This window comes from Paenibacillus xylanexedens, from assembly GCF_007680605.1.
GTDB lineage: Bacteria > Bacillota > Bacilli > Paenibacillales > Paenibacillaceae > Paenibacillus > Paenibacillus xylanexedens_B.
Genome location: NZ_VEIO01000001.1, coordinates 1,384,115 through 1,441,785 on the forward strand (window position 1 = coordinate 1,384,115; position 57,671 = coordinate 1,441,785).

54 protein-coding genes (1 of these 54 cut by a window edge) are annotated in these 57,671 nt (G+C 44.7%); 41 read left to right on the forward strand and 13 right to left on the reverse strand.

Annotated elements, in window-relative coordinates:
• Positions 1-86: 86 nt before the first annotated feature.
• From FS818_RS06195 to FS818_RS06225, 7 genes are all read left to right on the forward strand, one after another.
• A complete protein-coding gene (locus FS818_RS06195; RefSeq protein WP_145330568.1) occupies positions 87-1,364 on the forward strand; it encodes an ABC transporter substrate-binding protein in 1,278 nt (425 codons plus the stop codon).
• Positions 1,365-1,596: 232 nt separating this feature from the next.
• A complete protein-coding gene (locus FS818_RS06200; RefSeq protein ID WP_145330570.1) occupies positions 1,597-2,487 on the forward strand; it encodes a carbohydrate ABC transporter permease in 891 nt (296 codons plus the stop codon).
• 15 nt (positions 2,488-2,502) lie between these two features.
• Complete coding sequence (locus tag FS818_RS06205; protein WP_145330572.1) at positions 2,503-3,384, forward strand: carbohydrate ABC transporter permease; 882 nt, start codon at positions 2,503-2,505, stop codon at positions 3,382-3,384.
• A gap of 165 nt (positions 3,385-3,549) precedes the next feature.
• Entirely contained in the window at positions 3,550-5,385 is a 1,836-nt protein-coding gene (locus FS818_RS06210) for a spore germination protein (RefSeq protein WP_260989794.1), read from the forward strand.
• Positions 5,386-5,429: 44 nt separating this feature from the next.
• Positions 5,430-6,545, forward strand: coding sequence for a GerAB/ArcD/ProY family transporter (locus tag FS818_RS06215; RefSeq protein WP_145330574.1), 1,116 nt, complete (start codon positions 5,430-5,432; stop codon positions 6,543-6,545).
• Between the two features lie 4 nt (positions 6,546-6,549).
• Entirely contained in the window at positions 6,550-7,740 is a 1,191-nt protein-coding gene (locus FS818_RS06220; RefSeq protein ID WP_186375420.1) for a Ger(x)C family spore germination protein, read from the forward strand.
• Positions 7,741-7,817: 77 nt separating this feature from the next.
• On the forward strand, positions 7,818-8,036 hold the full coding sequence (locus tag FS818_RS06225) for a hypothetical protein (RefSeq protein ID WP_145330578.1): 219 nt from the start codon (positions 7,818-7,820) through the stop codon (positions 8,034-8,036).
• 213 nt (positions 8,037-8,249) lie between these two features.
• Here FS818_RS06225 and FS818_RS06230 read toward each other — a convergent pair whose 3' ends face one another.
• On the reverse strand, positions 8,250-9,530 hold the full coding sequence (locus tag FS818_RS06230) for a stalk domain-containing protein (RefSeq protein ID WP_145330580.1): 1,281 nt from the start codon (positions 9,528-9,530) through the stop codon (positions 8,250-8,252).
• Positions 9,531-9,708: 178 nt separating this feature from the next.
• Between FS818_RS06230 and FS818_RS06235 the strand changes: the two genes are divergently transcribed.
• Entirely contained in the window at positions 9,709-10,077 is a 369-nt protein-coding gene (locus FS818_RS06235; protein WP_145330582.1) for a hypothetical protein, read from the forward strand.
• A gap of 16 nt (positions 10,078-10,093) precedes the next feature.
• Positions 10,094-11,326, forward strand: coding sequence for a sialidase family protein (locus FS818_RS06240; RefSeq protein ID WP_145330584.1), 1,233 nt, complete (start codon positions 10,094-10,096; stop codon positions 11,324-11,326).
• A 98-nt stretch (positions 11,327-11,424) separates the two neighbouring features.
• On the opposite strand, the gene FS818_RS06245 is transcribed toward FS818_RS06240, so the two are convergent.
• The gene (locus tag FS818_RS06245; RefSeq protein ID WP_145330586.1) at positions 11,425-11,850 is read right to left on the reverse strand and encodes a hypothetical protein; all 426 of its coding nucleotides are present in this window, start codon (positions 11,848-11,850) and stop codon (positions 11,425-11,427) included.
• A gap of 215 nt (positions 11,851-12,065) precedes the next feature.
• On the opposite strand from FS818_RS06245, the gene FS818_RS06250 reads away from it, so the two are divergent.
• From FS818_RS06250 to FS818_RS06285, 8 genes are all read left to right on the forward strand, one after another.
• On the forward strand, positions 12,066-12,374 hold the full coding sequence (locus FS818_RS06250) for a hypothetical protein (protein WP_145330588.1): 309 nt from the start codon (positions 12,066-12,068) through the stop codon (positions 12,372-12,374).
• Positions 12,375-12,587: 213 nt separating this feature from the next.
• Entirely contained in the window at positions 12,588-13,160 is a 573-nt protein-coding gene (locus FS818_RS06255; RefSeq protein ID WP_145332779.1) for an esterase/lipase family protein, read from the forward strand.
• Between the two features lie 300 nt (positions 13,161-13,460).
• Positions 13,461-14,201 carry a LytR/AlgR family response regulator transcription factor gene (locus FS818_RS06260; protein WP_145330590.1) on the forward strand — a complete coding sequence of 247 codons (741 nt, stop codon included), beginning with the start codon at positions 13,461-13,463 and terminating at the stop codon, positions 14,199-14,201.
• Between the two features lies 1 nt (position 14,202).
• The gene (locus FS818_RS06265) at positions 14,203-15,501 is read left to right on the forward strand and encodes a sensor histidine kinase (protein WP_145330593.1); all 1,299 of its coding nucleotides are present in this window, start codon (positions 14,203-14,205) and stop codon (positions 15,499-15,501) included.
• Positions 15,502-15,612: 111 nt separating this feature from the next.
• Complete coding sequence (locus FS818_RS06270; protein WP_145330595.1) at positions 15,613-17,664, forward strand: serine hydrolase domain-containing protein; 2,052 nt, start codon at positions 15,613-15,615, stop codon at positions 17,662-17,664.
• Between the two features lie 249 nt (positions 17,665-17,913).
• On the forward strand, positions 17,914-18,903 hold the full coding sequence (locus tag FS818_RS06275) for an SDR family NAD(P)-dependent oxidoreductase (RefSeq protein WP_145330597.1): 990 nt from the start codon (positions 17,914-17,916) through the stop codon (positions 18,901-18,903).
• Positions 18,904-19,203: 300 nt separating this feature from the next.
• Positions 19,204-20,097 carry a UDP-N-acetylmuramate dehydrogenase gene (gene murB / locus FS818_RS06280; protein WP_145330599.1) on the forward strand — a complete coding sequence of 298 codons (894 nt, stop codon included), beginning with the start codon at positions 19,204-19,206 and terminating at the stop codon, positions 20,095-20,097.
• 206 nt (positions 20,098-20,303) lie between these two features.
• A complete protein-coding gene (locus FS818_RS06285; protein WP_145330601.1) occupies positions 20,304-21,023 on the forward strand; it encodes a hypothetical protein in 720 nt (239 codons plus the stop codon).
• Between the two features lie 22 nt (positions 21,024-21,045).
• Here the strand turns inward: FS818_RS06285 and FS818_RS06290 are convergent, their stop codons facing one another.
• Entirely contained in the window at positions 21,046-21,816 is a 771-nt protein-coding gene (locus FS818_RS06290; protein ID WP_145330603.1) for a DUF817 domain-containing protein, read from the reverse strand.
• Positions 21,817-22,048: 232 nt separating this feature from the next.
• Between FS818_RS06290 and FS818_RS06295 the strand changes: the two genes are divergently transcribed.
• The 9 genes from FS818_RS06295 (at position 22,049) to FS818_RS06335 (ending at position 30,543) form a co-directional block, all read left to right on the forward strand.
• Complete coding sequence (locus FS818_RS06295; RefSeq protein ID WP_145330605.1) at positions 22,049-22,393, forward strand: YojF family protein; 345 nt, start codon at positions 22,049-22,051, stop codon at positions 22,391-22,393.
• A gap of 20 nt (positions 22,394-22,413) precedes the next feature.
• Positions 22,414-23,091: a bacillithiol biosynthesis deacetylase BshB2 gene (gene bshB2 / locus FS818_RS06300; RefSeq protein WP_145330607.1), complete on the forward strand. Its 678-nt coding sequence runs from the start codon at positions 22,414-22,416 to the stop codon at positions 23,089-23,091.
• A 222-nt stretch (positions 23,092-23,313) separates the two neighbouring features.
• Positions 23,314-24,711: a right-handed parallel beta-helix repeat-containing protein gene (locus tag FS818_RS06305; protein ID WP_145330609.1), complete on the forward strand. Its 1,398-nt coding sequence runs from the start codon at positions 23,314-23,316 to the stop codon at positions 24,709-24,711.
• Positions 24,708-25,310, forward strand: a complete 603-nt coding sequence (locus FS818_RS06310; protein ID WP_145330611.1) for a nitrous oxide reductase accessory protein NosL — start codon at positions 24,708-24,710, stop codon at positions 25,308-25,310. The genes FS818_RS06305 and FS818_RS06310 overlap by 4 nt, the downstream gene beginning before the upstream one ends.
• Before the next feature lie 22 nt (positions 25,311-25,332).
• Positions 25,333-26,154, forward strand: coding sequence for an ABC transporter permease (locus tag FS818_RS06315; RefSeq protein ID WP_145330613.1), 822 nt, complete (start codon positions 25,333-25,335; stop codon positions 26,152-26,154).
• On the forward strand, positions 26,147-26,860 hold the full coding sequence (gene ccmA, locus FS818_RS06320; RefSeq protein WP_145330615.1) for a heme ABC exporter ATP-binding protein CcmA: 714 nt from the start codon (positions 26,147-26,149) through the stop codon (positions 26,858-26,860). The genes FS818_RS06315 and ccmA overlap by 8 nt, the downstream gene beginning before the upstream one ends.
• 13 nt (positions 26,861-26,873) lie before the next feature.
• Positions 26,874-27,467 (forward strand): redoxin domain-containing protein, encoded by a 594-nt coding sequence (locus FS818_RS06325; RefSeq protein ID WP_145330617.1) that lies wholly within the window; start codon positions 26,874-26,876, stop codon positions 27,465-27,467.
• A gap of 271 nt (positions 27,468-27,738) precedes the next feature.
• Positions 27,739-28,167: a nuclear transport factor 2 family protein gene (locus tag FS818_RS06330; RefSeq protein ID WP_260989795.1), complete on the forward strand. Its 429-nt coding sequence runs from the start codon at positions 27,739-27,741 to the stop codon at positions 28,165-28,167.
• Between the two features lie 444 nt (positions 28,168-28,611).
• Positions 28,612-30,543 (forward strand): fructose-1,6-bisphosphatase, encoded by a 1,932-nt coding sequence (locus FS818_RS06335; protein ID WP_145330619.1) that lies wholly within the window; start codon positions 28,612-28,614, stop codon positions 30,541-30,543.
• 85 nt (positions 30,544-30,628) lie between these two features.
• Here FS818_RS06335 and FS818_RS06340 read toward each other — a convergent pair whose 3' ends face one another.
• The 3 genes from FS818_RS06340 to metE all read right to left on the reverse strand — a co-directional run bounded on the left by FS818_RS06340 (position 30,629) and on the right by metE (position 33,756).
• Positions 30,629-30,910, reverse strand: coding sequence for a GNAT family N-acetyltransferase (locus FS818_RS06340; protein ID WP_145330621.1), 282 nt, complete (start codon positions 30,908-30,910; stop codon positions 30,629-30,631).
• A complete protein-coding gene (locus tag FS818_RS06345; protein ID WP_145330623.1) occupies positions 30,903-31,154 on the reverse strand; it encodes a (4Fe-4S)-binding protein in 252 nt (83 codons plus the stop codon). The genes FS818_RS06340 and FS818_RS06345 overlap by 8 nt, the downstream gene beginning before the upstream one ends.
• A 304-nt stretch (positions 31,155-31,458) precedes the next feature.
• The gene (metE, locus tag FS818_RS06350; RefSeq protein ID WP_145330625.1) at positions 31,459-33,756 is read right to left on the reverse strand and encodes a 5-methyltetrahydropteroyltriglutamate--homocysteine S-methyltransferase; all 2,298 of its coding nucleotides are present in this window, start codon (positions 33,754-33,756) and stop codon (positions 31,459-31,461) included.
• A gap of 272 nt (positions 33,757-34,028) precedes the next feature.
• On the opposite strand from metE, the gene FS818_RS06355 reads away from it, so the two are divergent.
• A complete protein-coding gene (locus tag FS818_RS06355; RefSeq protein ID WP_145330627.1) occupies positions 34,029-34,715 on the forward strand; it encodes a death domain-containing protein in 687 nt (228 codons plus the stop codon).
• A 141-nt stretch (positions 34,716-34,856) separates the two neighbouring features.
• On the opposite strand, the gene FS818_RS06360 is transcribed toward FS818_RS06355, so the two are convergent.
• Positions 34,857-35,669, reverse strand: coding sequence for an undecaprenyl-diphosphate phosphatase (locus FS818_RS06360; protein ID WP_145330629.1), 813 nt, complete (start codon positions 35,667-35,669; stop codon positions 34,857-34,859).
• A gap of 339 nt (positions 35,670-36,008) precedes the next feature.
• Here FS818_RS06360 and FS818_RS06365 point away from each other — a divergent pair, with 339 nt between their 5' ends.
• Positions 36,009-37,049 (forward strand): ABC transporter substrate-binding protein, encoded by a 1,041-nt coding sequence (locus FS818_RS06365; RefSeq protein ID WP_260989796.1) that lies wholly within the window; start codon positions 36,009-36,011, stop codon positions 37,047-37,049.
• Between the two features lie 142 nt (positions 37,050-37,191).
• Here the strand turns inward: FS818_RS06365 and FS818_RS06370 are convergent, their stop codons facing one another.
• Positions 37,192-37,614 (reverse strand): MerR family transcriptional regulator, encoded by a 423-nt coding sequence (locus FS818_RS06370; RefSeq protein WP_145330631.1) that lies wholly within the window; start codon positions 37,612-37,614, stop codon positions 37,192-37,194.
• Between the two features lie 210 nt (positions 37,615-37,824).
• On the opposite strand from FS818_RS06370, the gene FS818_RS06375 reads away from it, so the two are divergent.
• The gene (locus FS818_RS06375) at positions 37,825-38,865 is read left to right on the forward strand and encodes an NAD(P)-dependent alcohol dehydrogenase (RefSeq protein WP_145330633.1); all 1,041 of its coding nucleotides are present in this window, start codon (positions 37,825-37,827) and stop codon (positions 38,863-38,865) included.
• A gap of 195 nt (positions 38,866-39,060) precedes the next feature.
• On the opposite strand, the gene FS818_RS06380 is transcribed toward FS818_RS06375, so the two are convergent.
• Positions 39,061-40,041 carry an aldo/keto reductase gene (locus FS818_RS06380; RefSeq protein WP_145330635.1) on the reverse strand — a complete coding sequence of 327 codons (981 nt, stop codon included), beginning with the start codon at positions 40,039-40,041 and terminating at the stop codon, positions 39,061-39,063.
• A gap of 475 nt (positions 40,042-40,516) precedes the next feature.
• Here FS818_RS06380 and helD point away from each other — a divergent pair, with 475 nt between their 5' ends.
• From helD to FS818_RS06400, 4 genes are all read left to right on the forward strand, one after another.
• Complete coding sequence (helD, locus tag FS818_RS06385; RefSeq protein WP_145330637.1) at positions 40,517-42,937, forward strand: RNA polymerase recycling motor HelD; 2,421 nt, start codon at positions 40,517-40,519, stop codon at positions 42,935-42,937.
• 314 nt (positions 42,938-43,251) lie between these two features.
• Complete coding sequence (locus tag FS818_RS06390) at positions 43,252-44,001, forward strand: gamma-glutamyl-gamma-aminobutyrate hydrolase family protein (RefSeq protein ID WP_145330639.1); 750 nt, start codon at positions 43,252-43,254, stop codon at positions 43,999-44,001.
• A gap of 310 nt (positions 44,002-44,311) precedes the next feature.
• Positions 44,312-44,662: a DoxX family protein gene (locus tag FS818_RS06395; RefSeq protein ID WP_260989864.1), complete on the forward strand. Its 351-nt coding sequence runs from the start codon at positions 44,312-44,314 to the stop codon at positions 44,660-44,662.
• A 110-nt stretch (positions 44,663-44,772) separates the two neighbouring features.
• Complete coding sequence (locus FS818_RS06400; RefSeq protein WP_145330643.1) at positions 44,773-45,198, forward strand: MarR family winged helix-turn-helix transcriptional regulator; 426 nt, start codon at positions 44,773-44,775, stop codon at positions 45,196-45,198.
• A 185-nt stretch (positions 45,199-45,383) separates the two neighbouring features.
• Here the strand turns inward: FS818_RS06400 and FS818_RS06405 are convergent, their stop codons facing one another.
• Complete coding sequence (locus FS818_RS06405) at positions 45,384-47,696, reverse strand: MMPL family transporter (RefSeq protein ID WP_145330645.1); 2,313 nt, start codon at positions 47,694-47,696, stop codon at positions 45,384-45,386.
• A gap of 81 nt (positions 47,697-47,777) precedes the next feature.
• Positions 47,778-48,395 carry a TetR/AcrR family transcriptional regulator gene (locus tag FS818_RS06410; protein WP_260984542.1) on the reverse strand — a complete coding sequence of 206 codons (618 nt, stop codon included), beginning with the start codon at positions 48,393-48,395 and terminating at the stop codon, positions 47,778-47,780.
• A 1,116-nt stretch (positions 48,396-49,511) separates the two neighbouring features.
• Between FS818_RS06410 and FS818_RS06415 the strand changes: the two genes are divergently transcribed.
• Together FS818_RS06415 and nspC are read left to right on the forward strand one after the other, a co-directional pair.
• On the forward strand, positions 49,512-50,756 hold the full coding sequence (locus FS818_RS06415) for a saccharopine dehydrogenase family protein (RefSeq protein WP_090915856.1): 1,245 nt from the start codon (positions 49,512-49,514) through the stop codon (positions 50,754-50,756).
• A gap of 1 nt (position 50,757) precedes the next feature.
• On the forward strand, positions 50,758-51,885 hold the full coding sequence (gene nspC, locus FS818_RS06420; RefSeq protein WP_145330649.1) for a carboxynorspermidine decarboxylase: 1,128 nt from the start codon (positions 50,758-50,760) through the stop codon (positions 51,883-51,885).
• Positions 51,886-52,016: 131 nt separating this feature from the next.
• Here the strand turns inward: nspC and FS818_RS06425 are convergent, their stop codons facing one another.
• Positions 52,017-52,799 carry an SDR family NAD(P)-dependent oxidoreductase gene (locus FS818_RS06425; RefSeq protein ID WP_145330651.1) on the reverse strand — a complete coding sequence of 261 codons (783 nt, stop codon included), beginning with the start codon at positions 52,797-52,799 and terminating at the stop codon, positions 52,017-52,019.
• Between the two features lie 275 nt (positions 52,800-53,074).
• On the opposite strand from FS818_RS06425, the gene FS818_RS06430 reads away from it, so the two are divergent.
• The 4 genes from FS818_RS06430 (at position 53,075) to FS818_RS06445 (ending at position 56,086) form a co-directional block, all read left to right on the forward strand.
• Positions 53,075-53,431 carry a MerR family transcriptional regulator gene (locus FS818_RS06430; protein ID WP_090915862.1) on the forward strand — a complete coding sequence of 119 codons (357 nt, stop codon included), beginning with the start codon at positions 53,075-53,077 and terminating at the stop codon, positions 53,429-53,431.
• Positions 53,432-53,580: 149 nt separating this feature from the next.
• Positions 53,581-54,453 carry a YitT family protein gene (locus FS818_RS06435; RefSeq protein ID WP_145330652.1) on the forward strand — a complete coding sequence of 291 codons (873 nt, stop codon included), beginning with the start codon at positions 53,581-53,583 and terminating at the stop codon, positions 54,451-54,453.
• A 181-nt stretch (positions 54,454-54,634) separates the two neighbouring features.
• On the forward strand, positions 54,635-55,267 hold the full coding sequence (locus FS818_RS06440; protein WP_145330654.1) for a TetR/AcrR family transcriptional regulator: 633 nt from the start codon (positions 54,635-54,637) through the stop codon (positions 55,265-55,267).
• 30 nt (positions 55,268-55,297) lie between these two features.
• The gene (locus tag FS818_RS06445) at positions 55,298-56,086 is read left to right on the forward strand and encodes a VOC family protein (protein ID WP_145330656.1); all 789 of its coding nucleotides are present in this window, start codon (positions 55,298-55,300) and stop codon (positions 56,084-56,086) included.
• Positions 56,087-56,358: 272 nt separating this feature from the next.
• On the opposite strand, the gene FS818_RS06450 is transcribed toward FS818_RS06445, so the two are convergent.
• Complete coding sequence (locus tag FS818_RS06450; RefSeq protein WP_222128807.1) at positions 56,359-56,916, reverse strand: cyclase family protein; 558 nt, start codon at positions 56,914-56,916, stop codon at positions 56,359-56,361.
• 120 nt (positions 56,917-57,036) lie between these two features.
• On the opposite strand from FS818_RS06450, the gene FS818_RS06455 reads away from it, so the two are divergent.
• A complete protein-coding gene (locus tag FS818_RS06455) occupies positions 57,037-57,234 on the forward strand; it encodes a hypothetical protein (protein ID WP_145330658.1) in 198 nt (65 codons plus the stop codon).
• Positions 57,235-57,456: 222 nt separating this feature from the next.
• Positions 57,457-57,671, forward strand: partial view of a serine hydrolase domain-containing protein gene (locus tag FS818_RS06460; protein WP_145330660.1) — the 5' portion only. It continues 919 nt past the right edge of the window; 215 of the gene's 1,134 nt are visible here — the first part of the coding sequence; it begins with the start codon at positions 57,457-57,459; its stop codon lies beyond the right edge, outside the window.

Below are 57,671 nucleotides of genomic sequence, written 5' to 3' on the forward strand. Positions count from 1 at the left end.
TTGACAATATTTGTGGAGAAAGCCACCGCTCAAATTCTTATACTCAAATAAATTGTAAGCGTTTCCTTTTCAGGGAGGGTACTTTTATGAAGAGATGGTTTAAGCGGTTTGTTGTACCAGTCACGGTGCTTGCAACTTCAGTCCTATTGCTTGCGGGTTGCCAGACAGGTGCATCCAATCAAGCGAAGCAGCAAGAGATCACGGTCTGGAGTTTCACGGATGAGGCAGGCTATGCCATTGAGAAATTCGAAGAGAAGTATCCGGATATCAAAGTGAATTTCGTTAATATACCGGGCAACTTTTATCTGACCAAACTCAAATCAGCACTTCAGACCAGTTCCAAAGCACCCGACGTGTTTATGATTGAAAATGCAAATATCCGGGAACTCATTGATGTTCCGTATTTGGAAAATTTATCAGCTGCACCATACAACGCAAACGAGTTAATTAAAGAACAGTACCCTTTTGTACAGGCTAATGAGCAGGATAGTGAGGGTAATGTCCGCGCCATCGGTTATCAAGGTACACCTGGAGGCATCTATTATCGCCGTGATCTGGCGAAGGAATATTTGGGCACTGACGATCCAGAGAAAGTCAGCGCCCAGATTGATACATGGGAGAAGATTTTTGCTATCGGAGAAAAAGTACAGGAACAAAGTAGTAACAAGGTACATGCACTGGCGAACTGGAACGGAATAGCCAACTCGTACGGTGGCATTCCTTGGGTGAAAGATGGGAAGCTCGTCATTGATCCTACGTATATGAAGGTGCTTGATCTGGTGCGTGAGGCAAGGGAGCGCCGTGTCCTGGCTGAATACGAGGATGGAAGTGCAGGGTATGCGGCGTCCATGCAAAAAGGTGAAGTGATGTTCTATCCTGCGGCGACTTGGGGATTGCAGTTTACATTCAAAGCGAACGCACCCGATACCGAAGGGTTATGGGGTTTGGCACACGGGCCTTCGTCCTTCAGTTCAGGAGGAACCTACATTGCGATGTATAACCAAAGTGATCAGAAGGATGCGGCCTGGAAATTCATCGAATTTTACAATTTTAATCATGAATTTCTGACAGGGCTTGCCAAGGAGCAGGATTACTTTACAAGCAACATGGTCGTGAATGACCAGCTGGCGGACTCACTTACCTCGGCCTATCTGGGTGGACAGAAACATTTTGAATTTTTCTCGGAGGCCGCCAAGCAGGTTCCGGTGTATGAACGCACCAAATATGACGGCATTATCAGCAATGATATCTATCGAAACTTGTTGCAGTTGTATCTGAACGGCGATATTCAGACGAAGGAAGAAGTGGTGAAACGCATCAAACGTGACGTGCGCTTAAGGTTCCCAGAGCTAGAGGTAGAGTAAGTTTACTACTCCAGAACCTACGAAGTTAACTAAGCGTTTACACAAACAACGGAGAGGACAGAAGAAAGCTGGAAAAGCGAAGCGGTCGCCTTTATCACCGGATTTTCCCTTTTAAAATAAGGGAATCAAAAAAATCCGGGGATAACAGCGATTGAAAGAATCTTCTGTCATCGGAGTGCTTGTGTAACCATCGTAGTTTGCTTTAGGTCAATTAATGATTGGAGGACAGCGTATGTTTGCCAAGACAATTCGTAAAGACCATTACGGGTACTACTTTATTGCTCCTTTTTTTATCGTGTTTGCCATCTTTGGACTGTATCCGATTCTGTACTCTTTATATATCAGTTTCACGAATTTCGACGGGATCACCACGCCTGAGTTCGTCGGGATCGGTAACTATGTCGCCGTGCTTCAAGACCCTCTTTTCTACAAAACATTGTTTAATACCCTCTTCATATGGGGTGTGTCGGTTGTACCGCAATTGACAGTCTCCCTTGTACTTGCTTTTATTTTGAACGACAAGTTGTTAAAAGGACGGGATATTTTCCGGGCGGTATACTTCTTCCCTAACATCGTTACGGCTGCTTCTCTCGGTTTGCTTGTCAGTCTGATCTTTGATTGGCAGTCGGGGGGACTGAATCATTTTCTCGTGCAGACAGGGTTAATTCAGGACCCGATCAATTGGAAAGATGACCCCTGGTTTATGCGGCTGATCGTGTCATCCATTCTGTTCTTCCAGTACTTTGGTTATTCAATGGTCATCTATCTGGCCGGATTACAAGGAATAGACCCGGCGCTGCAAGAAGCTGCACAAATCGATGGTGCCAAGAAAAAACATATTTTCCTGCACATCATCGTGCCGATGCTCAAACCCATTATATTATTTCAGATTATTACCTCAATCATTGGGGGCATTCAGATTTTTGACCAGCCGTTTACGTTGACCAATGGTACGGGAGGGCCGGACCGTGCGGCGATGACCAGCATCATGTATCTATATAATGTAGCGTTCCAGAGTACACGTTTTGGTTATGGAGCTGCCATTGCATTTTGTCTGTTCGTCATTATTATTTTGTTATCGGTTGCATCCTTCATCATGACCAAACGGAAGAGCCGTTCATAGGGAGGGAGAGATTGTATGCAAACTGCTAAGGTTGCCGCGCAGCGGGAGGCCGTAGTTCAACATCATGCGCTTCGTCAGCGGCTGACATTGGGCAAAATCCTCGTTTATCTGTTTCTGATCGCCCTCGCTGTCTTGTGTGTGATTCCGTTTTACCTGATGCTGATCTATTCCACACATAACAATGCGTCGATTGCTTCAAGCTTTACGTTTCTTCCAGGTGCCTTTCTGATAGACAATTATGTGAATATGGCTTCAAAAATTAACATTTGGCGTGGCTTCGCCAACAGTTTCTTTATCGCTGGCAGTTCTACAGTGTTATCACTGTATATCGGTGCTTTAACGGCCTATGGATTTGCCAAGTTTAACTTCAAAGGGCGCACCGGATTGTTTCTGTTTCTGCTCGCCACGATGATGGTTCCGGGTCAACTGGCGCTAATCGGGGTATACCGGTTGTTCAGTACACTTGGCCTGCTGGACAGTTATGCGGCGATTATTTTACCTGCGGCGGCGAATGCCTTTAACGTATTTTTTATCAAACAGTTTATGGAGAGCAGCATTCCGGATGAGATCATTGAATCATCCCGGGTGGACGGTGCGAATGAGTTCAGGACGTTTAATCAGATTGTACTGCCCATCCTTGGGCCAGCGATTTCGGCTCTGGGGATTTTCACCTTCATCGGGTCATGGAATAATTTCCTGACACCACTCGTACTCTTTTTCTCCCTGGATAAGTATCCGCTACCCGTGTTGGTCGCTCTGGTTCAGGGCTACTACGGTATGGATTACGGATTGTTGTATCTGGGCGTAGCGATTTCTATATTGCCGATTATTGTTGTGTTCGCCGTATTTTCGAAACAGATCATTGGAAGTGTGGCATTGGGTGCAGTTAAGGGATAGCTAGAACACACAATCTGTCCAGTGATAGTTAAATGTTAGTTTAAAAAAGAGTCGCTCACGGAGCGGCTCTTTTCGTCGTTCACACTGCATATTTCTGGTGAAGGAAGCAAATGATATCTTTTACTGAGAATACTTGGACGAATCGGTGGAAAGGGGGTGGAGCCCATGAGTCAAAACAGTCAAAATACAAATACCAACTCAGGAACAAACTCAAATACGAATACGAACTCAAGTACAAGTAGCAACTCAGACACAAATAAGAATACAGATACCAACACAAACTCAAGCACCACGGAACAACAGGATTCGAAGCAAGATACAGAGCAGTCAACCGAGCAAAATAGTAAACAGGATACAAAAGAAGAACAGAAAGAACAAGAACAAGATCAGCAAGAAAACGAAAACCAAAACCAGAACGAAAACAGTGAAAAATCAAGACAGAATACGGATCAAAACGCGAAGAAAAATACGGATCAAAATTCAAACAAAAAAGAGAAGAAGAAAGAGAACCAAGAGAACCAAGAGAACCAAGAGAACCAAGAGAACCAAGAGAACCAAGGCAAGAAACAATCGGATCAAGAAGGACAATCGGATCAAGAAAAACAAGAAACGCAGCAGGACTTGCCCTTAACGGGGGATCTGGCTATCGATGAAGAGACATTACGCGCCGTATTTACGGACTGCTCCGATGTGATATTTCATTCATTCGAGACCGCGGGCTTCACCTCGGCACTATGTGTATATTGCGTGGGTTTATGTGATACGGAGCGGCTTGAGCGCCAGGTTTTAACGCCCGTTCAGGAGATTGGCATGGAGGCTGCTCAGGTTCCTCTATCTTCCGTAAAGACCGTGGAAACGTCGAAAGAGGCCGCAGAAGCGATATTGGAAGGTGAAGCACTGCTATTGCTGGAAGGCTCCAATGTGGCAACAACGTATCCGCTGTATAAAGCCGCGAATCGTTCAACAGAAGAGCCTCTAGCTGAATCAACGGTTCGTGGTGCAAGGGACGGCTTCACCGAGTCGCTGGCAATGAATCTTTCTTTGGTTCGCAAACGGCTCAAAACACCTGCACTCAAATTCCGAACACGAACCGTTGGAGAAAGCTCCAATACCAGCATTGCACTTGCGTACGTGGAAGGCATTATTGATGCTTCTTTAGTGACAGAAGTAGAGCAGCGACTGGATCGGTTAAGAGTTCGAGACATTTTGGAAAGTCAGTATATTGAGGAAGATATCATCGATCAGCGATTCTCTCCATTTCCTCAAATGATTGCTACCGAACGTCCGGACGTTGTGGCCTCCAACCTGATGGAAGGGCGCTTTGCGATCCTGGTGGACGGAACACCGTTCACGCTGGTGGCTCCTGTAACGCTATTTTCCATGCTGCAGTCACCTGAAGATTACTATCAATATGTGTTTATGAGCGTATTTCTCCGCTGGCTGCGATACGTATTTTATGTTCTGTCCTTGTTACTCCCCTCGGCTTATGTCGCAATCACGACGTATCACCAAGAGATGATTCCTACAGTACTGTTGCTCAGTATTGCCAGAGCCAGAGAGGAGATTCCTTTTCCCGCACTTGTAGAGGCACTGATTATGGAAATTGCCTTTGAAGCGCTCCGGGAAGCCGGTGTTCGCCTGCCGAAACAGGTAGGTTCCGCGGTCAGTATCGTTGGCGCGCTCATCATTGGACAAGCTGCAACCACGGCGGGTATCGTCTCTGCTCCCATGATTATCATCGTTGCGATCACAGGCATTGCATCCTTTATGATTCCTCGTTACTCCGCCAGCATCTCGACACGGCTACTTCGTTTCCCCATTATGATATTGGCTGGAACGCTGGGGCTAATCGGGGTCATGCTGGGCATCATTTTGATCGTCATTCATCTGAGCAGTCTTCGCTCATTTGGGGCGCCGTATCTATCTCCGGTGGCACCGACGAATGCCAAAGGGTTGAAGGATTTGTGGTGGCGTCCAGCACCTTGGAACAAGCCGCGATAGGCATCAAATTGCATTCATGATTTAGGAGAGGGGAGGGAGGATTCATGTTAACGGACCAAGGAAAAATATCGGAGACACAGCTGGCGTTCATGATCTTCCCGGCTGTGATTGCCACTGCGATCTTGTCTGTACCTGGAATTACAATGCATTATGCCGGACATGATATGTGGTTATCTCCCATTATTGGATCGGTTGTAGGACTTGCCGCCATTGGTGTATCACTTGGACTAGCACGAATGTACCCCGGAAAATCTCTCATTCAATCCAGTGTACTCGTAGCCGGTCTCATTCCAGGCAAGCTGGTGGGACTTATTTATATTTTGTTCATGCCTCATTTAACCGGGTTGATTATACGGGAATATGGGGAGTTCATTGCCAACAATGCGCTTCCACGCACTCCGATGTTTGTAATCATGGGCACGATGATGCTCGTGTGTGCGATCAATGTCAGACTTGGCATTGAAGTGGTTGGCAGGACAGCACAGGTATTTGTGACACTGGTCATGATTATGCTTGGACTTGTCTTTTTACTGCTCATCGGGGAATTGCATCCTTCAGAGTTGTTTCCTTTTATGGAAAATGGGCCAATGCCTGCTGTCAAAGGAGCGCTCGCTCCTGCCGCCTGGTTCAGTGAATATATTGTGATTGCCTTTCTCCTGCCGTATGTGAATCGTCAAAAAAGAACCACTCGTGTGATGCTTGGCTCTTTATTTACAACAATGGTAGTGATGACCGTCATTAATGTCGTTTGTCTCTTTTTAACTGGAGATTTGACAGATACGTTTGTTTTCCCGGTGATGATCGCCGCCAGGTACATTACGATAGCGGACTTTTTACAACATATTGAATCGATTATTATTGCCGTGTGGATCTTTGGCATGTTTGTGAAGGTTTCCGTGTTTCTGTATATATCTGTGACGTCGACAGCGGAATGGTTTGGTCTGAAGGATTACAAACCGCTAGTAAGCCCGCTTTCCTTTCTCTGTATGATTTTTTCGTTTTGGGTAGCTTCGAGCAGTTCCGGGTTATCCAGTTTGGTGAGTCCTTCAGCCAATTTATATACCATCGCCGTGTTGCTGATTCTTCCAGGGTTGACTTACGGGATAGCTTGGGTGAAAAAGGGGTGGGCTTATGTGCGAAAAAAACGTACGGATGCCTGATCCCATGAAAAAAAGAAGGATTTCAGCATGCAGGACTTGGCTTATGATCTGGTTATGCTGCACATTACTTACGGGATGCTGGGATCGGATCGAGATTAATGATCTTGCCATTGTACTGGCAACCGGAGTGGACTACAAAAATGATCAGATCGAATTAACATCACAGATTTTTATTCCCCGCAAAGCCGGAGGAGGGGACAGCACGGGTAGTGGAGGCAGCCCAAGCGGAGTGACCCTTACTCGATCTGCCGAAGGTCATACCATTGCAGAGGCGCTGAATCGTTTGCAGCGGAAAATGCCGAGAAATATGTTTTGGGGACACTGCGAAGTGATCTTAATTAGTGAAGACGCCGGAAAAAAAGGCATACGTGAATATATCGATTTTTTCCTTCGATATCCCCAGATCAGGGAACACGCTTACGTATTTTCGACACCTGAACCTGCCAAAAACATTCTTGCCTTGCTCGACCCATTGGAACGAAGCTCTGCCGAATCCTTGCGCGAGATGGCCAATATGAAACTGGGTACACGGATCACCGTTTTGGAGCTCGCTCAATCCATTGAAGGCCCTAGTCAATCTGTCATTTTGTCCCGTATGTTGTCACTTCCACCAGAAGAGGGGCAGGATAAATTAACAACGACGCCATATATCAAAGGACTGAGTCTCTATAAGGGCGATACGTTTATTCGCAGTGCACAGGAGCCGTTAACCGTCGGCATTTTAATGCTTGCCAATGAATTAAACAACATTATCATGCCTGTAAATGTAGAGCCGGAGAGTGGTTCTTTTTCGATCCAGCCGCTCGAAGTGAAGACCATTTTGAAGCCGAAAATTTCGGCTGGGCAGTGGAGCATGCAGGTAGATGTACAGACACGGGGAGAGGTGTTGTTAAATACAACAGACGGGAATCTCACAGATCCTGCTGTACTGAAAAAGCTGGAGGAAACCTGGGCATCTCAGCTGAAAGAAATGGCTAAATCAGCCCTTCGGTTATCCCAGCGAGAGATGCGAACGGATCTGTTTAAGTTCGCGGTGGAGTTTCGCAGATACTATCCGAAACAGTGGAAGGAGCAGGAGAAGAGATGGGAGCAGATCTACTCCGACATGGATGTAGATCTCCAGATCCACGCGAAGGTTGTACGTACAGGCAAATCCGCCGGGCCTCAAGGAATACCGGATGAGCAGGGGAGATAACCGTTTTAGCCGTAGCTGTAACCGTAACGATATCGCTCATGCAGAGATAAGATATGACAGACAGAAGGTGAGAAGTCATGAAAATTGCATCTATGCTAGGTATCCTGTTGTTAGCCGGAACGATCATCTATGTGGAATGGAAGCGAAGCGAAGAAAAAAAAGTCCGGATGATCACAGCAGGCGTCAGCGCTGTAAGTGCGGTTATTGGCATGATCCTGTTATTTGATCCCCAGTTGCCGGGACCAGGCTTAATCATTAAGCTGCTCTTTGGCGGTATAGATAAGGTCATGAAATAAGAAGAGGAATATTGTATCGTAAACATACGTTAAAAAAGCATGGGGCTAACCAGAGAACTATGTACAAGAGCATCCGTAAAAATAAAAAGTACACCAAAAAAAGCACGTTCCTTGCAGAGTCTAACAAGCAACGTGCTTTTTCTTGATCCTTATAAATCACATCACTAACTTGATGATAGATATGAGAATGATAGATTTGAGAAGACAACCTTGTTATTCCTTGATTACCGATGCTTGCACAGCAGATTGCATATCAGCACTGTACGTACGGAATAGGCCAAGCCTCCAGAAGGCTACACCTTTCAGATCGTAACGCTTCGCAAGCCCCAGTTTGTCCCCGACAGATGCAGGTGTCTCGCTATTAATGTTAATACCAAGCAATAGCTTTTCCTTAGGGGCACCTGCCTTGAGTGCGAGCACAATCGCCTGATTGACCAGACTGTTCGGCTCCGCAACTTGGGCTTTGGTTCCCGTCGGATTGTATTGGTAGGCCATAATGATAAGGTCATCCGCAAGCGTAGCCAGTGTTTTGTAATCATACCCTTTGTATGCGCTATTGAGCGGAGGAACTGCGAGAGAGAGGGCAATCTTTTGAGGCAGCGATTCTCTCAGCTGTTTCACATACTGATTCAGCAATTGCTGTTGCTCTTTAGTGTCCAGCTTGAAGCCGAGTCCCTCAAAATCAAGCACAACTCCGCCAAAGCCATACTCCTCAATGGCTGCTTGAATGCCTTCAATGGATTTTTGCCTTAAAGTGCTGTCACTCAGTACTTTAGTTAGCTCGCCATTTCCGTCCAGGGCGTAAACCATCAGACTTGGCTGGATTTGTTGACTGGCCGCATCAGCCACGATAGATTTGGGGGTTACCTCTCCGGCGGCAGCTGGAACCTGATATTCTTTTCCTTCCAGCGTAAACTCGCCATCCCGGTCAATCCGGCTCCAGCCGAAAGCAACCGAATTCATAGAAGGTAACAGATCGATTTCGTGGTACGCTCTTACGGCATAGAACGCCCGGAGATGCATTTCACGTTGCGGTGAAATCATCGAAACCGTTCGTGTCGTCTGGTCCCAGCCTGTACGGACATCGAATTGGCTGCTGAATGAACTCAGCGGAATAAGTACGCGTCCTTCCCGCTGCACAGGTGCGGCAGGGAGATTCACTTTCTCTCCATTTACAGTAGCTGTCTTGCTTCCGACCTGAAGAACAACTTTCGTTGTTTTTCCTTTGGATGTGTTCACCGCGGTTATGGTCTGTGTTTTGTTGTTCCAGCTAATATCGATGCCGAGTGCTTCTCCGACCGTACGGAATGGAACATAAGTAACCCCTTTATCAATCCGGGGTGCTGCATCGAAGGTTAAGGGTACATGGTCCAATTGAACAGAGATCGCAGGGGATGCTTGAAGTTTATGGGATTGAGTTGCAGGTATACTGCCCATCATGGATATTACCATGACGGCTGCCACAGCGATTTTTCCAGTACGTTGTATGAACATAATTAGATGTACCTCCAAGCGTTGTGGTTTTGCGTAAATCTATCAAACGAATGAAATTCAGCAAATCTATCATAACAAAATTTTCATATTGTTCCAATACGAGAAAACATAGAATCTGCATAACACAAGCTTCATTGAAAGTATAGTGGAGTATATGGTGTGGAAGGAGTGTGATTCTTTGCCGAACTCTACAGGGTTTATCTACAATCCAGCTTCAGGCCCGACACAGTCTACACAAATTATAGTCACTTGCATTAACGACTCCCTTAATGCTCCTGTTAATGTTGAACTTGAAGTATTCCGATGGGACACGGCACAACTGGCAAGGGTTCCTATTGGTCATGATTTAGTTGAAATCTTGCCTCAAGCAACAAGGACTTTTATCTATCCGTTAATTAACGCTGCATTTTTTGAAGTTCAAAGTGATTTCTTTAGCGCAACCAGCACCATTATCCATGTCTATGGCGTTGATTCTACGGGTCAGATTATACAGCGGATTCTTCAATCGGAAATGACGCTGATTGACCGGTTCACCAATATTCCTTAAAAAAGAGGTGAAGATCGTGGCCGTTGTGAATATTACCGGCGCTTTGGGAGGAAATCAGTTCGAACCTTCGATCGCGGTCAATATATTGAATCCCAATATTATGTGTGTCGTGGCTGTCGATACAAGTACAGGGCCGACACTTACGGGATTTTATCGCTCCATCGATGGGGGGACTACCTGGTCCACCACTGTTCTTCCACAACCCGCAGCCTACTCAGGAGCAGAAGCGCCGACTATTGACTATACGTTTCCGAGCACATTTATCGTAACAGTACATGTATTTAACGGGATTAATGACGGGACCATTGTAAGTTATACTTCCTTCGATGACGGGGCAACGTTTCAGCCTCCTGTGATTGTGCAATTAGGATTTGGAACAATCGTGCATAATGACGAACCTTTCATTGCTGTAGATCGTTCCCCTGGCAGTCCATATCGCGGTCATGCGTATGTAGGGTATACCCCGCTTGCTACAACCTCTTCTGCTATTTTTACTCAAAGATCTGTGGATCAAGGAATCTCGTGGGAACCCCCGGATCGACAATCGAGTCCTCGTGGAATTCATGACCGGGCAGCTTTGGCCGTTGGCTTCTCCGGGGAAGTCTATGCAGGTTATATCATTACAGGGCCAGCCAGCCCTTCAGCATTAATACGCATATCGTATGATGGCGGAATCAACTATCAACCCCCTATAGAACGTCAGTCTACGTTTATTTCTTCCGTTGTACCATCGCCATCGCCGCTACCTGTGCCGAACTATAATTTTCGGGTGCAAACCAATCTGAGTCTGGCAGCTGATATATCGGTTGGACCGAACAGCGGAACCGTTTATGCCGTATGGAATGACGCTCGAGCCGGATATACCGATGTTTTGCTTTGTGAATCTCCAGATGGTCTGCTCTGGTCTGATCCGATAAGCATTACTGGCGCGCCCGCAGGTACGCAGAACTTTTTTCCGGCCATTACGGTTTCTCCATTTGCCGGAACGATACGGGTAATTTATTACAGCAATCGAATCGACGGTTTTCTGCTCGATGTATTCGTTGCGGAGTCCTTTGATGGAGGCGCTACTTTCAGCAATCGCCGTCTAACCACAACGTCCTTTAATCCGAATGGTGTTTCTCCGGTGCCAACCGTTCTGATTGGAGACTATATCACAGCAGCTACATATGCTCCGGATAACCTGGCTGCCGTGTGGATGGCTACTACACCGCCGACAGGCAAGCTGGATGTTTATTTCGGAAATTAGCTGGACACACAAGGGCCCCATCCCCGTTTTCTGCAGTACAGATGCAGAAAACGGGGATGGGGTGTTAAGCATTACATACCAGAGTTTAATATAAACCGTTAATCCGAAACGATAAATCCATCGAAATTTTCAGGTCCTACCCGGACGGTGCCGAGCAGATTGGTGCTGATAAATGCAGTGTAGGTGATCTGCGGGGTTACAGGGGGATTATAGTCATTCGCAGAAAACATGATGACCTCCGGGACAAGTAACCCGCCGAGACCGTACGTGTGATTGGCAGAATAAATAATCGGATCGGTTGCAACGGTGCCTCGTACAATCGTAATTCGGACTTGAAACAGAGCAAGTGGAAGCTGTACGGTAATCGTTCCTTTCAGAGAAACTCTTGGATTGGAACCAGCCCCGGCAGTCAATAACCCGATCTGTGCAAATAATGTAGGCGTATTGATAACGGGAATAGGAACGGAGATAGAGTTAAATGTTGCTGCATTCACCGATACTCTCGCATCAAGTAATTGGGTCAAGGGATATCCCTCCTTAGCATTCAGATAGAATACTATATTCAATGAGGTCAATTTCGCGTGGACGAGCGCTCAGCGCTAGCCATAAATAGCAAATGAAAGCCGCATACAAAGCAATTTTTGAGCTTGTGCTTTGACACAATCAGAATGAAATGAGAAAATACGTTGTTATGAAATGAATTAAAGAACGAATAAAAAGAAGTTGGAGGCATAACGAGATGAACCAGCGCTTTAAAATAACGAGATCGAAGCAGGAAGACAATCGGGAACAACATATTTCTTTGGAGGAATGCAAAGCCTATTTTGCCACCAAGCCGGAATTTACCTACTCCACAGTGTTAAATATTGTCGGGGCGGAGAGTACAATGACCATTGAGGGTGACTTTTTTATGTGGGAGCATGAAGGACAACAATATCCATTCCGATTGTATATGGGAGAGTTGTACGTTGCTATTTCCAATGAAGCGATTGTTCCGGTTATGATGGAAGCGGCATCGCATCTACATGCGGATATTGTAGAGGGATAGTTGTCTCGTGCTCCGAGTCGTACGATGAGCCTAGCTGAAAGAGGAGAATCTCTGTATTTCGACAAAATAATTAGCAGTAAACATCATACTCGATTGGTTAAATGAGACTAAAATACCATTTTATTTACATTTTTTAAATTGTAAAATGTGGATATCTCATTTCACAGGAGGATGATCTGATTGAGAAGGTTAAGACCACTGCTAATTGTTTTGATGAGTGCGATTTTTGCTTTTGCTTTACCCGGGATTGGGCAGAGTTCGACCGCTTCTGCTGCCACTGCACGGACACCCATTGTCTTTGTTCATGGATTGACGGGCTCGGACAGTAATTTCGCCCTAATCGAAAGGTATCTGCGCGGTGAGGGATGGTCGAGTGATGAGCTATTTGCCATTGACCTCCCCAGCAAGGCAGGCAATCAACTGTTGAATTCGGCGGCGATCAGCCGATTTGTGGACGATGTTCTTCGCCAAACGGGGCATTCCAAAGTTCATATCGTTGCACATAGCATGGGTGGAGCTAACAGCCTGTATTATATATTGAACCGCGGTGGCATAGATAAGGTGGATAAATTGATTACGCTGGGCGGGGCAAATCGGTTGACAACGAACAGCGCACCCAGCGGCATTCGAGTTACCTCGATCTATTCCACCAGCGACACCATTGTTTCGCCTCTTTTATCCAGACTGGACGGAGCGAACAATATTTCCGTTAGTCTGGTATCTCATATCGGATTGCTCTATAACTCAAGGGTAAATGCATTGATTAAGGCCGCACTCATCGAATAGCTGTGGTTGAAGAACTTATATACTCATCCTATATTAGCGGTATTAACAAGACTGACCACTCCTGGTCAGTCGTTTTTTTGTTTAAGAGTAAGGTGGTGCCTACAACCCCGGAAGCGCAAAGATCGAAAAACAACCAAAGGATGGAAAAGGATGTATCATTCACGGTGTTCTTCTTTTTACGTTTGCCTGCATTTCAGGGTAGCGTAAATGCTTTTCAATCCATTCTTAACGGTCTGAGCGTGATAAGATAGTATATTAGAATGAATAAAAACGGCTTGTGTTCGAGAAAGGCGGGATGAAATGTATCATGTAGCGATATGTGACGACGACGAGCAGCAACGCGAACTGATGAGGCATATGCTGACAGCGTTCTCGCTCAAAACCAATATCGAGTTTCATATCACCATGTTCAGTTCAGGAGAACAACTCCTGACTCATTATAAGGATCAGAGAGAGACGTTTCACCTGCTCATTCTGGATGTAGAGATGGGTGGGTTGAATGGCATACAGACGGCAAATGAAATCAGAAAACTGAAGATCATGGATGTGCAGATCATGTTTTTGACCAGTTATCCCGAGTATATGGTTCAAAGTTTCGATGTCATGACGTTCCAATATTTGATCAAGCCGATTCAAGAGGCTGTACTGAAAGAGAAGCTGATCAAACTGCATCGGTATTTTCAAGCTATGGATAACAAGTACCTGGTGATTAAATCAGATTACGATGATTTGATGTTGAAATATGAAGATATTTTATGGATTGAGGTAGTCAAAAGCCTCACGGTTAAAAACAAGCTAAAGGTGATTACTCGTGATAAATCTTATGAAACGAAAGGTATTCTATCGGCTTATGCTGCAACGCTGACAGAGCATGGTTTTATGCAAATTCACCGATCCGTGCTTATTAATCTGATGCATGTACACAAGTTCACGGGTGCACAGGTCACGATGCTGGATGGAACCTCTCTGCCTATAGGTCGTTCCAAAATCAAAGAGGTCAAGGATACGTATACCAAATATATGATCATGAGGGTTCAATAAAATGAATATTTTGTATCTAGTACCCATTATTTTTATGACCTTGCTCATGACCTTTCAAGCCAATTATTATTTTGATGCTGTACTGGGCAAATCCAGACGTAAACCTCGTAGAACGATCTATTTTATTGTGTTTATCCTGCTCAATTTCTTTTATTTGGCTATGCGATTACCTTCTTTACTTTCGACTTTGCTTGCATTGATCTTTATCTTCACACTGGCACAATCCTACCGAGGAGAATTAAAACTGAAGATTATGTTTACGGTTATGTATGCAGCGCTGCTAACAACAGTGAACATCATTTCAGTGTATATCCTGAGTGTAATGGATGGAATTGACTATCTGAAAGAGGCACTTTATGGAACGGAAGCGCTATGGTTGTTCACCAAAGTTATGCTGTTAGGATGTAGCATTATGTTTGTTGTGATTCCCATTGTTCATCTCATTGCCAAACGCAGGAGCTTTAGGGTGCATCGGCGGTCTTATTTTTTATTTTTGATCGTAACTGCGATTACGGTGTACCAGATTAATGTCATTTCGATATATAGCGAAAAAAATATTTTTTATATTTTTTCGGTGCTCGGTTCGCTTTTTCTCAATGTATTTATCGTATATGTATTTGATAATATCGTGGAGAAAGCGCACCTTGCGCATGAGAATGAACAATTGCAGCGGCAGATGGATTATCAGGATGCCAACTACGAGAAGACCGTGCACAGTTTCAAAAGCATTAAAAGTATTATCCACGATATCCATCAGCAGTTTCTATATATCGAAGAATGTGTGAAACGCAACGAGCTTGCGGCAGCAACAGAGCATATGCATGTTACGATGAACACCATCGAGCATGCTTACCAACGTGTGAATAGCGGTAATCTGGTCATTGATGCTCTCGTTACGAATACGCTAACCGTCGGGCAGGCAAACGGCATTCGAATCGATACGCGCATCAATCTCCATTCTCAGCACATCGGCATTGAGCGTTATGATTTGTGCGTGGTGCTCGGAAATATTCTAGACAATGCTGTTGAAGCATCCAAGAAAGTACGGGTCGCCGAGGATCGTTATATCGTAGTATCTATTCATTCTACAGCTTCTGCTCTGGTAATCCAGATTATGAATCATACCGTCCAACCGGCAACGGATCTGAAAAGTGACAAAACGGATTCGGAATTTCATGGTTTTGGCCTGACCAATATATCCAGAATATGTAGCAAATATGGAGGACATATGACCATTGAGCAAGGACAAGGGTCTTTTAACAATATGGTCGTTCTTCCTTACAACACAAACAACGTCTGAACTGTCGTTCAGGGGTTGTTTTTTTCCATTCGGGGTTCTTTTCCGCAGGCCACGTCTTTGCCGGGTATGATGAATTCATTCAAGTATATCGATCTGAAGGAGGAAGTCTGAATGAAAAGGATCATAGCGGTTTTATGTGTGTTTATGCTTGTCATTATGCCTGTAGCAGATGTCAAAGCTGAGGCGACAGAAAAGCAGACAACCCAAGCGAAAGCTAAACAACTCGCTGACATGCTGGTTCAACAATACGGTGTCACAAGTCTGCAGTATGCGATTATGGACAAGGGGGAAATGATTTTATCGGACGGTGCTGGATTTCATGATAAGGCGAGCCAGAAAACCGTGGACAAAGACACCATGTACGGCATAGGCTCCGTAAGCAAAATGGTGGTGACAACTGCGGTCATGATGTTGGTCGATTCTGGTGAGGTTGACCTGGATCAGCCACTTACTACGTATATTACCGATTTCAAAATGGCAGATCCCCGCTATAAGGAAATTACACCGCGTATGTTAATGAATCATTCATCCGGATTATATGGTTCGCAGTATGGAAACAGCATGCTGTTTGATGATAACGACACACGTAACCATGATGAACTGCTGATCAAACTTCAGGCCGAACGACTTAAGTCTAAACCGGGGGAATACTCGGTCTATTGCAATGATGGCTTTCAATTGCTGGAGATTTTGGTGGAACGCGTGAGTGGGCAAAGTTACAGTCAATATGTGGAACATTCTATCAGCAAGCCGTTGCAGCTGAATTCAACGAAGACACCACTGGATTCGTTCAATAGAGACAAATTAGCTGGAACCTATTGGCCAACTTTTAAATCGAAGATGCCTGTTGAAAATGCTAATATCATCGGTACGGGTGGCATTTATTCAACGGCTGAGGAGTTAACGCAATTTGCGGAACTGCTAATGGGTAACCGTTCGGATCTTCTATCGGAGGCTTCGGTTAAAGCGATGCAAAGTCCGGAATATCGCAAAGGCATCTGGGTATCTGACGAAATCAATTCGTTCAACTTCGGACTGGGCTGGGATGCAGTAGAACTTGCTCCATTTAGTGAATATGGCATTAAAGCACTGACCAAGGGCGGGGATACGATGATGTATCACGCTTCCTTAATTACGATTCCAGAGCACGACATATCCATGGCTGTGTTATCTTCAGGTGGATCCTCTGTTTTTGACCAGATGTTTGCCAGCAAAGTGTTGCTTGAAGTGCTGAAGGAGCAAGGTATCATTGACAACATTAAACCCGATCGTACCTTCTCTGCGCCAGTCCAGACCAAGATGTCTGCTGAGTTGAAAGAGTACTCCGGTTTGTATGGGAACGTTGGTAGTACTACGGAAATTGATATTCAGAATGGAGCATTCACATTACCAGCTATGCTGGGCGGACTGATTGCTGAACAAAAGTATGTGTATACAGGTGACGGGTATTTTACCAGCAAGGACGGAAGTGTGAAAGTGAGCTTTGTGAAGGAACGCAATGCCAAGACCTATGTTAAAGTTCAAGGATACCTTAACTTGCCGGGACTGGGACAGATGGGCATGAGCACGTACGATTATCAAAAGCTGGAGCCTAACAAGCTGGATGCAGTTACCCGGGAGAAGTGGGCTGCACGAAACAGTTTGAACTATTTTGCGCTGGACGAAAAAATCACATCGATTTTCTACCTGGTTCCATCACAGCTTATTAAAAATTTTAAGGTCAACGCAGAACACGGTTATGTGAATGGGACGCAAATTAAAGATGTGTATCATGCCGTTAATGTTGCGGAAATCCCGATCATGAATGGCCGAGATGCTTTTGACTTGGAATTAATGAAGAAAAAAGATGCTGAGATTCTCACCCAGAACGGACAGCAGTACATTTCGGAAAAGGCGATTCAGCCTATTTTCGGTGGGAAATCAGGAATGGCGACCATTCCAACGAATGGTCAGGCACGATGGTATGCGATTGGCGGGAAATCTGCTGAAAAGACGATAACGGTGGATTCTCCTGAGCAAGGTGGTTACGCGGTTTATAATGATCAAGGCCAGGTGCTACAGTTCTCTACCGCAACTGGAGAACAGTCCACGAAGCTACCGAAGAAAGGCTTTATCGTATTTGGGGGTAACGCCGGTGACGTTTTCCACATTCGTCTGAAATAAAGAGAATCGAAATGTTTAAATTCTTCAGTATTTTTAAATGTATCTATACGGAAAAAGCTGCCGAATGGCGGCTTTTTCGTTCATCCTGATTGGCGAATGAAGATTAATGGTGAATTTTCAGGATAGACGTTTTAAGGGACATCATTTGACTTCGAGTTTACTCTAGGGTGTAGACTGATTATAGAAGTCCTAACAGGGATAATTACGATAAGCTGTTAAAAGTGTATGAATATGAAGGAGCTGAGGCAGATGAGCATAAACAAAGAGACAAGAACAGTGCAACATAACATACATTCAGGTTTTGACAAAAGTAGTACAACTGATGAGGTATTAAGCGGACTGGATCTGTCAGGGCATCTCGCCGTAGTGACAGGCGGATATTCCGGTCTGGGACTGGAAACAACACGAGCATTGGTTAGAGCGGGAGCACACGTTGTTGTGACTGCACGCAGACCAGATGTTGCGCGTGAAGCTTTGGCTTATCTTGAGAACGTGGAAGTGCACGAGCTTGATTTGGCTGACCTGTCCAGTGTTGCCGCGTTTGCGGAACGTTTTCTGGCAAGTGCACGCAGTATCGATATGTTAATCCTGAATGCAGGTATCATGGCCTGTCCCGAGACCCGGATTGGTCCGGGATGGGAAGCGCAGTTTGCTACGAACCATCTGGGACATTTCGCGCTAACCAATCAATTGTGGCCTGCGCTGGTCAGTGAAGGTGGAGCCCGTGTCGTTTCGCTTTCCTCTGCAGGACATCATTTCTCACCAATCCGCTGGCATGATATTCATTTTGAACAGGGATACGAGAAGTTCCCGGCATACGGTCAGTCCAAAACAGCGATCAGCTTATTCACGGTAGAACTCGACAGACTTGGCAAGCAGCATGGAGTTCGTGCATTTGCTGTACATCCGGGCGGAATCATGACTCCATTACAGCGTTATATGCCCAAAGATGAGATGATTGCTCTCGGTTGGATTGATGAATCCGGGAACGTGGCTAATCCGGGCTTTAAATCACCGGAGCAGGGTGCGGCAACTCAAGTGTGGGCTGCGACTTCTCCCAAGCTTGAAGGCCTGGGCGGTGTGTACTGTGAAGATTGCAATATCAGTGAGATGGCTCCCGAAGATGGCGGTTTTTACGGCGTGAAGCCATATGCAATTGATGCTGAGCAGGCGGAGCGCTTATGGGCGTTATCTGCTGAATTGACGAAGACGGATATTCCAGTCGACGGACGAGAATGAACCGGACTTCTATTTAGAAGATAGAGAATGTTAAAAATATGTGGTAGAATGTTCAAGCGTTGCGGTTTATAAATCCGCGGCGCTATTTTTTTATGCCTGACGATCCGAAAAATGCTGTTCATTTATAATTTAAAGTGTACTCGAGTACCTATTCAGCAAACAGGCGAATATCATTATAATAATACGTTTGAATTTCATCAGTCTGTAAAGGGAAATATGAGGATAGATTGTCATCGGAGTGTGTTTCGATTTACAATGTAGGAATCATGTTCTTTTTGAAGAACGCAGGGAGAGAAAATCATGAATATTTTTGAGAACCACATACCTAACGAAAAAGTGAAATGTAATGAACCGCTAAAAAATCATACGTTTATCCAAATTGGAGGCAAGGCTGATATTCTCGTTCATCCAACCACTGTGGAGGAGATTACCAAAGTGGTTGAAATTGCGAACAGCCATCAGTTGCCGCTGACCGTTATTGGCAAAGGCTCCAACGTTATTATTAAGGACGGAGGCATCCGGGGAGTCACGATTTCGCTCAGCCGCTTCGATCAGATCGAAGTCAGTGGGACACGTATCATGGCACAAAGCGGCTCCGATATTATTGACGTATCCAGAACTGCTTTGGCACATAGCCTGAAGGGTATGGAATTCGCCTGTGGCATTCCTGGCAGTACAGGAGGCGCTCTTTATATGAATGCCGGCGCTTACGGTGGTCAGATTGCAGATGTGATCGAAAAGGCGACGGTCATTACCCGTGAAGGCAACGTTGTCGTAATTCCACGTGAAGAGATGAAGCTGAGTTACCGCAATAGTCTCTTCAAGATGGATCATTATATTATTTTGGATGCCGAGTTTACGCTTAGCGCAGGAGACAAAGAGGAGATCTCCAGCAAAATGGAGGAATTAACGTTCCTGAGAGAATCGAAACAGCCATTGGAATACCCTTCTTGCGGAAGTGTGTTCAAACGTCCGGAAGGACATTTTGCCGGTAAACTAATTCAGGATTGTCAGTTGCAGGGTACTCGCATCGGTGGGGCTGAAATCTCAACCAAACACGCAGGATTTATCGTGAATGTGGATCACGCCACTGCCAAGGATTATGAGGATCTGATTCAGTTTATTCAGAAAAAAGTGTGGGATACGTTCCAGGTTGAATTGGAGACAGAAGTCATTTTCCTTGGAGAATATTGATTAAGGATACGACATGTGAAGAATGGAGCACTAGGGTATGCGTAAGGCATGACTATGCGCCGTTAATAAAGATGTAGCCGCCAATTGGCGGCTTTTTTGCTGTATTTTATTAAAAATGAAAGAACGATCATGATAATTTTGGTAATATTAGATGGGTTTATGTGTTATATTATCAATTTATCCGTTTTCAAGGAGGAGGCTTGAACATGAGTAAAGGAAAAGGAAAGTTTCTCAAGATTATAGTCGCAACTATAGCGCTCTTATCACTTACTGTGGTATCGGTATACACCTATATGTATATAAAAGAAAGACCGGGTGGTCTGGCGGATCAGACATTGTCCAAAGCTATGGGGCTGGACGAAACCATGTCGATTCCGATCGGCAACACGCCGGAGGATGCAGTGGAACAATTCAGGACTTCATCCCATAATGTCCATGTAGTTCATCAGGAGCCTGTGGACGACGATATGATCGTGTTTACGCAGAGAACAAACAGCGAAGCAGCAAGCAATTTGCAGCTGGAGTACGTACGGAAAAATAATTTTGGCTGGAAGTGGGTGTGGGGCGGAGGTTATGGAATAGGAGATGTAGATCCGTCTGAGTATGCATTGTATTATATGAACTTACCGAAGCTAGAAGGGATAGACACTCCTTTTCCAATGGTGTTTGGTACAATCGAGCATCCGGGGATCCAGCGTGTAACTGCTGAAACAGAACAGAACGGCTCCATGTCCATAACGGAAGCCAAGTTGATCAAAACAGATATGGAAGAGTATGTCTGGTTTGTGATGCTGCCTTCATCAGAGGGCACACCCTATACGATTAAAGTATATGATGAAGAGGGGGAACAAGTTGGCAGCAAACAAAATGAAATGCTAAACGATAGCGGATCACTGACGCTGGGGAAAAGGTCAGCTTCGATGTGATCCACACGTGGTCTTCTTGAAATTATTTTGTTGTGCGATTGGCTTTCACATATTTAAGTTGCGCGACGATGATTACACTGATAATAACCAGCAGAAACCAGGAACTGATTTTGCTGAAGCTCACCAGCTGCCAGCTCTCATGCTGATCGGGATATTTCCAGCCGTTAAAGAAGGTGGCGATATTTTCTGCCAGCCAGATAAAGAAACCTACAATGATGAAAGCAAGGGATAAAGGCATACGGTAGGTTGTATGGCGTACCCGGTAGATAATCCACGTTTTCCAGAAGACAACAAAGACGAGTGCTGTCAGCCACCAGCGAAAATCCGGGATAAAGTGATGCGTGAAAAAGTTAAGATAGATTGCTGCGCCGAGTAACATGGAGGGAACCATGCCCGGCCAGCCGGTCATATCCATACGCAACCTTCGCCAGATCTGACACATGAAGCTGGCTACACTGGCGTACATAAATCCGCTGTATAACGGAACACCGAATATTTTGCTATATGCTGGTTCCGGGTAAGACCATGATCCCATATGCACTTTGTATATTTCGAGCAGGAGACCGATCACGTGGAATACACAAATGACCTTGATTTCGTCCAACGTTTCCAGCCCGGAGCGAAACATCAAATATTGAACAGCAAGCAGAATAAGCAGAATGGCATCATAGCGCTGGATGTAAGGAAATGGAATGATCGTCGAAAGAGCCAGCGTGCCAAAAATGGCTACGGGAAAAATACAGCTCATGGCCTGATGGTAGCCGAAATGCAATAACTGAATGATTGATTTCATAGGAAGTAGCTCCTTTTGACACTTCTGATCTGGAGTAAATTTGAGTGTGCATGATCACTTATATTAATCTAATCGATTTTGACCCATTTGAAAAATAGAAAAAAATGAAGAAGGAAGTTCATGTTTTGGCTAAAGCCCTGTCATTTTATGCACCAGAGCAGCTTTAAATGTATATTCTTTGTTGCATATGATAAAATGGAGTTTATACTTTATAAGAAACAGGGAGGCCGTCATGCAACTGATACAACCACAAGATATCCAGCTCCGGCTTGATCGCTTTGTTGATCAGGATGTGTATATGCATCTTGAGATGACAACGGGCGCTTACGCTCAACATTACGATAGTTCACGGCATCCGGCTTCAGCTTTTATCACCAATGCCGCCATTCGATATACGCAGGGCTCTATCTCAGGTGAGGGACCCTACCGTGTCGGTCTGAAGACGACAGATGGCTGGGTCTATGCTGAAGGGCTCACCCATATTGATGAGCAGGAACAAAATAGATTGATTATGGCCGGCCATGACAGCCAAGGCAAACTGGTTGTCGCATTGCAGCTGAGCCGGGAGAAGTTCTAATGGGAGCGGAGGAACAACATATGACAAAGAATGCACACGATGAGCACCAACGCATCCTGGTGGTTTATCCCCATCCAGACGACGAAGCATTCTCCGTATCGGGCACGTTAGCCAAATACATTGATTCTGGAGCACACGTTACATATGCTTGTCTGACGCTGGGTGAGATGGGACGTAACATGGGCATTCCGCCGTTTGCGAACCGCGTGACCCTGCCATCCATCCGCAAAGAGGAGCTTATTGAAGCAGCGAGTGCGATTGGTATTCAAGATTTAAGGATGCTAGGTTTTCACGATAAAATGGTAGAGTTTGAAGATCCTCAACTGCTGGATGGCAGCATTATGGCTCTTCTTGAGGAGATTAAACCTTCGCTGGTCTTTACATTTTATCCCGGATACAGTGTTCACCCCGATCATGATGCGACAGGAGCCGCGGTGATCAGGGCTGTCAGCCGTATACCGCTGGAAGAGCGTCCTGTTGTTCATTGCGTGGCTTTTTCTAATAATCATGAGCAGCATATTGGCAAGCCTGATGTGATCGTAGATGTCTCCCAATTTCTTGCGCAAAAGCTCGCCTCGATCCGTGCCCATCGCTCGCAGTTTCAGGCGGCCGAGTTGCTCGGTAATCGCAAGTTGAACGATGAAGAACTTCAAGCACGCTTCGGGCGTGAACGGTTCTGGACCTATACCTTTGCATAAATTGAACATGTCATGTCTAAAGTCGCCAAGTTGGCGGCTTTTTTTCATTCAATCACAATTTGGACACAAAAGTAAGCAACCTATAGCCTGATGGGGCTATATGGGAAATTTATCATTTTCGATACACTGTGTGAAGGACTGGGATAACGCATTTATGTAACACCAAATGAAGGAACGGAGGGAAGCGGTGATGAGATGGATGAAAAATGCAGGAACAAAAATATGAACAGTAATAAACGATTCAGTATCCGTAGATTTGCAGTAAGTACTCTGATCGTGATTGGACTGGGGCTCCTTCCAGTGTTTCAAACTGCCCTGTATGCTACTGGGGTCACTGAAGATCGTGAATCCATCCTGCTTCAGCCCATTATAGACCAAGCGGATACAGGAGCGGTTATTCGTCTTGAATCTGGTCGATATGCAGGCCCCGTTCTCATCTCTAAAGCACTCACTCTCATTGGGGATGATTCGGTTACCATCCATAATGAACAGGAACAAAGTGCGATATCCATTCAGGCGGAAGGTGTGAAAATGGAAGGGTTTACAATTGAACATCACGGTCGTCAGCCAGCAGCAGCTGTGCAGATAACGGGTAGCAATAACGAAATATCTGAACTTATGATTCGCACCAAAGGCGCTGGTTTGCTTGTGCGTGATGCTGCTACTTCTGTCATACGAAATAATACGATTGAGTGGGCAGGTGCAAGCACAGCATCCAGCAGTCAAAAAGGCAACGGGATCGATCTCTACAATTCACATAACAGTAGGATTGAGGGGAATCAGATTGAGGGCGTGCTCGATAGTATCTATCTGGAGAACAGTCGAAACGTAACAGTGAACGATAATCGTTTCATGCAAACTAGGTACGGTATTCATTGCATGTATATCGATGGATCATCTGTTACGAATAACACAGGAGAAGGTAACATGACTGGTGCCATGATCATGGGGGTTAAAAATACGGTTGTATCAGGCAATACCTTTCGCAAACAAAGTTCGAATGTTCATTCCCAAGGTATTTTGCTCTATGACGTGCATCAGTCCAAGATCCGCAGCAATACAGTAGAGGGCAATCGTGTGGGCATGAATATCGCTGAGTCCACGGATAATGAAATCTACGACAACGGTTTGATCCGCAATTTTGTAGGAATACAGATGGTGCTCGCTGAGGGAAATCAATTTACGAAAAATCGATTTGTTTCCAACGTTATCGATGCTTCGACAATGGACAGCAAGGATAATATTTTGAAAGAAAACTATTGGGATTCCTTTCAGGGATTGGATTTGAATCAGGATGGAATCAGCGAGCTTTCTTATGCAATTAACCCGTTCTATGAGCAATTAATAAGCAGAAATGCTGCTTATCAGCTCTTTTTTCAATCACCGGGCATGGTCTTTCTGAGTGACTTGCATTCGGAAGGGAAGAGCAATTGGACAACAGATGAATCACCGCAAATGAGCATTGTAAACGAGCATACTGATGTTTCAGAAACATCCGGAAATTTCGGTACAGATGCAAGAAATGTGGAAAGCCGGTCAAGTCCGGTTACGATAATTGGTTTACTTTTACTTGGTTTGTCTGCTAGTACGATGATCTATATGGGGGTATGTAGAAAATGAATAAACGATGGATTTTGGCAATGGTGTTGCTCTTAGGGACTTTGATGTTAACGGCTTGTGGGCAGAAGTATGCGGCTGTGCCCATTAATGAGGACGTGGATATCTGTGCGATCTGTAACATGCAGGTGAAGGATGATGCGTTTGCCACACAGCTTACAACGAAGGACGGTAAAAACTTCAAGTTTGATGACCTCGGTTGCATGAATGAATGGAAAAAAGAAAACGGCACAGACAACATTGGCATGGACTATGTGCGTGATTATAACGATAAAGAATGGATTGAATTCAATAAAGCGACCTATGTATATGACCCTTCACTCAGAACACCCATGGCGTATGGCATTGTTAACTTCAAGGATAAAGCTTCTGCCGAGGCATTCGTGGCCGAGCAGGGTGTAGGCAAACTCATGACTGCGGAGGAACTCTCTTCTCATGATTGGACTCAGAATATGGATAACATGAATATGGACGGAGACGGGCACGGGCATATTCACGATGAGGGCGGGACGGATCAAGGCTCGAAGCAAGATACGGGTGAAGATATGAGCAAAGATATGCATCAAGAAGGTGAGTCGAAAGAAGGATCAGGCAGCCACTGATGCGGATAGGGGGTGGTGAACGATGTCTGATATGTTACACATAGCCAAAAGAGAGCTGAAAACGGGGTTTCGTAACCCCTGGTCGTATTCGTTTCTCGTTCTTTTTTGCACATTTAGCTTAAGTCTGTTACTTCTGAATGCACAGAATCCGGTTCAAGGATATTCGGGCACCACAGGTTCCATGCTGAACCTGATTCTGTATCTTTTACCGCTGATGACGCTGTTCCTGGGTTCATTCTCATTGACTGCTGAAAAGGAAGACGGAAGCTGGCAGCTTCTATCGACGTATCCCATAGGCACGTTCTCCTTCATTACAGGCAAATATCTTGGACTAGCCGCCGTGTTACTACTCATCGTGACATTTGGCTACGGCCTGATGGGGCTGGTTAGCGGGTTGCTTGGAAATCCGATCGATCTACTGACCTATCTGCTATTTCTAGCGTTTTCTTGTGGACTTGTGCTTTTATTTCTAAGTATTGCGTTATGGATTGGATCGTTGTCCCGTAACCGCTGGCAAGCTTTGACGATTTCCGTATCGATCTGGTTTTTCGCCGTTATTGGCTGGCCGACATTATTACTTTCGATACTAGGGTTACTGCCGTACCTCTGGATAAAACCGTTGCTGGTGGTGTTAACCTTTTTAAACCCGGCTGAATTGGTACGGCTGTTTATTGTGATCAGGCTCGGCGGTGGTTCTATCCTGGGGCCCGAGTATTATCAATGGGTAACGTGGGTGCAACAGCCATGGGGAAGTACCCTATTTATCGGGATATGTCTGTTATGGATAAGCTTCTCCATTCTCATTGTCTACGCTATCTGGGAAAGGGGGCGCTCTCGTGCTTGAACCGGAAGTTATTGTGAACGGACTAGGCAAACAAATTAAAAGTCAGAGCATCGTCAAAGATATCTCCTTTCGTCTTGGTTCGGGTCAGGTGCTTGCCGTCTGCGGCGGAAACGGTGCAGGCAAAAGTACGTTGCTGCGTATGCTGGCAGGCATTCTGCGCCCGACTTCAGGTGAGGTTACGGTGAATAACGTCCGCTGGTCACAGGATCGCAAAAGGTACGCAAATCAGATCGGATATATGCCGGATGACTATCAGTTCAGCCAAGGTCTTACGGCCGGGGAAGCTTTGTTATTTTGGGCTTCGCTCCGTAAGCTTCCCCGAGAGCGGGTGCAGGAAGTGTTAGAGATGGTGGGACTCAGCGAGCAAAAACATAAACGAGTGACCGCCTTCTCCAAAGGCATGCGGCAGCGTGTATTGTTTGCTCAGGCGATGCTTGCAAAGCCCGCTCTTCTGATCATGGACGAGCCTACCAATGGACTAGATCCATTCTGGATGCAAGAGTTCGTACACTTACTGGGAGATATCAAGCAGGAAGGGCACATGGTTGTGTTTTCCACACATCAGCTTGAAGTGGCGAATGACATTGCAGACCAGGTGATGTTTATGAATCATGGTTCAAATGTCGGGGAAGGCACCGTAGAAGATATTCGAAATCAGTATGGTTCACTTCATGCTGCTTTTCATCAGAGTCTGGGAATAACGTGAAGGTGATGTGATCATGCAAAACAAGCCGCAAAGCAGGGATACCAACAGTGCGCAACAGGACGGACAAAAAAAGAAAGGGTCGAAAATAAGACGGATTGCTACGATGTTGATTGCACTGGCAGCATTGGCTACGGGAGTATGGGCCGTGCTGGCGAATCTATCGAACTCAGATGCGAAGAGCAACAATCCAATCCGCGCAGGAGTCGAGGCTCCTGATTTTACAGCGGTTAATTCCGAAGGGGAGCAAGTCCAGTTGTCTGATTACCGGGGCAAAGCCGTGATGATTAACTTCTGGGCATCCTGGTGCACGCCATGTGTAAGAGAAATGCCCTTGGTTCACGAGCTTGCACAGCAAAATCAAAACAACGTGGAGACACTGTTTGTTAACGTGGGGGAGAGCAAGGGGACCATTACCGAGTTTATGAAAAGTCATCGGTTCGATTTTCCGGTAATCATTGACGCAACGGGCAAGATATCCAAACTGTACCGTATCAATGGCCTGCCAGCCACAATGGTTATTGATCAAGGGGGGCATTTCAGCCATATCTTGCTCGGTGAACTGACAGAGGATATTCCTTTGCAACAATGGTTGGAGGAAAGGTTGTGAATGTCGACAATTCATATATGATTGTTAAAAATAAAGGGCATTTCAAAATAATGATCAAACAAGCTGGTTCCTTAATGTAAGGAATTTCAGATTGTTTGATCATTTTTTTAGCGCTATTTTTCTGAATTCTTTTTATTGTTCGAAAATTTTCGAATTATTTATTGCTGCTTTGTGGATAGTGTGATATATTTCTTTTCGTGCCAAACAGTTCGAAAAAAATCGAACTAAATTATGCTACATAAAATAATGTAAAAATACAGGAGGTAATACGATGTCTAATACAGCAACCGCTGGCAATACTACTAATTCTCTGAATACCGATGCAAACATCACGATGTTAAATAACTATTTCCGCTTGTTTGATGCATCTCGCACTGACGATCGGGCTATGAAAGATTTGTTATCCCTGTTCACGCAGGATGCTGAAATTGTTTCAAACGGTAGCAGTCGTACAGGATTCGAAGTCGTTGTTAAGACTATTTATGAATACAACAAAGACATTAAACATATGTGGGATGCATGGGTTCTTCAGCCCGACGGCAGTTATCGAACGAACTGGGTGGTATGCGGTCAAGCAGTAGATGGCACGGTTTTCACCAAAGCAGGTATAGATATTATGCGTTTAAATGAAGAGGGAAAGATTATGTATATGAAGAACGTGCAGACGACTGAGGATGCTTACAAGGAATATAATTCGTAAGATAAATATATGAGGTGTTACTTTATAGGCCTCTGGTAAGCAATAATCACTGGTTTGCTACATAGTAACCCAAGTAACCCTTTTTTAATTTGGCATAATTTTTAGACTTATTTACTGGATTTACAGTATTTGTCCTGCAACTGAACTATCCTAAAACTAAAGAAACCGATGGGCATTTACATATAAACGCCCATCGGTTTTTATTTTAAACAAAAAGATATTTTCTTCGAAATGATATATGCACCATGTGACGAGTTAGTTGTTCACTCCCGAGTGATTTTCGGGCAAAAGCTCTATTGGAATATCCATGAAATTTGTTCATATAGGATGAACTGGAGTATGATTAGGGAGGACAATGCTGATAATCATCATATAAGTAAAAGTCCCTTGGAAACTTACTATACAATCAATACCACATAACTTCTTTGAAGGGGGACATCTGTTTTGGATGAGCAGTTTCTAGATTTATTGGCTCAGCAATATGATACTGAAGAAAAAATCATCACCGAGATCATCAACCTTGAAGCGATCTCCAATCTCCCTAAGGGAACCGAGCATTTTGTCAGTGATTTGCATGGGGAGTTTCAGGCTTTTCAGCATGTACTACGAAACGGTTCGGGTACCGTCAAAGAAAAAATCAAGGAATTATTCCGGGAGGTATGGACGGATCAGGAAATCAATGATTTTGCAGCTCTGGTTTATTATCCAGAAGAAAAAATACAGCTGGTTATAGCGGAATTGAGTAATAAATCGGCTCTTAGCCAGTGGTATAGACAAACAATTGAACACATGCTTAAGCTTATTTCTTATGCCTCCTCCAAGTATACACGCTCGAAATTGCGTAAAGCTCTGCCGGAACAATATGTATATATTGTAGAGGAGCTTCTGTACAAGACGGATTCGACCAACAATAAAGATCCTTATTATGAGGAAATATATCGGCAAATTATAGCCCTGGGCCAAGCGGACAAGCTCATTATCGGCCTTGCTTATACAACCCAGCGCCTGGTGGTTGACCATCTTCATGTGGTTGGGGATATTTATGACCGTGGTCCAGACCCCGATAAAATTATGGATACACTAATCCATTACCATTCTGTAGATATTCAGTGGGGAAACCATGATGTCCTCTGGATCGGGGCGTACGCGGGTTCTCTGGTCTGCCTTGCGAATATTATCCGGATATGTGCCAGATACGATAATCTGGACATCATAGAAGATGTATACGGAATTAATCTGCGCCCACTGCTAAACTTGGCGGAGAAATACTATGAAGATAATCTGCCTTTCAGACCTAAGGTTCAGGCTGGCCATCATGTATCAGAGCAGGAAATACTGCAGATCACCAAAATTCACCAAGCCATTGCCATGATACAGTTTAAACTTGAAAGCCCGATTATCAAGAGACGCCCATACTTTAATATGTCTGAAAGACTTTTGCTGGAGCAGATTGATTACGACAAAAATGAAATCAAGATCTGCGGAAAAACGTACAAGCTGGAAAACACCTGTTTTACAACCGTAAATCCGCAAAAGCCTGAACAATTGCTGGAGGAAGAACGCCAAGTGATGGAGAAACTGCTGTTCTCCGTTCAGCATTCCGAAAAGCTGGCCAGACATATGAACTTCCTCATGAAGAAGGGAAGCCTTTATTTAAAATACAACGGGAATTTGTTAATCCACGGCTGTATTCCTATGGATGAAGAAGGAAATATGGAAGAAATGCAGATTGAAGACAAGACCTATTCGGGCCGTCAATTGCTTGATGTTTTTGAGGAATATTTACGTTACGCCTTTGCGCATCCGGAAGAGACAGAAGATCTGGCGACGGATATGGTATGGTACATCTGGACAGGAGAATGTTCCTCACTCTTTGGCAAGAGAGAAATGACCACTTTTGAACGTTATTTTATTCAAGAAAAAGAAGCACATAAGGAGAGAAAAAATCCTTATTACCATTTACGTGAAAATGAAGAGATCTGTCGAAGAATCTTGCAGGAGTTTGATTTGAATCCGGATCATGGACATGTCATTAATGGCCACACGCCGGTCAAAGAAATCAGTGGAGAGAGCCCTGTGAAAGCAAACGGAAAAATGATCGTGATTGACGGCGGTTTTTCCAAAGCCTATCAATCCACAACAGGCATTGCCGGATATACCTTGCTTTACAACTCTTTTGGCATGCAGCTCGTCGCCCATCAAAAATTCAATTCAAAAGAAGAGGTGTTATGCAACGGAACGGACGTATTGTCTGTAAAAAGACTGGTGGATAAAGAGCTGGAACGGAAACTGGTGAAGGAAACCAATGTTGGGGAGAAGCTGCAGCAGAAAATCTTAAACTTGAAGGATCTATTAGACTATCGCTATATGAAATGAGAGCAATGCTAAAAGTACAAAAAGCCCCCATGCGAGGGAGGCTTTTTGTACTTTTTTCTGCACTTATAAAAATCAACTGCAAATACTATTGATGGAGAACATCTGCATATTCAGAGATACGCTCGAAACGTCCCTTGGCAAAAGGGCATAAAGGTAAAATCTTAATACCGTTTTCCCGTGCGTATTCCACCATAGCTTTGATAAGCTCATCACCAAGCCCTTGTCCCCGGTATGCATTTTCGACCAAGGTGTGATCAATAATGTACAGCTCTGGACTTGAGATGACATAGGTCATCACCGCAGCAATGTCGCCGTTATCTTGAATAACAAATCTTTTATTGGCAGCTTCATGTTCTACGTTATGCATGTTCATCCTCTTTCTTTGTTGAAAATTCATCGTTCAGAAGCTTATACGTTAATGCTCCGCTTGGGCATGTGTCAATATGCCGGGCAACAGCCTCCGAAGTGTCACCATCGGGATCAACCCAAGGACGCTTGCTCAAATCAAAAACAGCAGGGAGGCCCTTTACGCAGATACCGGAATGAATGCATACATCCGAATTAAACATGACCTCGATATCTTTACCGTAGTATAACTTCTCCGTAGCCATAATCTCTTCACATCTTTCACTTTAGAGTTAGAATTTTATACAGAACGCTATCCCATGCATTCATGCTAATCATGTTTGCCAGGCGGCTCTTGATGTCCGAATTATAATGAGGAATCATGGATTAGTCAACGTGAAGAATGACCTAATACGTTGATGTAATACTGATTTTCAACGTGTACAACGTAAAAAGCGGGAATCCCTTGGTACAGGATTTCCGCTTTTTACGTGTTTTCTTAGCTTCATACAGCGAACATAAAGTTTTTTTATTGAAGCGTCCGTATATAAAATCAGTTGTTCAACTTTTCTAGTTCAGAACAGGAGTAGCATTATACTTTGCCCGTGCAATTCGGGTTGCATCCACCATGTTTTTGAGAGAAGCCACGGTTTCTTCCTGTCCACGGGTTTTCAGACCGCAGTCCGGATTGATCCAGAACAGCTTCGGATCGAGCACACGCAAAGCGCGGTCAATCATATTGCTCATTTCTTCGACGCTTGGTACACGCGGACTGTGAATGTCATATACACCAAGTCCAATACCTAGCTCATAGGTATTCTCTTCAAAGCTGTGAATCAGCTCGCCGTGGCTGCGCGAGGTTTCAATGGAGATGACGTCGGCATCCATCGCTTCAATAGAGTCGATCATATCGTGGAATTCGCAATAGCACATATGGGTATGAATTTGGGTTGTATCCTGTACAGTGCAGGTCGTAATACGGAACGCTTTGACCGCCCAATCCAGATAACTGGCTTGTTTATGTTCTTTGAGCGGCAAGCCTTCACGAACGGCAGGTTCATCCACCTGGATCATGCCGATGCCGGCTTTTTCAAGCGCTTCAACCTCTTGTCTGAGTGCATATGCCAATTGATACGCAATCGTTTCCCGTTCAATATCATCCCGAACAAAAGACCAGTTCATGATGGTGATCGGGCCAGTCAGCATACCTTTGACAGGGCGATCTGTTTTCGACTGCGCATACTTTGTTTCCTCCAGCGTCATTTCACCTACAAATTCAACATCTCCGAAAATAACAGGCGGTTTCACGCAACGTGAACCGTAAGATTGTACCCAGCCATATTGGGTGAAGGCGAAGCCAGCAAGCTTCTCTCCGAAAAATTCAACCATGTCCGTACGTTCAAACTCACCGTGAACCAACACGTCAATGCCGATCTCCTCTTGAATGTTAATCCAGCTGTCAATCTGATCACGGATAAAGGAACTGTACTGTTCATTGCTCAACTCGTTTTTGCGCCATTGCTGGCGAGCTTTTCTGACCTCCGTTGTTTGCGGGAAGCTGCCAATCGTTGTCGTTGGGAACAGAGGCAATTGCCATTTGTCCTGCTGTGCTATATGACGTTGTGCAAACGGACGTGAGCGGTTAGGCTCTTGTACACGGATAGAAGCCACAGCATCCTGTACTGCCGTACGATTACGATCTTCAGAACGCTGCAATGCTTGCAGCTTCAGCTCAGCTTCGTTGATTTTAGCGGTAATGTCTGCATCGGTCTGTTTGAGTGCTTTGGTCAAAATAACGATCTCATCCAGCTTTTCATCGGCAAATGCAAGTGCCTCTTTAAGTTCAACAGCAAGCTTTGTTTCTTTTGCTGTTGTCACAGGCACATGCAGCAAGCTGGAAGAGGACTGTACGATTATCCTTTCAGCTGTGACGAGTGAAGTAAGGGTGCCCAACAATGTCAGCTTGTCCTGAAGGGAGGCTTTCCAGATGCCGCGTCCGTCAATGATGCCTGCGCCAAGCACTTTATCTGCTGGAAAACCGCTCGTTTGAATGGATTGCAGGTTGCCTTCAAGTCCGTGTACAAAGTCAAGACCGATGCCTTGCACTGGCAATTGAATGATTTCGTTATAGTTTTCCACGGACTCAAAGTATGTCTGCAGCAAGATATTTAAGCCAGGAACAGCGGATGCAAAGGCTGTATAGATTTTGTTCAAGCGCTGTACGTCCTGGTCATGCAGTTTGGTTACAAGAATCGGCTCATCAATCTGTACCCACTGTACGCCTGCGTCTGCAAGTTCTTGTAATACCTGAGTGTAAAGCGGAACCAACTGATCCAGCCAAGCATCGGTTTCGGATGCATCATACCCCTTGGAGAGCTTCAGGAAGGTCAGCGGTCCAACGATGACTGGTTTACCTTCAATACCTAACTTCTCTTTCGCTTCGAGGTATGCAATCAGCGGTTTGTTCTCGGTAAGAGAAGGAGAAGCATCATGAAGTTCAGGTACAATATAGTGATAGTTCGTGTTGAACCATTTGGTCATTTCACTAGCTGCGGCATCCTTCGTTCCACGGGCGATGCCGTAATAGGTGGAGAGAGGCACAGCACCTCCGGTATAAGCGAAGCGTTTTGGCACAATACCAAACATCACGGCTGTATCCAGAATATGATCATAATAGCTGAAGTCGTTTACTGGAATCAGGTCAATGCCTTTGGCTTGCTGCTTTTGCAAATGATCGAAACGAATTTCCTGTAGTCTCGCATGAAGTTCATGTTCTTGCAATTTTCCTGACCAGAATGCTTCAAGTGCTTTTTTCCATTCCCGGTCGGCGCCAATTCGCGGATACCCCAATACGCTGCTTTTTGTCATTTGTCCTAACCCCTCTGCAATGTGTTAACAGTAAGGTATCATATAAGCATGGCTATTAAGTAATTCCATTAAATTATATCTAGCTATAGCTTTGGGCTATATCAGGGAAGATAACGAACAAGTATAGAACAAGGACGATGGAAGTGAAGAGGGAGGGGGCAACAAAGCCATGACGCCTCTATTGGAAAGAGGTAATCTTGTCTGGAAGTAGACATACGGGCGTTCCGATGGTTAACTAGGTTTATGGCAAGAAGGAAGGGAAGGCGGCATCTGTGAATTTGTTTTATGTTCAATCGATTGTAGATGGAGTCAGCAAGGTGAAAAGCTTTCTGGAGGATAACTATATCGGCATCCCGTGGTCAGCGCTTGGCGATCTGGAGCAGGCGTCATCGGAGGAATTACGTGAACTGTTGGAGCAGCGCTATGGCCTTGTCGCGGATAAATCAGGCGAAGTTTTGCAATCGATCCAGCTGTTTGCACACGGGATGAGTGATGGGGATTATGTCGTGATTAAGGATGAGGATTGGATGTATGTCGGAGACCTCGGCGATTATTATTATGACGACTCGATTGGCACAAGCGACGATTTGATCTGCCACCGCAGAGGTGTAACATGGCTTGGTCGGGTACCTCTTGAGGAGATCAATGAACATATGCTAACTTTGTTACACGAACCAAACGTTGTTGCCCAATTCATGCTGCCTGTAACGCAGGCGAGGTTGGAGCAAGCCCTTAGGGGCAATAGCGATGCAACGGGGACTGTGGAGAAAGCATTAAACCAAGGAGCTACGTCCGCAGAACCAGAATTACTCAAAACGCTAACAGAAGATCACACACCCGCACGAGTGGATCAATCCACGATCGAGGCCGCAGTACAAGTACTTAAAGAAGCATTAAAGAGCAAGGATGAACGGCTGCGAGTCCAAGCGGCAACCGCAATTTTGCAATATGCCAAGTGATAAGCCCAGCTTCGGTTGAGTGTTGAAATAGTAAGTATAAGAAGTATCAAGTAAATGAGAGGAACAAAGCACATTGAACAAACTATAAGCATAATAGGGACAACCATCATGGTTGCCCCTTGTTGTGCATAGAGAATTTTTTTATAGAAAGATAAGTAACAATGTTCCTGCCGCAAAGCAGTAATATGAAAAATACTTCAGATTGCCTCGGGCCATAATGCCCATAAACCATCTCATCGAGAAATAGGTAACGACCAGCGTGGTGATAAACGCGATCAGGTAAGGAATAGCTAGCTGGGCGCGGTTTGGATCATGCGCAATATCAGATGCACCCATAATCAGACCGCCGATACTGATCGGGATGTAGAGCATAAAAGAAAATTTCAACGCGGTTTCCTGTTTCATGCCGACCGCAATGGACGCAATAACGGTAGCACCCGAGCGACTGATCCCCGGAATAAGAGCGACAGCCTGAGCGAGTCCAACCAGCACAGCATCCTTTGTTTTTAAATCACCGTCCTGCTTGCGACCGCGCAGATTACGAATAAGCCAGAGAGCTACACCCGTAATTAGCAGGGCCACTGCAACCGTATAAACAGATGAGAAGATGTCCTCAATCTGATCTTTGAACAGCACTGCAACAACGGCAGCAGGAATTGTACCGATGACGATATATAAGCAAAACATAAAGTCTGCCCGATATTCCGATTTGCGAGTTGTTAAGTAACCCCACCCACCGGTAATCAGCTTCATGATGTCTTCCCGGAAAATAAAAACAATGGCAATTAATGAAGCGGTGTTCGTCAAAATTTCAAATGAAAGGCCGTTTTGCTTCAGCCCCATGAGCCGCTGGGCAATAATTAAATGGCCGCTGGAGGAGACCGGAATCGGCTCCGTTGCACCTTGAACAATGCCCAGAAAAAAGTACTTTAACCACAGTATAATCTGATCCATCTTGTCCTCCTTGAAACATTTCTCTACATTCTCTAAAACCATGTTCTCAACCATACTCTCTCTAAAACCATGTTCTCAACCATACTCTAAGATTATTCTCTTTCTTAAATCTCTCTATCCACTCTAATGATGATAGCCTTTTAACTTACCAGATGGCAAGTTTGGAATAAAATTGTCAGAGAAAATCTGATTTTAAGTCTCTATTTTCACTTGATAGACGAAGTGCGGAATGAATATATTAAACTTGTATTGTAAAAAAGATAGAGTCGTGATATCGTTGATAACGATTATCAATATCATTTGATTCATAGAATCCAATACATTAAAGGTGGGGTTATTTTGCGTAGTACAAAAAGAAGTTCAATATGGATCATGATGGCGCTGGTGTTCGTGCTCATCCTGAGTGCATGTGGTCAGTCTGCTTCGAATACAGCTAAAGATGGGGCAGAGAAGACTGCTACATCCTCAGATGCTACAAGCAAAACAAGTAACAATTCATCTGGTTCGACCGACACGGGAGCAGGTGCAGAAGATGAGATGGTTTCATTTGAGTCTGATGCAGGTGAAGTGCAAGTCCCTAAAAATCCGAAGCGAATTGTGGATTTAACAGCCTTCAACACAGGGTACTTTGTAGCACTGGATGCTCCAGTAGTTGGAGCATTATCGGGCTCGATGAAGAATAAATACATCAAAGATCAGCTTGCTTCCCAAGGCGCAACAGATTTAGGTGATCAACTGCCTACGCCGGAGCAGCTGCTTGCTCTAAAACCGGATCTGATTATTGTCTACACAGGTACAGAAGGCATTGATAAGCTGTCTCAAATCGCACCTGTTGTTCAAATCGAGTATGGTAAGCATAACTACAAAGACTTGATGCTGAAGATGGGTAAACTCACAAACAGAGAAGATGCAGCTAAAGCCTGGATCAGCAAGTGGGAAACTCAGATCAACGAATTAAAACCGAAGGTAAACGCAGCAGTGGGTAATCGTACCGTATCGATCCTGAATCCATATGATAAAGGATTGTATGTCTTCGGTCATAACTATGGCCGTGGAGGAGAAATTATCTACGGTGAGTTTGGTCTTAAGGCACCGGCGAAGGCTCAAGCAGAAGCGATTGACAGCGGCACAGGCTGGGCTTCCATCTCGGTTGAAGTGCTACCGGATTATGCAGGGGACATTATTTTCACCAGCCCTTGGTCCGGTGACACGAGTGATTCCAAAAAGATATATGAAAATACGCTGTGGAAAAACCTTCCGGCTGTAAAAGCCAATCATGTATTCCAGCTAGATCCATCGTCGGATACCTATAACGACCCGGTATCGTTGGAAGGACAGCTTAAATTTATTACGGATAGCCTGCTTGCGGCATCCAAGTAGTTTCAGCAAGTAGAATAAGCAAATTGACCGAAGGAAAAAAGAGGCTCCCACCGTTTAGGTAGGAGCCTCTTTGCGTGAAGCGAGATAATGTAGGAGGAGAAATCAGTAGGCCCCTCCCAATCATTTAATATCCTGCATTACTCTAGGAGCTTGCTATATGCTGAGGGTTAGGAGCCAATGCGATTTTGTGAATATTCTCCGTTCCAGCTTCAATGGCCTTCTGATAATAACTGCGTTTATGCTCAATAACCTCCATTGTTCTCCGGAGTTCTTCCATTTGAGCCTCAACGCTGGCTTTGCGCTCGGTAAACATGTCATATCTCTGATGCAAGGTTGCATCGCCCTCCGAGCACCAGGCTATGAATTCCCGGATATCCTTGATTGGCATTCCGGTAGCTTTCAGACATTGGATTATTTTCAGAAAATCAATATCGGAGTCCTTGAATTGTCTCGTTCCGGTCGAATTACGTTCGACGAAGGGCATGAGTCCCTCTTTGTCATAATAGCGCAATGTATACACAGTCAGATCCAATTTTTTAGCGACTTCACTTATGGAATAGGTCATATCGAGTTGTTCCTTTCAATTCTAGATCAGATCGAGATTAAACCTTGTATGGTGCAGGGTTTTCGTTGATGCGAGTGAATTCTATCATGCGGTCAGGAGTGATGTCAAAACGAGCAATTTTTTTAAAAAAGTAGAGCAAAACATTTGACCTAGAGTTAACTATAGGGCGTAAGATAGAGAGGATTCCAAAATCATGAGGAGGTTATCATATTGATTACAGCTAAAGCCAGAGCCGTGGATGGACCCGATCAAGCCTTCCGTTCCGCAGAAATTAACCGCCGTGATCTGGATACCACGGATGTATTAATTGAGATTAAGTTTGCCGGTATCTGCCACTCGGATATTCATACAGCCCATGGGGAGTGGGGACCTGTCAATTATCCGCTCGTACCGGGCCACGAAATTGCCGGGATTGTGACTGAAGTAGGCAGTGGTGTAACGAAATATAAAGTAGGCGACCGCGTAGGCGTTGGATGTATGGTCGACTCTTGCGGCGAATGTGAGAATTGCCGTAAAGGAGAAGAGCAGTACTGCCTGAAAGGTAATATTCCAACGTATGCAGGAGTAGACAAATACGGTGAGCCAACCCAAGGCGGTTATTCCACACATATCGTGGTAACCGAGAATTTTGTAGTGCGCATTCCTGACAATATTGAGCTGGATGCTGCCGCACCGTTGCTATGCGCCGGCATTACCACCTATTCTCCGTTGCATCACTGGGGAGCTGGTCCGGGTAAGAAGGTTGCAGTCGTAGGGATGGGTGGCCTCGGTCATATGGCGGTTAAAATCGCACATGCGATGGGAGCTGAGGTTACGGTTCTCTCCCAAACGCTGAGTAAAAAGCAAGACGGATTGCAGTTTGGGGCAGACCACTACTACGCAACGAGCGATCCGGAAACATTTGAAAAGCTGGCAGGCTCAGTAGACCTGATCATTAATACAGTAAGTGCCAGCATTGATATCAATGCTTATTTCTCGCTGCTCAAGTTGGACGGCACACTCGTTAATGTAGGGGCTCCGCCTGAGCCACTTCCCGTCAATGCATTCTCGCTGATCGGACATCGCCGCTCATTCGCAGGTTCCATGATTGGCGGCATACGTGAGACACAAGAAATGCTTGATTTCTGCGCTGAGCATGATATCGTCCCTAGCATTGAGGTTATCTCGGCAGATCAGATTGATGAAGCTTATAAACGTGTGCTCGCTTCAGATGTAAAATATCGCTTTGTAATTGATACAAGCACTATTTAACAGACCAGAGGGGAAGAGAGTTTAGTTAACGCCTTCGCCTATGAATAAATAAAACTGATGTACTAGCAATAGCCCCTATTTCCGCAAAAGGAAAGGAGGGGCTATTGTTGTTACGATAACATTTTAATACCGTAAACCTTACGACCATATCGTTGACAGATCATAAGTATGTTTCTTGTTCTCCAAAAATGTTGTTTACTGTGCGCCCACGACAGGATGCGGAATATAAGGCTCTTCCAGAAAAGCGACATCCTCTGAAGTAAGCTTCACAGACAGTGCGCCCAAGGCAACATCGAGATGTGAATGCTTGGTTGCGCCGATAATCGGAGCAGTCACGGTCTCTTTCTGTAACAGCCATGCCAGCGCTATGTGTGTACGAGGTACATCATACTTCTCGGCAATAGCTGCCACCCGTTCGACAACGATGCGATCCGCGTCACTGGTGGCATTGTACTTTGATTTCTGAATCATGTCCGTTTCAGAGCGATGGGTCGTCACCGACCAATCTCTTGTTAACCTGCCGGAAGCGAGTGGACTGTATGGCGTAACGCCGATTTTTTCCTCTTTGCAAAGTGGCAGCATCTCGCGTTCCTCTTCACGGTAAATCAGGTTCAAATGGTTCTGCATGGAAACAAATTTGGTCCAGCCATTTTTCTCCGCTGTATATAAAGCTTTCTGGAACTGCCATGCAAACATGGCGGAAGCACCAATATATCTGGCTTTCCCGGACTTCACCACATCATGGAGTGCTTCCATTGTTTCTTCAATAGGCGTGTGATAGTCCCAGCGATGAATGATATATAGATCCACATAATCCGTTTCGAGTCGTTTCAGACTTTTGTCAATTTCACTCAAAATGGCTTTCCTGGACAACCCGGAGCCGTTGGGCCCTTCATGCATTCGGCCATGAACCTTGGTCGCAATCACAACCTCATCCCGGCTCGCATAGTCTTTTAAAGCTCGTCCTAAATATTCTTCACTTGTTCCCAGTGAGTAGATATTGGCCGTATCAAAAAAATTAATACCAAGATCCAGTGCCTTACGAATCACGGATCGGGAGTCTTCTTCGTTCAACACCCACTCGTGAACCCATTTACTGGCATCCCCGAACCCCATACAACCGAGACAAAAGCGCGAGACATCGAGCCCTGTATTGCCAAGTTTAACGTATTCCATCGTAATCACATGTCCTTTCTACTCAAAATTGCCACGTATCACATATCTAATAGGATGGCTACTTTCTATTCTATTATGTCATGAATCTATAATGAAACTGTAGTTCATTTCAATCAAAAGTTTGCCTGATCCGATCAAAATGGGAAAGCCGTCTTTTACGTATAGAAACGTTGAGTAGAGCATCAAATGAAATAAAGCCCTTGGAACAGACCAAGAGGCTAAAAGGTAAGTGAAGTTTTATAAGTAGTTTTATAAAATGAAATGTTGGTCCTATGAAAGAAAGAAGTTTCATGAGCATAGAAAAAGATTGAACGCAAAAATGCGATGTGATATAATCATGAGCGCAGTTGATATTTCGTTGAAAATGTAAATGATGTATCATTATTTCTCCTAATTTAATAATACATCGGATTCTTCGTTTTGTCAACGCGCTTTTTTATTCCAAAAAATGGGTTGAGGAGTGTGGTTAACTTATATGACAGACACGAACGAGTGGCAATTGGAAAAAGAAAGATTGGCTCACGTGCGAAATGAACTGCAGGCGAGACTTGACGAACTTGAACCCCAAGTTGAAGGGCTTGCCGATCAGGCCACGGAGATTCGCAAACGTTTCTGGGAAGAAGTCACGATTAATACCGGATCATACACGGATTTTGAAGAAGCCTTTTATACCATTAATCAGCAAGCGAAAGTACTGGCTGAACGAGAACGTGGACATAAGTTATTGGTGCAACAGTGGAAAAATGTGAACCGTTTGTTGCCCTTACCTTACTTCGGACGTATTGATTTCAAGGAAAAGGGTCTTGGCTTTGCAGAGCCGATTTACATCGGTGTGTCCTCTTTCACGGATAAGGAAGGCTTGAATTTTCTGATCTATGATTGGCGTACTCCGATCGCAAGTCTTTATTATGATCATGCCTCTGGTCCGGCAGATTACGAAACACCAATGGGACGAATCGAAGGCACCGTGGAGTTGAAACGTCAGTTTCAGATTCAGGATGGCCAGCTGCTTGGCATGTTTGATGCCAGTGAGACGATAGGAGACGCACTGCTGCAGGAGGTGCTCTCCAAAGGAGCCAATTCTCAGATGAAAAGCATCGTGGCAACGATTCAAAAGGAGCAGAATGCCATAATCCGTGATGATCGTAGCCGAATGCTGATTGTGCAGGGCGCCGCAGGGAGCGGCAAGACATCCGCTGCGCTTCAGCGCGTGGCCTATCTATTATATAAACATCGCCAGACGATCAAGGCAGATCAGATGGTTCTTTTTTCGCCAAATCCGATGTTTGCCAGTTATATCTCGACCGTATTGCCTGAGCTGGGTGAAGAAAATATTCAACAGACGACGTTTCAGGAATATGTGAATTACTGGCTAGGATCTAGTCTGCGTCCGGAAGATCCCCTTGACCAGATGGAGTATGTGCTTACTGCCGGTGGGGAACCAAGTTACGCCGCTCGTATGGAAGGCATTCGCTATAAAGCATCCGCGGAATTTATGAAAGCTTTGAAGAACTATGGGGAATGGCTTGGACGTGAAGGATTAAACTTTATCAGCATCCGGTTCCGTGAACGGGAGTTTATTACTTCAGCTCAGATGAAGGCACAATTCTCTACGTACGATGTCCATCTTTCGTTACCCAGTCGGATATTGTTATTGCAGGAATGGTTACTAAAACAACTGACAGTTCTAGAGCAGCAGGAACGGCAAGCGGACTGGGTGGAGGAAGAGTTGAATTATCTCGATATGGACGATTATGCGGATGCATACGGTAAGCTGCACAAGGAAAAGCCTGTATTCGAAGTGGCGGAACAGTACGCAGCCCGGGAAAATGCTGGCAAGCGCCCTGACCTGGATGAAGGCTCATTTGATTTTCTGGAACGAGAAGAAGAATTGCTACGGCAAAAAATAGTGAAACAGACGTTCAAGCCGTTAAGGCAGCGGGTACGAAAGTTCAAGTTCGTCAATGTTCAGTCAGCTTATGAACAACTATTTGTAGATGCCGCAGCCTATCAAGAACGTACGTATGGAGCGACAGTTCCAACTCAGTGGGATGAAATCTGCAAACAAACCAAAGACATGTTGCGTCAGAACAAGCTCTTCCATGAAGATGCTACTCCGTATCTATATGTCAAAGAAATTATTGAAGGTGTGCGTATCAATACGGATATCCGTTATGTATTTGTGGATGAGGGGCAGGATTATTCGGCATTCCAATACGAATATATCAAAAAGCTGTTTCCCCGTGCCCGCATGACGGTACTAGGCGATTTCGGGCAAGCAATCTATATGCAGGCTACGGAGCTTGCTGCTGCGGATTCCCCACTATCCGGATTGTATGGTGAGAAGGAAACGAGACTTATCCGGCTGTTGCAAAGTTATCGTTCAACACGTGAGATTGTAGAATTCACAAGAGCTATGCTGCCCGGCGGCGAAGAAATTGTTGCTTTTGACAGAAGCGATCACAAACCCGCATTAATCCGGGTAGAGGCAGGAGAGAATCAGCGTGACGAGTTCATCCGATCTGACATTGAGGCGCTTCAAACAGAGGGTTTTCGTTCGATTGCCATCATAACCAAAACGGCAGCCGAGAGTCACCTTGCATATGAACGTTTAAGAGAGACCGGCGTAGAGGGACTAAAGCTGATCACGAAAGACACGGAGCAGTTTGAAAAGGGCGTGATGGTCATTCCCGTGTACCTTGCCAAAGGTGTGGAATTCGATGCAGTGCTTGTGTATGATGCTTCATCCGGCAAATATGGAGAGGAGTATGATCGCAAACTTCTATACACAGCTTGTACCCGTGCTATGCATCGGTTGCATCTCTATACGGCGAAAGACTGGTCACCTTTCGTGCAAGCATTGCCTGAAAACTTGTATCATTTAAAAAGTGTATAAGTTCACCTTTTCCATAGTGTGAATCTCAGCCTCAACTGTGAATTTATTTAAAACGGCTGACAATATGCAACAGCTGGTTCAACGATTTACACTCTAAGACGTCGAAGGAAAGTCGCTGCATCTAGCGGCTTTTTTGCGTTGCTCGCTTTTTCTCTCATGCTAACAGAGCGTGTAACAGGTAGGGAAATGCAAGGTTTTGTGCATGTTGTAAAGCGAAAACTCTGATAAAATAAAACAAACCTGAATGTAAATCCCGGTAAGACATAAACAACGAATGAGCGTTGAATCCAATATAAAACAGGAGGTGGCTTGAGATGAACAAACCGATGATAGGGGTACTGCCCTTATACGACACGGACAAAAAAAGTTACTGGATGCTTCCTGATTATATGAAGGCCATTGAAGATTCAGGAGGTATACCGGTCATGCTGCCGTTAACGACAGACGAGGACATGATCATAACGCTGGCGAACGCCTTTGACGGTTTCCTGTTTACCGGCGGCCATGATGTTAATCCGGAGCTTTATGATGAGCGGATGCAGAGCGTCTGTGGTGAGTTGTGTATGGAGCGGGATCGGATGGAGGTTTTTCTGTTTAAAAAAGTGATTGCAATCGGTAAACCAGCCTTTGGCATCTGCCGCGGATTACAGCTGTTTAACGTGATTTTAGGCGGAACGTTATATCAGGATATCCCGACAGATATGGATGTAGAACGTAAGATTATTCACCAGCAAAAACCTCCATACACCAATCTCGTACATTCCGTACATATTGAAAAAGATAATCTGCTTCATGATATCTTGCAGACGGATCAGATTCAGGTTAACAGCTATCACCATCAGGGCATCAAAACGTTATCCGATCAATTAGTGGCTGTTGCCATTGCGGAGGATGGATTAGTTGAATCTGTCATCATGCCGGGCAATTCGTTTGTACTCGCAGTTCAGTGGCATCCGGAGTATAGTTATGCCGTTGACGGGTACAGTCAGCAGTTATTTGCTGCTTTCGTCAGAGCATGCACTTCAGCACGATTTAACAGTCCTGTGCAGGACATTACGGCTTGATTCTAGTTCGATTGATATGAAGGTTGAACACAAAAATCACTTTCGAGTATAGCTTAGAGCATACGCTTGAAAGTGATTTTTTTATTCGAGTTAGCGTATGAATGGTTACATTTTAATAAAGTTATACTCCAGGGTTGACATGAGATTAATCAAAATATATGCTATAGCATATAGATGAATGGGAGTGAGGGTTGATGTTAAACGTGAAAGCTGGTAGTGGATTAAATCAGCTATTTCATATGCAGAGTCACAGACCCAATACATGTTATAGCATGTATTCGATCTATATGTATAACTCAAAGAAAGAAGGATAGCTATGTTCATTTTTATTACGGTTTTACAGGTTCTGTTAGGTGTCTTTTTTCTGTTCACAGGAAGCAAAATTATTTCGGGTAAGATGGCCGATGAATTCAAACGTTTTGGATTGCCCTCATTTTTCAATGTTTTGACCGGATCTTTTGAGATTGTTGGAGCTATGGGTATGCTTGCTGGCATATGGGTATCTGGTGTTGCATTTTGGGCAGGTTTGCTACTGGGGGGGACAATGCTTGCTGGAGCCTTTACTTTGATTGTTTTAGCTAAAGATCCCATACAAAAAGCCATTCCTGCCATTGTTCTGTTTGTTCTCAGCTTGATTGTATCACTGTATTATTTCTTCTAAGTGCCGAATAAGGAGAAGGCGTAAACGAGTTACTTTGGCGAGAGTCATTTGTAAGAACCATTCAGATCACCTATAATTGGTGTAACAAAATGATGAATGAGGGTACAACAATGGACTTATACAATGTAACTGGTTTTTTAATCCACCGGACGGATCTCAAGCTTACGAATTATTTTATCAAACAATTGAAACCTTACGAGGTCACACCTGAACAATGGAGTATTATTTCTTATATGGATTTCGACAAAGCTACGACTCAAAAAGAGTTGGCAGAGGCTATCGATCGGGATCAAACGACTGTCGTTCGAATGATCCATTCACTAGAGCGTAAAGGAATGGTTCGACGTATCGTTAATGATCAAGATAAACGTTCACACCACTTATATTTGTCTCCCAAAGGTGAAGAAATAAAACAGCGATTGTTGTTAACCGTCAAGGACGCTCATAATTATGTTACGCGAGGGATAGAGCCTGAGGAACTGGAGCAATTAAAGGCAATATTAGAGAAGCTGTACTTGAATGTGCGAGAGAATTAAGTCAATTCAAGACAGGACGTTAGAGGTATTTAGGATACATGCTATAGCATGTGTTTGGCGGATGGTGTATATAGAACATAAGGTTAATATAAATACAATGTAAATGTAAATGAAAAGACCTCCTCATGAACCGAGGGGGTCTTTTGTTGAAGAACGTTATTCAAGAGTCTTTATGACTTGGAATCCTACATGGGTTTCACTTCGTCATTTTGGGTACTTAGGGAGGCAATCAGCTTTTCACCTTCCACATCGAGATTAGGTAGGATGCGATCCAGCCATTTCGGAAGGGACCAGGCTTTGTCACCGAACATGGCCATGACGGCAGGAACCAGAGCCATGCGAATGATAAAAGCATCTACCAAAATGCCTACCGCGAGTGTGAATCCAATCTGTTTAATCATCACATCATCGGTGAAGATAAAACCAGCAAATACGGAAACCATAATAACTGCTGCGGCTACAACGACACGGCTAACCTGATTATAACCATGGACAACGGATTCCGTTCCACGGTGACCGTGAACATAGGACTCGCGCATGGAACTAACCAAGAATACCTGATAATCCATGGCAAGACCGTAGAGAATCCCGGTTACGATTATAGGCATGAAGCTGAGTAGCGGGCCGCCTGTATCGAAACCAAAGAGGGAATGCAACCAGCCCCATTGGAACACAGCGGTTGTCATACCGAACGTGGCTAGAATACTAAGCAGAAAACCGATCGTTGCTTTGATCGGCACGATGATCGAACGGAACACAAGCAGCAGGATAATCAATGAAAGCAGGATGATGATGCCTACATAGATCGGGAAAACTTGAGCCAGCTTGGCGGACATGTCAATATTTACGGCGGTAAGTCCGGTTACTCCAAGTTTGACGTCATAGGTCTTAGCCATGCTGGAGTCTGCGGACCGCAAATCGTTGACGAGTGTTTTTGTCGCATTATCGTTAGGACCTGTCTTGGGAATCAGACTGAAAATAGCCAAATCCTCCGTCATCCCTAAAGGTGAGACTTGAGCCACGTTATTCTGACCCTGCAACTCCATTGCGATTCCACCCAGAAGCTCTGGTGTCATTTTGGCAGAGGCATTACGTGGTTCAGCTACCAGGATTAGCGGCCCGTTAAAGCCTTCTCCGAAACCTTTCGAGATGGCATCATAGCTCTGTCTTGCATCCGTATCCAGATTTGCTGAGGAAGCTCCCGGAATGCTCATTTCCATTTTTGTAATCGGAGTAGCAGCAAAACCAAGAACCAGAATAATCGCAATAACGGTCGCCCAGCGATGTTTAATGACGAATTTGACCCATCTGTTGGCTACGCCATGACTTGACGGCTCTGATGTGCTGGAAGCCTTCGTACGGGCTTTCTTCGAGCAGATTCGTTCCCCAACCAGACCAAGCAAGGCTGGCAGCAGGGTTAATGCAACGAATACGTTGATCAGGACCGTGGCCGCTGCGACGAGTGCCATCGTGGACAAGAAGGTCAGTCCAATAACAAGCATACCGCAAAGGGCGATAATGACGGTTAAGCCGGCAAAAAAAACAGCACTGCCTGATGTGCCAATCGCTCTTGCAGTAGCTTCTTGTGCGCTTAGGCGCTGGTCAATAATCATCCGGCGTTGACGGTTGACGATGAAAAGTGCATAGTCGATGCCGACAGCCAAACCTACCATCAGAGCCAGAACGGATGTCACACTTGGCATATCAACAAATTTGGAGATCGAGAATGCTCCCCCAACCCCAATAGCGACACCAAGAAGAGCTGTGATCAGTGGCAGGCCTGCTGCAACAACAGAACCAAGGGTAATGAGTAGTACGATTACGGCGATAACCAGCCCCACAATCTCAGCGGAACCAACCCCGATGGATACGGATTTAAGCGTTTCACCAGGTAATACCTTAATCTGTGTACCTTCTTCAACTTTCATGACCGATTGAATGACAGAATCGAACACATCTTGCGTAATGGCGGACTGTTCAATCGTGAATTGGAATTGAAATAGCGCCGTGCTTCCATCCGAAGAGATCAATACTCCTGGTACAGGAACATTGTTCACCATGAATGGTCCATATGGAGGCGGAGAGGCCGTCGCCGACGGAGCCATATTCATCGCTTGAGCCGCGTCCGCAGATGTCCCTGAGCTATTCCCTTGCGAAGCTGCTGCATAGTCGGCTGGATTAATCACTTTGTCCAGCCCGTATACTTCGCTGACACCTTTCATAATGGCAGCTGTACGTTCAGGTGTATCCAGCCGCTCGTTGTCCGGCGCTTTGAACACAACGCTTCCTTGACCGCCGGAGGCGGCAGGCAGTTCTTTTGCAAGCTGATCCAAAACTTTCTGTGATTCTGTTCCTTCAATTTTCATTTCTGAACTGATGTGCACGCCATTGATGCTGATCATGGAGATGACGATCCCCAGAATGATCACCCAGCCAATGATGAAATATCCGGGCTTGCGAAAAGCGGTTTTTCCTATTTTGTATAATAAGGTAGACATTTCTCTCTTTTACACTCCTTCTATTATAAGTATGACGATTCTGATGGTGGATTATGGTTAAAAGACGATAAAAGAAGGAGCTTAAAATCCTTTTCGCAAATGATCAAACACTGTTTCCATAAACTGTTCAAACGGGATTGCATCTGAAGTAGAGTCAGTAGCGATTTGCTTACCAGGCAACAGTACATTAAGTCTTCCTTCAATCAAGGGCAACACGGTGCCATAAATGGCGCTGATCAGCAAGTACGTGTAGATCTCGTCGTTTTGGCCGTTCGATAGGTCAAGCAGGGTTTCCTGAGCCTGAGTCTGCAGTTTGTGCATCGCAGCCAAATAGTGTGGTTCAAGCACAGGATAGGTTCGGGACAAGATGACAAGTTGATGCAGTCTGCCAATTAATTCAGACGTGAGCTGCATTTTAACCAGTTCGTACATAATCTCGAGCAATGTGGCATGGTCCGGAAGCTGGATAATCAGATGCTCTAACTCAGCTGTATTCGGCACGGATAGGGCTCCAAGCGCAACAGCTTCTTCCTTGCATGTAAAGTAGTTGGCAAATGTTCTACGCGAGCATCCGACCTGCTGCACAATATCTTCTACCGTGAATCCGTCGAGTCCATGCTCGAGCGTAAGGTTAAAAGCAACTCCAGCGAGTGCTTTCTCCGTGGCTTCTTTTTTTAAGTGTCGCAACGTTCGTTTCATAATGTTATACCGCCTATGCGTTCACCTCCTTAAGATGGATTAAAGGGAATATCCAAGTATCTCATTTGTGAAAATAATCATAACAACAATTTGCCCAATGTGCAAATTTACTCATTGTGCAAAGTTTTGGTGTGAATGAATATCCATTATTGACTTATTAATATACACATTATTTCAATATAACATTTGTACTTTATGGACACAGTTCAAGCTTGCTACTCTTTGGATTCCATCCCTGTAAATGGTTTGAATTAATCGTAAATTGCCGTCAGAGAACTATATAGACAAATGGAGAAACGTATTTTCGAAAAAATATGGCTTCATTAGGAAAATGTATCGATTAATTCAATACAGAGGGATAGAGATTGAAGTTAAAATATAACAGTCATTACTTTATCTATAATTACGCGAGAAGTAGACTTGAATAAATGAAGGGGCATATTTATGCAGAACCGTTTCATTTCAAGTGGAGAACACTGAAGATGATTTTAGAGGTTATGATGAATGGTTCAAACCTGATCGACTAAAACAGAAAAATAAATTTTGAAATATCCCTTGATTTTTCGAGAAACGTCTGATAGTGTAATACCTGTGATTTTGGAAAGTTGATTTATCAATATGAATTAGAGCTTTCCAGCAGATAATTTTTGACCACTTCTACCAAGGAGTTAAGGCCATACGGACAGCCGGGTCAAATGCCGATTGGCAACTTCTGTTGCCTTATTGATTGAGTTCAAAGCTCAAATTTTATAAGTTGGTTACTTTACAACCAGTGCATCTGCACATCAACTTGTGAAACGGTCAATAAGAGTGGTAAAGGCGAATTATTTGCTATATAGACTCTGATCCAATATTGATATACATGAAGAAGCTTTCCGCTGAAGGGGTTCTTACGGACTTTTTTGGTCAAGGAGTCTTCACGTCTTTTTTATGATGTATATCGACAAGCAAGTGTGATGGTGTGCGCAAATGCGACATTTTTCACCTTGCTTTTTTTATTGTATCAGGAGCGGGTGGACGTTGCATAATGAAACAATACAACTGCGAACGTCTTAGAATTTTACGAAAAAAACAAAAACTAAAAAATCCTAATTATGGGGATAGGAGAATGAGAAAATGGGAAAAGCACTAATCATCGGCGCCGGCGGCGTGGCTTCTGTAGCAGTACACAAATGCGTTCAAAACAGCGAGGTTTTTGAAGAAATCTGTATCGCAAGCCGTACCAAATCCAAATGTGATGATCTGAAAGCAAAATTGGATGGCGGCAAAACAAAAATTACAACAGCTCAAGTGGACGCGGACAATGTAGAAGAGCTGATTGCATTGATCAACGAGTTCCAACCGGATATCGTTATGAACTTGGCGTTGCCATACCAGGATCTGACGATCATGGATGCTTGCCTGGCAACGAAAACAAACTACATGGATACAGCAAACTATGAGCCGGAAGATACGGCGAAATTTGAATATAGCTGGCAATGGGACTACAAAGAGCGTTTCGAAAAAGCAGGTATCACTGCACTGCTGGGTAGCGGTTTTGACCCGGGCGTAACGGGCGTATTCTCCGCATACGCATTGAAGCACTATTTTGACGAAATCGAATATATCGATATCCTCGACTGCAATGGCGGCGACCATGGTTACCCATTTGCTACCAACTTCAACCCTGAGATCAACATCCGTGAAGTTTCTGCAAACGGCAGATACTGGGAAAATGGTGAATGGATCGAAACCAAACCGATGGAAATCAAACGTGTGTACGACTTCAAAGAAGTTGGCGAAAAGGATATGTACCTGTTGTACCATGAAGAGCTGGAGTCCCTGGCGAAAAACATTCCTGGCTTGAAACGTATCCGTTTCTTCATGACATTTGGTCAAAGCTATCTGACTCACCTGAAAGCTCTGGAAAACGTAGGCATGACTTCCATCGAGCCGATCGAGTTCGAAGGAAAACAAATCATTCCTTTGCAGTTCCTGAAAGCTGTACTGCCTGACCCTGCATCACTCGGACCTCGTACAGTAGGTAAAACAAACATCGGTTGTATCTTCAAAGGTAAAAAAGACGGTCAAGACAAAACATATTATGTATACAACATCTGTGACCACCAAGAGTGCTATAAAGAGGTAGGTTCCCAAGCGATTTCTTACACAACTGGTGTTCCGGCAATGATCGGTGCAGCTATGGTGATGACAGGCAAATGGAACAAACCAGGCGTATACAATGTAGAAGAGTTCAACCCGGATCCGTTCATGGAAGAACTGAACAAATGGGGACTTCCTTGGGTAGAAGACTTCAATCCGGTTCTCGTGGATGAGCTGCCAGAAGAGTCCAAAGCTAAAGAATCGGAGCTTGTTCGCTAACATGCGGTTCGAGCAATTACCGACACCCTGTTTTGTTGTTGACGAAGCCCTTATTGAGAAAAACTTGAAAATCTTGAACGGTGTAATGCAACGTACAGGAGCGAAGATCGTACTCGCGCAGAAGGCGTTCTCTATGACGGCGATGTATCCGCTTATTGGAGAATACCTGAGCGGTGCGACTGCGAGCGGTTTGTATGAAGCGCGTCTTGGTCACGAAGAGATGGGCAAAGAGAACCATGTCTTTGCTCCAGCTTTTCGTGAGGAAGAGATGGACGAGATTGTTTCGATCTGTGATCACATCATTTTTAATTCCTTTTCACAACTGGCAAAATTCAAGGATAAAGCACTGCAAGCGGGCTGTAAGGTTGGTTTGCGTGTAAACCCGGAATGCTCCACTCAGGAAGGACACGAGATCTATGATCCGTGTGCTCCAGGTTCACGCTTCGGCGCGAAGCAGGAAGATTTCCGTGCTGAATTGCTTGAAGGGGTATCTGGACTGCACTTCCACACACTGTGCCAGCAAAACTCGGACGACTTGGAAACAACGCTGAATGCATTTGTTGAGAAGTTCGGACAATGGTTGCCGCAGATGGAATGGATTAACTTCGGCGGAGGACACCATATTACCCGTGAAGATTACGACATTCCAAGACTCGAAGCTTGCATTAAACGGATGCAAAATGATTATGGTTTGGAAGTGTATCTAGAGCCGGGAGAAGCGGTTGCCCTTAATGCAGGTTATCTGGTGACTTCCGTACTGGACTTCCACAAAAACGGCATGGATATTGCCATTTTGGACACTTCCGCAACTTGTCATATGCCAGATGTGCTAGAGATGCCGTATCGTCCGCCATTGATCGGATCAGGAGAAGCGGGCGAGAAAGCGCACCTGTATCGTCTAGGTGGGCAAACATGTCTGTCTGGTGACGTGATTGGCGACTATTCATTCGATGAGCCTTTGAAAGAAGGCGACCGTCTTGTATTTGAAGACATGGCGATTTACTCCATGGTCAAAACGAATACGTTCAACGGCATGCCTTTGCCAGCAATAGCTGTGAAACGCAAAGATGGCGATTGCGAAGTTGTACGTGAATTTGGATATCAGGATTTCAAAATGCGCTTGGCTTAATACTTTATTATATATCCGAGCAATAGAGAGATATTACAATAGAGAGCAATAATAGTGCAGTACAAGTCAAAAGGCTGTCCAAGGTCACAGAGTTCGTGTGACCAGGGGACAGCCTTTTTTGGCTACTCCTTTTATTTGTTTGAATCGACAGGTTTGCTCGCAGCTCTTGTAGCGTAGGGGAAGATCGGGTCTTTCAGTTCGAATTCATACGTGAGCCCATTCACAATACCTACCACATGTTTGCTGTCATACAGATCGAGTAAAAATCCTGCCATTTGCTCGGCTGTATGGAACTTGGGCACACGGCCTTCATACTGGAAGTGATCCAGGTCAAAGGCACGCTCGGCGAACTCGGTTTCTGTGGCCGCAGGTGCCAGCACTTTGGCTTGCATTGGAGCGCCTTTGCTCTGAAGTTCTTGTGCTAAGCCTTCGGTGAAGGCACTGACATAGAACTTGGTAGCGCAATAGGTTACCGCATCCGGAACGATGGTGTAGCCGCCTCCTGAAGAGATGTTGATGATCTGCGTGCCCGGAGTATTGGCATAATCCCGAACATACAGAGTCGAGAGAATCGTCAGTGCTTCAATATTCAGATGAAGCATTTGCTCAATTTTGGGTAGATGCTGTTCACCGACTGAAGCAAAGTTGCCAAAGCCTGCGTTGTTAATCCATGTTTCAATGGAGTAACCTTTCAAGCTGTCATAGAAAGCATGTACATCTGCAGCAATGGACAAATCCGCTGTACGAACAACAACATCGAGTTCCGGGTTGATTTCGGCAATTTTATTTTTCAACGTATCCAAAGCTTCTGTTCTCCGGGCTGCTAAAATGAGATGTTTGCCTCTGGTTGCAAAAGCTAAAGCGGCTTCATATCCGATACCTGAGCTGGCGCCGGTAATAACGGTATATTTCATGTGAAATCCTCCTGAGATCTAGGGCGTGTCTTGAAACCTACTGAAGTGCATCTTTCACCCCCTTTTGGCCCCATGCTACGTCACTTCCCCTTGACGTGCCCCGGCACGCCTGCGGGAAACTTCCTTGCTTGGAACGAAAATTCGGCAAAATCTGCTTTCTTCAGCGTTTTCAGACACGCCCTATTCAATTTATATTGTGGGATGACTACGAATTGATTATACTGATTAGAGTTTACTCTAAGTCAAGCCATCTGAAGGAGGAGGTGAAAACAAGCATGCATACGATCGGAGAAGTGGCCGAGATGCTGGGCATCAGTGCACATACGTTGCGTTATTATGAGAAGGAACAAATTATAATCCCTTTGCGTGACTCCAGCGGGGACAGGCGTTACAATGAGTCCCATCTTAAATGGTTGCAGTTTGTCATCAAACTAAAAGAAACGCAAATGCCGATTGCGATTATCAAACAGTATGCTTCTTTATTTCAAGAAGGTGAGCATACGGCACCCGAACGCTTGAAGCTGTTAGAGAACCATAAAAAAGCCGTTGAAGATCAGATGAATACCCTTCATGCGGCGAATGAAATGCTTGAACTTAAAATTACGGCATATCGATCCTTCATCGGGAAATAATGTAACAGAGATTGGTTGTGATCGGCAGAAAGAACTGTCGTTGCATTGTCCTTCTATTGCCAAATGTGTGATTTTTGTTATAGACTATTTTTTATGTTTGTTAAAATTTATCGTGTTTATCGTTTATTAAGTATGAAGGGGGAAATGGAATGCATCAACACAAACCACACAAGTCGAACCAGCTCAAAATCCTTTCCAAAGTGCTACTCATCATTATCGGGGGATTCATCACGGCCTATGGTCTGGAGGCCATATTGATTCCAAACCAGGTATCCGATGGTGGCGTAACCGGTCTCAGTATCGTCGGCTCGAATTTGTTCGGCTTGCCACTCGGATTATTAATTGGATTGTTGAACATTCCGTTTGTATGGCTCGGTTACAAGCAGATTGGTAAAAGTTTTGCACTATACTCCGTCATTGGTATTGCATCTCTTGCGATCAGTGCCAGTCTGATGCATCATGTGCCTACGATTATTAAAGGTGATACACTGTTGGTTACGGTTGTGGGTGGTATCATCATCGGTTTTGGTATGGGTCTAGCACTGCGTAACGGCGGAGCGCTGGATGGGATTGATATGCTTGCCGTATTGTTATCTCGTAAGCTTCCGTTCGGAACGAGTGACCTGATTTTGTTCCTGAACATGTTTGTATTTATCGTTGTTTCGACCGTATTTGGTTTGCAAGGCGCTATTTTGTCAGGGCTCGCTTATTTCATTGCCTCTAAAGTCATACATATCGTCGAAGAAGGTTTGAGCGGTTCGAAGACATTCAAAATTATTACGACACAACCGGAAGTCATGGTGGAAACGATTCGTGATCGACTCGGACGTGGAGCAACGTATACCGAGGCGTATGGTGGTTACTCCAATGAGCAGTTCAAGGAAATCACCTGTGTCATCAACCGGATGGAAGAGAGTAAAATCAAAGAAATTATTAACGAGATTGACCCTACAGCCTTTGTTGTTGTCTACGATGTAGCCGAAGTGAAGGGCGGCAATTTCAAGAAGAAAGACATTCACTAAGAACAAGCGTTGATAAGAGAAACCCTCTTGTCAGCGCTTTTTCTTATTTTTTGGTACTACATATAAGTCAATCAAGCTGACGAACAGGTGAAAGGTGGCTAATTACGTTATTTGAATAGCAAGAGCATGTTATTTGTGATAAAATAACGTTGTTATTTTTTTGTGAAAGGAGCTGTTCAGGATGAGCACCAGCAAAGCTGAATTGACAGAACAGAGGTTGCTCGCATGCGCCAAAGCCGAATTTCTGGAGAAGGGCTACGCAGCTGCCAATTTGCGCTTCATTGCGCAGCGGGCAGGAATGACCACGGGGGCAATTTACCGCTATTTTTCAAACAAAGATATCTTATTTGAAGCAGTCGTAGGCCCGGCTGCCAACCATATTCAGAGCAAGCTGGAGGAAATAGCAGGCCGCCAGTTGGAACTGTTGACCACGAAAGAATTTATAACAGATTTAACGACTTCAGAGACAGTAGCACATCAATTCGTAGACTACATTTATGATAATTTTGACGTATTCGATTTACTATTAAATCATTCGGCAGGTTCCTCAATGGAGGGATTTATTGACTCCTTGATTGAGCTGGATATCACTTCCACGCAAGCTTATATCGACAAAATGCTTCAACTCGGCTTGCTGAAGATTAACCCGCCGGTAAGGGTAATCGCCTTACTGGTCAAACAAAATTATAAACAGCTGCTCGAAATCGTTACATCCAAAATGACCCGAGCGGAAGCCAATGAATACATAAGTTTACTTGTCCCATTCTTATGTGCAGGCTGGCGCACTATTTTAGAGAAGACCGACACGCGGTAAAGATTAATAATAGAAAAGAGGCGCGTATGCATGAACAAATTTGCTATCGGACATATCTTGTTAAAAGCCAAGCAACTGAAACATACGGTTAAGAATTACGAGAAATGGGGCTTTACCGTTACGTACCGCACTGACCCCTCGACAGCACATAATGCGCTTATTTATTTCCGCGACGGCTCCTTTCTGGAGTTGTTCAATCCGAAGCCGATTAAAGCCCCGGACAAGCTTATTTTGGCTGTGCTTCAACTGATACGCCCCCTTCATCCGTCTATGATTAGCCGATATATCCATTACATCAGAAGTACAGAGGGAGTAACGGATTATGCGCTGGATTCTGTGCCCCACGAGTTGGTTGAGACAACCTTGGCGGAGATGAAACAAGCCGGGGCAACCATCGGCAAAAAAATAAATATGAGCAAGACATTGCAAGACGGGCGCAAGCAAACATGGTGGATAGCTACACCTGCAGATTTCCGCCTACCATTTTTTATGAGCGCATACACCCCGGCGGTCCCATGTAGCGAACAAGAGCTAACACATCGGAATGGTGCGCTTGGAATACATAAACTGGTTATCGATGTCCCAGATCTTGAAGAATGGGTAAGCAAGTATAAGGCGATCTTCGGTGATGCGGTCTGGTCCGACGATGGGCAGCAATGCGAGTTTGTTTTGGAAAAGCGCCATACGGTACTACTTAGGCTGGCCAAGCAGTACCGTATTTCAGAAGTTCATTTGCTAACCTCACAGCCGATTGCCACAAAGCTTCCGCTGCCGTCAGGGTGGGCCGATGGAACGGCTATCTATATGAAGCAGGCTTGAAAGACAAACGCGGTTTCAAAGCCTTTGACGAAATCAGAAATTTCCCGACTGCGAGGGTACTGCGGTTCTTGAATGCCATTCATAGACTTTACCATCCTCACTCTTGGCTTTCCCTTGGCGCACCTAAGTAGTAACTTTTTTACATAAATACATCCAACCAGCTTTAATCTTCGGTGAAAACAGTGGCAAAACTGCTATCAACACCTTCAATGTACAGTGGTATCGCGTAAACCTTGGCTATGTGTGAGAGATCCTGATTCAGATTCAGATCTTCAATGACGAGAATGTACTTGCCATCGACCCGAACCCAAAATAATCTGGTGAAAAGCAACGGCTTCGTCTGTATTATTCGCTGCACCAGCGGATATCATATCGATACCAATGGCACGCAGAGAGTTGAAAATCATCAGGTACTGTGCTGCCGAGGCGGATAAACCCGGGTTATGGTTAGCATATCTTGCAGGATCAGATGAGCGAATTTTGCCAAAACCAGTGCGAATAAGCAACAGATCTGCACCAGCGATCTGATGTTCAAAAGGCTGTAGATCAGCTTTGGTGATCAACTCATCTTCACTTTTGGGAATATCAATCACCAACGGATGCGTAAAAATAAATTCATCAATCGCAATCTCACTGATCTTTTTTCCTTGAGGGTTAAAGTGCCATGGCGCATCAATATGTGTTCCATTATGATTAAGGCTTGAGACAATAAACTGGTTGTAAGGATCACCTTGAGCGATACTGGATTGTTGCTGTATCACGACTGGAGGATTATCTTTGTATACCGGCGTGTTCACACTCAAAGGATAAGACAAGAGAAGACGTTTCATTTTCGGCGTTAGCTCCTTTCCCGGGCATTGACTTAGATTGCCTGCATAAGCAGGGCTTCTGAATGGAAAACTTGAGTAGTGTGAAGAAATACATGACATTACAAAAAGGAGGTCAGTGTGATGACCAAGCAGGACCCACAGGAACTTTTGAAACAGAAGCACGAACAGGACGAGCACAAAAGACAATTCACCAATTTCTCCCGCAACGTATCCGGTCACGGTGAGATGGAGGCAGGGCAGGAATTTAGTCAGGATCACGTAACGGATGACCAGAATCGGATGAAATCGGTTGAGAATAGACGATCTTATCCAAATTAGCGTGCAAATATGATATGAAGTTTATTAGCCGGTCCAGTTATGGATTGGCTTTTTGCCATTTGAATTGCAAAATCTGGCCTAACGAAATTAACATTTAATCAAACTGGTCAACAGGTTCAAAAGGTCGTATAGTAGTATATGTTAAACGGAAGAGAAGTATATTTCGCTAAGTGCTCTTGAAGGGCACAGACCAAACAATTCTACATATAAGGATGGGGAAATATGGACTTTACACCTGTTGCTTCATTAATTGATCGCTTAACCTCATGGAGAGTGCCATGGGCAGAAGTGCTGATTATGCATCAAAACGAAACCGTTTTCCAGTATCGCAATGGATTTGAAAATCTGGAGGAGAAGACGCCAATTCGCGACAACGCAATCTTTAATCTTTACTCCATGACCAAGATTATGACTTGTGTGGCTGCGTTGCAGTTGGT

What these genes read in the sequence shown, in the direction of transcription:
- FS818_RS06195 (WP_145330568.1), top strand. Translation starts at nt 87, where the DNA reads ATGAAGAGATGGTTTAAGCGGTTTGTTGTACCAGTCACGGTGCTTGCA.
- FS818_RS06200 (WP_145330570.1), top strand. Translation starts at nt 1,597, where the DNA reads ATGTTTGCCAAGACAATTCGTAAAGACCATTACGGGTACTACTTTATT.
- FS818_RS06205 (WP_145330572.1), top strand. Translation starts at nt 2,503, where the DNA reads ATGCAAACTGCTAAGGTTGCCGCGCAGCGGGAGGCCGTAGTTCAACAT.
- FS818_RS06210 (WP_260989794.1), top strand. Translation starts at nt 3,550, where the DNA reads ATGAGTCAAAACAGTCAAAATACAAATACCAACTCAGGAACAAACTCA.
- FS818_RS06215 (WP_145330574.1), top strand. Translation starts at nt 5,430, where the DNA reads ATGTTAACGGACCAAGGAAAAATATCGGAGACACAGCTGGCGTTCATG.
- FS818_RS06220 (WP_186375420.1), top strand. Translation starts at nt 6,550, where the DNA reads ATGAAAAAAAGAAGGATTTCAGCATGCAGGACTTGGCTTATGATCTGG.
- FS818_RS06225 (WP_145330578.1), top strand. Translation starts at nt 7,818, where the DNA reads ATGAAAATTGCATCTATGCTAGGTATCCTGTTGTTAGCCGGAACGATC.
- FS818_RS06230 (WP_145330580.1), bottom strand. Translation starts at nt 9,530, where the DNA reads ATGTTCATACAACGTACTGGAAAAATCGCTGTGGCAGCCGTCATGGTA.
- FS818_RS06250 (WP_145330588.1), top strand. Translation starts at nt 12,066, where the DNA reads ATGAACCAGCGCTTTAAAATAACGAGATCGAAGCAGGAAGACAATCGG.
- FS818_RS06255 (WP_145332779.1), top strand. Translation starts at nt 12,588, where the DNA reads ATGAGTGCGATTTTTGCTTTTGCTTTACCCGGGATTGGGCAGAGTTCG.
- FS818_RS06260 (WP_145330590.1), top strand. Translation starts at nt 13,461, where the DNA reads ATGTATCATGTAGCGATATGTGACGACGACGAGCAGCAACGCGAACTG.
- FS818_RS06265 (WP_145330593.1), top strand. Translation starts at nt 14,203, where the DNA reads ATGAATATTTTGTATCTAGTACCCATTATTTTTATGACCTTGCTCATG.
- FS818_RS06270 (WP_145330595.1), top strand. Translation starts at nt 15,613, where the DNA reads ATGAAAAGGATCATAGCGGTTTTATGTGTGTTTATGCTTGTCATTATG.
- FS818_RS06275 (WP_145330597.1), top strand. Translation starts at nt 17,914, where the DNA reads ATGAGCATAAACAAAGAGACAAGAACAGTGCAACATAACATACATTCA.
- murB (WP_145330599.1), top strand. Translation starts at nt 19,204, where the DNA reads ATGAATATTTTTGAGAACCACATACCTAACGAAAAAGTGAAATGTAAT.
- FS818_RS06285 (WP_145330601.1), top strand. Translation starts at nt 20,304, where the DNA reads ATGAGTAAAGGAAAAGGAAAGTTTCTCAAGATTATAGTCGCAACTATA.
- FS818_RS06290 (WP_145330603.1), bottom strand. Translation starts at nt 21,816, where the DNA reads ATGAAATCAATCATTCAGTTATTGCATTTCGGCTACCATCAGGCCATG.
- FS818_RS06295 (WP_145330605.1), top strand. Translation starts at nt 22,049, where the DNA reads ATGCAACTGATACAACCACAAGATATCCAGCTCCGGCTTGATCGCTTT.
- bshB2 (WP_145330607.1), top strand. Translation starts at nt 22,414, where the DNA reads ATGACAAAGAATGCACACGATGAGCACCAACGCATCCTGGTGGTTTAT.
- FS818_RS06305 (WP_145330609.1), top strand. Translation starts at nt 23,314, where the DNA reads ATGAACAGTAATAAACGATTCAGTATCCGTAGATTTGCAGTAAGTACT.
- FS818_RS06310 (WP_145330611.1), top strand. Translation starts at nt 24,708, where the DNA reads ATGAATAAACGATGGATTTTGGCAATGGTGTTGCTCTTAGGGACTTTG.
- FS818_RS06315 (WP_145330613.1), top strand. Translation starts at nt 25,333, where the DNA reads ATGTCTGATATGTTACACATAGCCAAAAGAGAGCTGAAAACGGGGTTT.
- FS818_RS06325 (WP_145330617.1), top strand. Translation starts at nt 26,874, where the DNA reads ATGCAAAACAAGCCGCAAAGCAGGGATACCAACAGTGCGCAACAGGAC.
- FS818_RS06330 (WP_260989795.1), top strand. Translation starts at nt 27,739, where the DNA reads ATGTCTAATACAGCAACCGCTGGCAATACTACTAATTCTCTGAATACC.
- FS818_RS06340 (WP_145330621.1), bottom strand. Translation starts at nt 30,910, where the DNA reads ATGCATAACGTAGAACATGAAGCTGCCAATAAAAGATTTGTTATTCAA.
- FS818_RS06345 (WP_145330623.1), bottom strand. Translation starts at nt 31,154, where the DNA reads ATGGCTACGGAGAAGTTATACTACGGTAAAGATATCGAGGTCATGTTT.
- metE (WP_145330625.1), bottom strand. Translation starts at nt 33,756, where the DNA reads ATGACAAAAAGCAGCGTATTGGGGTATCCGCGAATTGGCGCCGACCGG.
- FS818_RS06360 (WP_145330629.1), bottom strand. Translation starts at nt 35,669, where the DNA reads ATGGATCAGATTATACTGTGGTTAAAGTACTTTTTTCTGGGCATTGTT.
- FS818_RS06370 (WP_145330631.1), bottom strand. Translation starts at nt 37,614, where the DNA reads ATGACCTATTCCATAAGTGAAGTCGCTAAAAAATTGGATCTGACTGTG.
- FS818_RS06380 (WP_145330635.1), bottom strand. Translation starts at nt 40,041, where the DNA reads ATGGAATACGTTAAACTTGGCAATACAGGGCTCGATGTCTCGCGCTTT.
- helD (WP_145330637.1), top strand. Translation starts at nt 40,517, where the DNA reads ATGACAGACACGAACGAGTGGCAATTGGAAAAAGAAAGATTGGCTCAC.
- FS818_RS06390 (WP_145330639.1), top strand. Translation starts at nt 43,252, where the DNA reads ATGAACAAACCGATGATAGGGGTACTGCCCTTATACGACACGGACAAA.
- FS818_RS06400 (WP_145330643.1), top strand. Translation starts at nt 44,773, where the DNA reads ATGGACTTATACAATGTAACTGGTTTTTTAATCCACCGGACGGATCTC.
- FS818_RS06405 (WP_145330645.1), bottom strand. Translation starts at nt 47,696, where the DNA reads ATGTCTACCTTATTATACAAAATAGGAAAAACCGCTTTTCGCAAGCCC.
- FS818_RS06410 (WP_260984542.1), bottom strand. Translation starts at nt 48,395, where the DNA reads ATGAAACGAACGTTGCGACACTTAAAAAAAGAAGCCACGGAGAAAGCA.
- FS818_RS06415 (WP_090915856.1), top strand. Translation starts at nt 49,512, where the DNA reads ATGGGAAAAGCACTAATCATCGGCGCCGGCGGCGTGGCTTCTGTAGCA.
- nspC (WP_145330649.1), top strand. Translation starts at nt 50,758, where the DNA reads ATGCGGTTCGAGCAATTACCGACACCCTGTTTTGTTGTTGACGAAGCC.
- FS818_RS06425 (WP_145330651.1), bottom strand. Translation starts at nt 52,799, where the DNA reads ATGAAATATACCGTTATTACCGGCGCCAGCTCAGGTATCGGATATGAA.
- FS818_RS06430 (WP_090915862.1), top strand. Translation starts at nt 53,075, where the DNA reads ATGCATACGATCGGAGAAGTGGCCGAGATGCTGGGCATCAGTGCACAT.
- FS818_RS06435 (WP_145330652.1), top strand. Translation starts at nt 53,581, where the DNA reads ATGCATCAACACAAACCACACAAGTCGAACCAGCTCAAAATCCTTTCC.
- FS818_RS06440 (WP_145330654.1), top strand. Translation starts at nt 54,635, where the DNA reads ATGAGCACCAGCAAAGCTGAATTGACAGAACAGAGGTTGCTCGCATGC.
- FS818_RS06445 (WP_145330656.1), top strand. Translation starts at nt 55,298, where the DNA reads ATGAACAAATTTGCTATCGGACATATCTTGTTAAAAGCCAAGCAACTG.
- FS818_RS06450 (WP_222128807.1), bottom strand. Translation starts at nt 56,916, where the DNA reads ATGAAACGTCTTCTCTTGTCTTATCCTTTGAGTGTGAACACGCCGGTA.
- FS818_RS06455 (WP_145330658.1), top strand. Translation starts at nt 57,037, where the DNA reads ATGACCAAGCAGGACCCACAGGAACTTTTGAAACAGAAGCACGAACAG.